The organism is Methylococcus sp. S1M, assembly GCF_051295855.1.
Taxonomy (GTDB): domain Bacteria; phylum Pseudomonadota; class Gammaproteobacteria; order Methylococcales; family Methylococcaceae; genus Methylococcus; species Methylococcus capsulatus.
The window spans coordinates 1-57,671 of record NZ_JBPDXO010000001.1 but is presented as its reverse complement, the minus strand read 5'-3'; the positions used below and the strand labels follow the sequence as shown (position 1 = coordinate 57,671).

43 protein-coding genes and 1 pseudogene (1 of these 44 running past the window's edge) are annotated in these 57,671 nt (G+C 62.7%); 20 read left to right on the top strand and 24 right to left on the bottom strand.

Annotated elements, in window-relative coordinates; all coding sequences use genetic code 11:
- Nucleotides 1-3,300, top strand: partial view of an alpha-2-macroglobulin family protein gene (locus ACSHWJ_RS00220; RefSeq protein ID WP_432539121.1) — the 3' portion only. It extends 2,466 nt beyond the left edge of the window; the window shows 3,300 of its 5,766 coding nt (coding positions 2,467-5,766); its start codon lies off the left edge, out of view; its stop codon occupies nucleotides 3,298-3,300.
- Nucleotides 3,301-3,516: 216 nt separating this feature from the next.
- Nucleotides 3,517-3,702, top strand: a complete 186-nt coding sequence (locus ACSHWJ_RS00215) for a hypothetical protein (protein ID WP_432539120.1) — start codon at nucleotides 3,517-3,519, stop codon at nucleotides 3,700-3,702.
- Between the two features lie 123 nt (nucleotides 3,703-3,825).
- Here the strand turns inward: ACSHWJ_RS00215 and ACSHWJ_RS00210 are convergent, their stop codons facing one another.
- The 3 genes from ACSHWJ_RS00210 to ACSHWJ_RS00200 all read right to left on the bottom strand — a co-directional run bounded on the left by ACSHWJ_RS00210 (nucleotide 3,826) and on the right by ACSHWJ_RS00200 (nucleotide 6,280).
- Complete coding sequence (locus ACSHWJ_RS00210) at nucleotides 3,826-4,251, bottom strand: hypothetical protein (protein WP_218800195.1); 426 nt, start codon at nucleotides 4,249-4,251, stop codon at nucleotides 3,826-3,828.
- A gap of 79 nt (nucleotides 4,252-4,330) precedes the next feature.
- Nucleotides 4,331-5,548, bottom strand: coding sequence for a UbiH/UbiF/VisC/COQ6 family ubiquinone biosynthesis hydroxylase (locus ACSHWJ_RS00205; RefSeq protein ID WP_432539119.1), 1,218 nt, complete (start codon nucleotides 5,546-5,548; stop codon nucleotides 4,331-4,333).
- 33 nt (nucleotides 5,549-5,581) lie between these two features.
- Complete coding sequence (locus ACSHWJ_RS00200) at nucleotides 5,582-6,280, bottom strand: hypothetical protein (RefSeq protein WP_432539118.1); 699 nt, start codon at nucleotides 6,278-6,280, stop codon at nucleotides 5,582-5,584.
- Nucleotides 6,281-6,410: 130 nt separating this feature from the next.
- Between ACSHWJ_RS00200 and ACSHWJ_RS00195 the strand changes: the two genes are divergently transcribed.
- The 4 genes and pseudogenes from ACSHWJ_RS00195 to ACSHWJ_RS00180 form a co-directional block, all read left to right on the top strand.
- Entirely contained in the window at nucleotides 6,411-7,886 is a 1,476-nt protein-coding gene (locus tag ACSHWJ_RS00195; RefSeq protein ID WP_282213331.1) for an NAD-dependent succinate-semialdehyde dehydrogenase, read from the top strand.
- Between the two features lie 102 nt (nucleotides 7,887-7,988).
- A complete protein-coding gene (locus ACSHWJ_RS00190; RefSeq protein ID WP_432539117.1) occupies nucleotides 7,989-11,915 on the top strand; it encodes a DUF3683 domain-containing protein in 3,927 nt (1,308 codons plus the stop codon).
- Between the two features lie 343 nt (nucleotides 11,916-12,258).
- A complete protein-coding gene (locus ACSHWJ_RS00185; RefSeq protein WP_432539116.1) occupies nucleotides 12,259-13,506 on the top strand; it encodes a hypothetical protein in 1,248 nt (415 codons plus the stop codon).
- Nucleotides 13,507-13,748: 242 nt separating this feature from the next.
- Nucleotides 13,749-14,477: pseudogene (locus ACSHWJ_RS00180) on the top strand (DUF2459 domain-containing protein); the annotation flags it as partial.
- Nucleotides 14,478-14,556: 79 nt separating this feature from the next.
- On the opposite strand, the gene ACSHWJ_RS00175 reads toward ACSHWJ_RS00180, so the two are convergent.
- The 5 genes from ACSHWJ_RS00175 to ACSHWJ_RS00155 all read right to left on the bottom strand — a co-directional run bounded on the left by ACSHWJ_RS00175 (nucleotide 14,557) and on the right by ACSHWJ_RS00155 (nucleotide 23,441).
- On the bottom strand, nucleotides 14,557-15,453 hold the full coding sequence (locus ACSHWJ_RS00175) for a universal stress protein (protein WP_218797853.1): 897 nt from the start codon (nucleotides 15,451-15,453) through the stop codon (nucleotides 14,557-14,559).
- 72 nt (nucleotides 15,454-15,525) lie between these two features.
- Nucleotides 15,526-17,490 carry a monovalent cation:proton antiporter family protein gene (locus tag ACSHWJ_RS00170; RefSeq protein ID WP_010961014.1) on the bottom strand — a complete coding sequence of 655 codons (1,965 nt, stop codon included), beginning with the start codon at nucleotides 17,488-17,490 and terminating at the stop codon, nucleotides 15,526-15,528.
- Nucleotides 17,491-17,581: 91 nt separating this feature from the next.
- Nucleotides 17,582-20,341, bottom strand: a complete 2,760-nt coding sequence (locus ACSHWJ_RS00165) for a cation-transporting P-type ATPase (protein WP_282213329.1) — start codon at nucleotides 20,339-20,341, stop codon at nucleotides 17,582-17,584.
- A gap of 67 nt (nucleotides 20,342-20,408) precedes the next feature.
- Nucleotides 20,409-21,854, bottom strand: coding sequence for a sodium:proton antiporter NhaD (nhaD, locus tag ACSHWJ_RS00160; protein WP_218797856.1), 1,446 nt, complete (start codon nucleotides 21,852-21,854; stop codon nucleotides 20,409-20,411).
- A 249-nt stretch (nucleotides 21,855-22,103) separates the two neighbouring features.
- A complete protein-coding gene (locus ACSHWJ_RS00155; RefSeq protein ID WP_432539115.1) occupies nucleotides 22,104-23,441 on the bottom strand; it encodes an OpgC family protein in 1,338 nt (445 codons plus the stop codon).
- Between the two features lie 188 nt (nucleotides 23,442-23,629).
- Here ACSHWJ_RS00155 and ACSHWJ_RS00150 point away from each other — a divergent pair, with 188 nt between their 5' ends.
- Genes ACSHWJ_RS00150 through ACSHWJ_RS00130 form a run of 5 tightly spaced genes read left to right on the top strand, consistent with a single transcriptional unit; the run spans nucleotide 23,630 to nucleotide 31,301 of the window.
- On the top strand, nucleotides 23,630-24,304 hold the full coding sequence (locus ACSHWJ_RS00150) for a response regulator (protein WP_010961018.1): 675 nt from the start codon (nucleotides 23,630-23,632) through the stop codon (nucleotides 24,302-24,304).
- Nucleotides 24,297-25,697: a sensor histidine kinase gene (locus ACSHWJ_RS00145; RefSeq protein WP_218800202.1), complete on the top strand. Its 1,401-nt coding sequence runs from the start codon at nucleotides 24,297-24,299 to the stop codon at nucleotides 25,695-25,697. Before ACSHWJ_RS00150 ends, ACSHWJ_RS00145 begins: the two co-directional genes overlap by 8 nt.
- A 60-nt stretch (nucleotides 25,698-25,757) precedes the next feature.
- Complete coding sequence (locus ACSHWJ_RS00140; protein ID WP_432539114.1) at nucleotides 25,758-26,888, top strand: efflux RND transporter periplasmic adaptor subunit; 1,131 nt, start codon at nucleotides 25,758-25,760, stop codon at nucleotides 26,886-26,888.
- A gap of 10 nt (nucleotides 26,889-26,898) precedes the next feature.
- Complete coding sequence (locus ACSHWJ_RS00135; protein ID WP_432539113.1) at nucleotides 26,899-30,000, top strand: efflux RND transporter permease subunit; 3,102 nt, start codon at nucleotides 26,899-26,901, stop codon at nucleotides 29,998-30,000.
- Nucleotides 29,997-31,301 carry a TolC family protein gene (locus ACSHWJ_RS00130; protein ID WP_432539112.1) on the top strand — a complete coding sequence of 435 codons (1,305 nt, stop codon included), beginning with the start codon at nucleotides 29,997-29,999 and terminating at the stop codon, nucleotides 31,299-31,301. The genes ACSHWJ_RS00135 and ACSHWJ_RS00130 overlap by 4 nt, the downstream gene beginning before the upstream one ends.
- An 80-nt stretch (nucleotides 31,302-31,381) precedes the next feature.
- Here the strand turns inward: ACSHWJ_RS00130 and ACSHWJ_RS00125 are convergent, their stop codons facing one another.
- A complete protein-coding gene (locus ACSHWJ_RS00125; RefSeq protein WP_432539111.1) occupies nucleotides 31,382-32,650 on the bottom strand; it encodes a cytochrome-c peroxidase in 1,269 nt (422 codons plus the stop codon).
- An 803-nt stretch (nucleotides 32,651-33,453) separates the two neighbouring features.
- Between ACSHWJ_RS00125 and ACSHWJ_RS00120 the strand changes: the two genes are divergently transcribed.
- From ACSHWJ_RS00120 to ACSHWJ_RS00110, 3 genes are all read left to right on the top strand, one after another.
- Nucleotides 33,454-34,944: an oligosaccharide flippase family protein gene (locus tag ACSHWJ_RS00120; protein WP_432539110.1), complete on the top strand. Its 1,491-nt coding sequence runs from the start codon at nucleotides 33,454-33,456 to the stop codon at nucleotides 34,942-34,944.
- Between the two features lie 316 nt (nucleotides 34,945-35,260).
- Nucleotides 35,261-35,689 (top strand): universal stress protein, encoded by a 429-nt coding sequence (locus tag ACSHWJ_RS00115; RefSeq protein WP_010961027.1) that lies wholly within the window; start codon nucleotides 35,261-35,263, stop codon nucleotides 35,687-35,689.
- A 68-nt stretch (nucleotides 35,690-35,757) separates the two neighbouring features.
- A complete protein-coding gene (locus ACSHWJ_RS00110; protein WP_432539109.1) occupies nucleotides 35,758-36,558 on the top strand; it encodes a c-type cytochrome in 801 nt (266 codons plus the stop codon).
- Between the two features lie 627 nt (nucleotides 36,559-37,185).
- On the opposite strand, the gene aspS is transcribed toward ACSHWJ_RS00110, so the two are convergent.
- Nucleotides 37,186-38,985, bottom strand: a complete 1,800-nt coding sequence (gene aspS / locus ACSHWJ_RS00105) for an aspartate--tRNA ligase (protein WP_218797861.1) — start codon at nucleotides 38,983-38,985, stop codon at nucleotides 37,186-37,188.
- 72 nt (nucleotides 38,986-39,057) lie between these two features.
- Entirely contained in the window at nucleotides 39,058-39,336 is a 279-nt protein-coding gene (locus ACSHWJ_RS00100) for an FmdB family zinc ribbon protein (protein WP_432539108.1), read from the bottom strand.
- A gap of 204 nt (nucleotides 39,337-39,540) precedes the next feature.
- On the opposite strand from ACSHWJ_RS00100, the gene ACSHWJ_RS00095 reads away from it, so the two are divergent.
- Nucleotides 39,541-40,512: a COX15/CtaA family protein gene (locus ACSHWJ_RS00095; protein ID WP_017364549.1), complete on the top strand. Its 972-nt coding sequence runs from the start codon at nucleotides 39,541-39,543 to the stop codon at nucleotides 40,510-40,512.
- Here ACSHWJ_RS00095 and ACSHWJ_RS00090 read toward each other — a convergent pair.
- Genes ACSHWJ_RS00090 through ACSHWJ_RS00055 form a run of 8 tightly spaced genes read right to left on the bottom strand, consistent with a single transcriptional unit; the run spans nucleotide 40,497 to nucleotide 47,864 of the window.
- On the bottom strand, nucleotides 40,497-41,210 hold the full coding sequence (locus ACSHWJ_RS00090; protein ID WP_282213327.1) for a hypothetical protein: 714 nt from the start codon (nucleotides 41,208-41,210) through the stop codon (nucleotides 40,497-40,499). The genes ACSHWJ_RS00095 and ACSHWJ_RS00090 overlap by 16 nt on opposite strands.
- Entirely contained in the window at nucleotides 41,207-41,947 is a 741-nt protein-coding gene (locus ACSHWJ_RS00085) for a type III pantothenate kinase (protein ID WP_218800210.1), read from the bottom strand. The genes ACSHWJ_RS00090 and ACSHWJ_RS00085 overlap by 4 nt, the downstream gene beginning before the upstream one ends.
- A complete protein-coding gene (locus ACSHWJ_RS00080) occupies nucleotides 41,944-42,939 on the bottom strand; it encodes a biotin--[acetyl-CoA-carboxylase] ligase (protein WP_282213326.1) in 996 nt (331 codons plus the stop codon). The genes ACSHWJ_RS00085 and ACSHWJ_RS00080 overlap by 4 nt, the downstream gene beginning before the upstream one ends.
- Entirely contained in the window at nucleotides 42,936-44,243 is a 1,308-nt protein-coding gene (locus ACSHWJ_RS00075) for a replication-associated recombination protein A (protein WP_010961035.1), read from the bottom strand. The genes ACSHWJ_RS00080 and ACSHWJ_RS00075 overlap by 4 nt, the downstream gene beginning before the upstream one ends.
- Nucleotides 44,244-44,249: 6 nt before the next feature.
- Entirely contained in the window at nucleotides 44,250-44,876 is a 627-nt protein-coding gene (gene lolA / locus ACSHWJ_RS00070; RefSeq protein ID WP_432539107.1) for an outer membrane lipoprotein chaperone LolA, read from the bottom strand.
- Nucleotides 44,877-44,880: 4 nt separating this feature from the next.
- A complete protein-coding gene (gene purB / locus ACSHWJ_RS00065; protein ID WP_017364554.1) occupies nucleotides 44,881-46,242 on the bottom strand; it encodes an adenylosuccinate lyase in 1,362 nt (453 codons plus the stop codon).
- A 22-nt stretch (nucleotides 46,243-46,264) separates the two neighbouring features.
- Nucleotides 46,265-47,380 carry a tRNA 2-thiouridine(34) synthase MnmA gene (gene mnmA / locus ACSHWJ_RS00060; protein ID WP_017364555.1) on the bottom strand — a complete coding sequence of 372 codons (1,116 nt, stop codon included), beginning with the start codon at nucleotides 47,378-47,380 and terminating at the stop codon, nucleotides 46,265-46,267.
- A gap of 7 nt (nucleotides 47,381-47,387) precedes the next feature.
- On the bottom strand, nucleotides 47,388-47,864 hold the full coding sequence (locus ACSHWJ_RS00055) for an NUDIX hydrolase (RefSeq protein ID WP_010961039.1): 477 nt from the start codon (nucleotides 47,862-47,864) through the stop codon (nucleotides 47,388-47,390).
- A 109-nt stretch (nucleotides 47,865-47,973) separates the two neighbouring features.
- Between ACSHWJ_RS00055 and ACSHWJ_RS00050 the strand changes: the two genes are divergently transcribed.
- The 3 genes from ACSHWJ_RS00050 (at nucleotide 47,974) to clpA (ending at nucleotide 51,419) form a co-directional block, all read left to right on the top strand.
- Nucleotides 47,974-48,723 (top strand): hypothetical protein, encoded by a 750-nt coding sequence (locus ACSHWJ_RS00050; RefSeq protein WP_010961040.1) that lies wholly within the window; start codon nucleotides 47,974-47,976, stop codon nucleotides 48,721-48,723.
- 74 nt (nucleotides 48,724-48,797) lie between these two features.
- Nucleotides 48,798-49,118, top strand: a complete 321-nt coding sequence (gene clpS / locus ACSHWJ_RS00045; RefSeq protein ID WP_010961041.1) for an ATP-dependent Clp protease adapter ClpS — start codon at nucleotides 48,798-48,800, stop codon at nucleotides 49,116-49,118.
- Between the two features lie 30 nt (nucleotides 49,119-49,148).
- A complete protein-coding gene (clpA, locus tag ACSHWJ_RS00040; RefSeq protein WP_010961042.1) occupies nucleotides 49,149-51,419 on the top strand; it encodes an ATP-dependent Clp protease ATP-binding subunit ClpA in 2,271 nt (756 codons plus the stop codon).
- 12 nt (nucleotides 51,420-51,431) lie between these two features.
- On the opposite strand, the gene infA is transcribed toward clpA, so the two are convergent.
- The 4 genes from infA to ACSHWJ_RS00020 are packed head-to-tail and all read right to left on the bottom strand — an operon-like array spanning nucleotide 51,432 to nucleotide 54,253.
- Entirely contained in the window at nucleotides 51,432-51,650 is a 219-nt protein-coding gene (infA, locus tag ACSHWJ_RS00035; RefSeq protein WP_010961043.1) for a translation initiation factor IF-1, read from the bottom strand.
- A gap of 28 nt (nucleotides 51,651-51,678) precedes the next feature.
- The gene (locus ACSHWJ_RS00030; RefSeq protein WP_218801385.1) at nucleotides 51,679-52,392 is read right to left on the bottom strand and encodes an arginyltransferase; all 714 of its coding nucleotides are present in this window, start codon (nucleotides 52,390-52,392) and stop codon (nucleotides 51,679-51,681) included.
- Between the two features lie 11 nt (nucleotides 52,393-52,403).
- Complete coding sequence (gene aat / locus ACSHWJ_RS00025) at nucleotides 52,404-53,111, bottom strand: leucyl/phenylalanyl-tRNA--protein transferase (RefSeq protein WP_010961045.1); 708 nt, start codon at nucleotides 53,109-53,111, stop codon at nucleotides 52,404-52,406.
- On the bottom strand, nucleotides 53,105-54,253 hold the full coding sequence (locus tag ACSHWJ_RS00020; protein ID WP_282213325.1) for a GNAT family N-acetyltransferase: 1,149 nt from the start codon (nucleotides 54,251-54,253) through the stop codon (nucleotides 53,105-53,107). The genes aat and ACSHWJ_RS00020 overlap by 7 nt, the downstream gene beginning before the upstream one ends.
- A gap of 89 nt (nucleotides 54,254-54,342) precedes the next feature.
- Here ACSHWJ_RS00020 and ettA point away from each other — a divergent pair, with 89 nt between their 5' ends.
- Entirely contained in the window at nucleotides 54,343-56,010 is a 1,668-nt protein-coding gene (gene ettA / locus ACSHWJ_RS00015) for an energy-dependent translational throttle protein EttA (protein ID WP_010961047.1), read from the top strand.
- Nucleotides 56,011-56,020: 10 nt separating this feature from the next.
- Nucleotides 56,021-56,899, top strand: a complete 879-nt coding sequence (locus ACSHWJ_RS00010) for an ATP-binding protein (protein WP_282213324.1) — start codon at nucleotides 56,021-56,023, stop codon at nucleotides 56,897-56,899.
- A gap of 124 nt (nucleotides 56,900-57,023) precedes the next feature.
- On the opposite strand, the gene ACSHWJ_RS00005 is transcribed toward ACSHWJ_RS00010, so the two are convergent.
- Nucleotides 57,024-57,671, bottom strand: a 648-nt coding sequence (locus ACSHWJ_RS00005; protein ID WP_432539106.1) for a methane monooxygenase/ammonia monooxygenase subunit B, incomplete at its 5' end; no start/stop codon positions are given.

Below are 57,671 nucleotides of genomic sequence, written 5' to 3'. Positions count from 1 at the left end.
CCCGGGGCGAGCGGTCCCGCCCAGGTGCTGCCGCTGTCGCTGGACAAGGGCGGCGCGGCGCGGGTGACGGTTCCCAACCTGCCGCGCCAGCACACGCCGCAGGACCTGGTGGCCGAACTCGAATACCAGGATGCCAACGGCGAACTGTTGACCGTGGCCCGCCGTATCCCACTGTGGCCGGCCGGCCTCAGCCTGGGAATCAAGACCGATGGCTGGGTGGCAACCAGAGACCAAGTGCGGTTCCAGGTACTGGCGCTGGATCTGACCGGGAAACCCGCCGTCGGCAAAGAGGTCCGGGTCGACCTGTACTCGCGCACCACTTACTCTCACCGCAAGCGCCTGATCGGCGGCTTTTACGCCTATGACGACAAGACCGAAGTCAAACGCCTCGGCAGCCAGTGCAAAGGCAAGACCAACGATCAGGGCCTCCTCCTCTGCGTCCTCGCTCCCGGCGTATCCGGCGAAATCCTGCTCCAGGCCACGGCCGACGACGGCACCGGCAACCAGGCGCTGGGCACGGCTTCGATCTGGGTCGCCAGTGAGGACGAATGGTGGTTCGAGAACGGCCCCAGCGACCGCATGGACGTGATTGCCGAGAAGCGCGCCTACGAGCTGGGCGACAAGGCCCGCTTGCAGGTGCGCATGCCGTTCCGCGAAGCCACGGCTCTGGTGACGATCGAACGGGAAGGCATCGTCGACAGCTTCATCACCCCGCTGTCCGGCCGCTCTCCGGTGGTCGAAGTGCCCATCAAGGAAGCCTACGCGCCCAACGTGTTCGTCTCCGTGCTGGCCGTGCGGGGTCGGGTGGGGCCGGTGCAGACCTGGATCGCGGACATGGCCCGAAAGTTCAGGCTGCCGTGGCAGCCAGACGGCGGCAAGGCCACGACGATGATCGACCTGAGCAAGCCCGCCTACCGCATGGGGCTCGCCCAGATCGACGTGGGCTGGGCACCCAACCGGCTCGATGTGAAAGTGCAGGCCGACCGGGACACCTACAAGGTCCGGGAAACCGCCAAGGTGAAGGTGACGGTGCAGCGGGCCACGGGCGGCGCGCCGGCCGACGCCGAGATCGCCCTGGCGGCCGTCGACGAGGGGCTGCTCGAGATCAAGCCCAACGAAAGCTGGAACCTGCTGGACAAGATGATGGGCCGGCGCGGCATCGAGGTGCTCACCTCCACCGCGCAGATGCAGGTCGTCGGCAAGCGCCACTATGGCCGCAAGGCCGTGCCGCATGGCGGCGGCGGCGGCCGCCAGGCGGCGCGCGAGCTGTTCGACACCCTGCTGCTGTGGAAAGGCCGGGTGGCGCTGGACACCAGGGGCGAAGCCGAGATCGAGGTGCCGCTCAACGACTCGCTCACCGCCTTCCGGCTGGTGGCCATCGCCAACGCGGGCAGCGGCCTGTTCGGCACCGGCAAGACCTCGATCCGCACCACCCAGGACCTGATGCTCTATTCCGGCCTGCCGCCGATGGTCCGCGAAGGCGACCGCTTCCACGCCATCTTCAACGTGCGCAACGCCACCGACCGCAAGATCGCGGGCCGGCTCAGCGCCCGATTGACGCCGAAAGGCGCGGCGGCGGGCCAGGACCTTCCGCCCCGGCCCTTCGAACTCGAGGCCGGCACGGCGGGCGATTTCTCCTGGGAAGTCGACGTCCCGGTCGACGTCGCCGGGCTGGATTGGGAAATCGCCGCCGCGGAAGACGGCGGGGCCGCCACCGACCGGCTGAAAACCTCGCAGCAGGTGCAGCCCGCCGTGCCCGTCCGGGTGTTCCAGGCGACGCTGACCCGCATCGACAAGCCGCTCTCGCTCGCGGTGCAAAGGCCCGAGGACGCCGTGCCGGGCCGCGGCGGCGTGCGCGTCTCGCTGCGCGCCCGACTCGGCGATGGCCTCGGCGGGGTGATCGAATACATGACGCACTACCCCTACTCCTGCCTGGAGCAGAAGGTTTCCAAGGCCGTCGCGCTGCGCGACGAGCGCCTATGGAACGAGATCGTCGCCGACCTGCCCGCCTACCAGGATGCCGACGGCCTGTTCCGCTATTTCCCGGGTGACGACATCCACGGCAGCGACGTGCTGACCGCCTATGTCCTGGCGATCGCGCAGGAAGCCGGCTGGGAACTGCCCGAGAATGCCCTGGGCCGGGCCAAGGAGGCGTTGAAAGGCTTCGTCGAGGGCCGTGTGCTACGCGACTCCGCCCTGCCCACCGCCGATCTCTCCATTCGCAAGCTGGCGGCCGTCGAGGCCCTGGCCCGCTATGAAGAAGCGACGCCGGAGCTGCTGGACAGCATCCGCATCGAGCCCAGGCTCTGGCCCACCTCGGCGGTATTGGACTGGCTGTCGGTGTTGCAGCGGGTCGAAGCCATCCCCGATCGCAGCGCCAAGCTGAAGGAAGCGGAACAAACTCTCCGTGCCCGCCTCAACTTCCAGGGCACTACCCTGAACTTCTCCAGCGAGAAAAACGATGCCCTCTGGTGGTTGATGATCTCGCCCGACCTCAATGCGGTGCGGGCCGTCCTGGGCGTGATGGAACTGCCGGGCTGGCGCGAAGACATTCCCCGGCTGGTGACCGGCGCGTTGGGCCGCCAGACCAAGGGCCGCTGGAACACCACGACGGCAAACGCCTGGGGCCGGCTGGCGATGGAGAGGTTCAGCGAGGCATTCGAATCGGTGCCGGTCACCGGCTACACCGAGGCGAATCTCGGCGCAGTGAAAAAAGGCATGCAATGGACCGAGGAAACCCGGCGCAGCGCCCTGAACCTGCCCTGGCCCGACGGCCCCGGCACGCTGGAGGTGCGCCATCAGGGCACGGGCAAACCCTGGGCCATCGTCCAGAGCCGCGCCGCGATCCCCCTGAAAGAGCCACTGTTCACCGGTTTCTCGATCAAACGAACGGTCACCCCGGTCGAACGGAAGCAGCCCGGCGCCTGGAACCGGGGCGACGTGGCACGCGTCACGCTGGAACTCGACGCCCAGTCCGACATGAGCTGGGTGGTGGTGGACGACCCCATTCCCGCCGGCGCCAGCATCCTCGGCGGCGGCCTGGGACGCGACTCCGCCCTGCTGACCCGCGGCGAACGCCAGACCGGCTGGACCTGGCCCATCTACGAGGAGCGCCGCTTCGACGCCTATCGCGCGTATTACGACTATGTGCCAAAGGGAAAATGGAACATCGAATATACCGTGCGCTACAACAACCCAGGCAGCTTTGAACTGCCACCGACGCGCGTCGAGGCCATGTATGCGCCGGAAATGTTCGGGGAGCTGCCGAATAAGGCTTTGGTGATCGGGGTAACCCCATGAACCGTCCAGGGAAGGAAACATCGAACTGGCCGATGATTCGAATACCTCGGATCGGACTGCCTCGTACCCACTCGGCCGGCATATTCCTGGCGGGCATTCATCTTCCGTATCACGGCGAATATCACCCGAGGACGATATCGAGGAGTTGACACCGGGATACCGAGGCCGTAATACTGCTATTCATTTATCGGTTATTTACTTCAGGAGAGCAACCTCATGATGCGGATGATACTCATGGTGGCAACGAGCGTCTTATCGGCGTGCGCCGTCGGAGAAAGAATCAACACGGCGGTCACGGGACACACCATGCAATGTATCGATGGCGTCGAATATGTGCAGTTCGCCAGCGGCGCATCGGTGGCATATAGCCCCGACGGCAAAATCAAGACCTGCCGTAATTGATCGGCGTCCCATCCCGAATGAACGGAACCCTCGTTATCCTGCCGGCGGGTTCCTGCCTGGAGCCCATACCACGCAGGTCCGATCACGGCGAAGCGTGGTCGAGGCTGGCCGTGTAAGTCAGCCTCAACGGGGCATCGAATTATAGATACTCTGATCGAGCGTTCTACGCATCTGAGTTCTTATCAATGCATCCTCTTCTTCGTCCGCAGTAGGTCTGCCGCAGTTCGCTTTTTCTTCCAGTTCCGCCTCTCTGGCGAGCTCCTCGTTTTGCCAATACAGGTTGGAAGCCTTCATTTTCCCGCCACATCGCTCCGGCACGACCATCCCGATGGTAAAGCCGTCACATACTCCGTTCTCCGATATCTTTCCAGTGGCCGGGCAAGGATGTGAGCTGAGAAATACCCGGGTTTCGCGCTCTTTCAAGGCGTTGGCCGCCTGTATGTCGATTTCGGATTTCTGTGCCTGTTCGGCACAACCGAGCAATAGCGAAAACCCCAAGACCGCCACCCCATTCTTGACATCGCCTGAGAAACTGCACCTTTCTCCCATCAGATCCCTCCAGTAGATTGCTGCGACGTATCCACAGGACCATGGAATATGCGGGGGGTATACCAAACCCCCTGCGTTTTCAGCCTCCCAGGCTCTCGCCCCTCGCCAATTTGGGCAGACTCCCGTCCAATCCCATCGCATACCTCATCACCAGCTTCTTGGCGGGAGTGATACGTTCGGCGAGGCCGAGGCCGAGATTGCGGACGAAGCGCAGCGGGACGTTGGCGTTGCCGAAGGCGCGGTAGAAGAAATCCATGGCGGTCATCATCAGCAGGTTGCTGTTGCGGCGCATGCTTTCGTATTCGCGCAGCACCGCACTGGAGCCGATGTCGCGGCCGGCACACCTGGCCTTGGCGAGCACTTCGGCCAGGGCGGCCGCATCGAGCAGCCCGATGTTGACGCCCTGCCCCGCCAGCGGATGGATCATGTGGGCGGCGTCGCCCACCAGGACCGCGCCTTCCTTGTAATAGCGCAAGGCGTGCTGACGTCGGAGCGGGAAGGAGCCGCGGCTGACGATGCTCCTGATCTCGCCCAGTTCGACAGGGAACTCCCGGCCCAGCTCGCTCAGCAGGGCTTCGTCGGGGAGGGAGAGCAGCCATTTCACCCGTTCCGGCGCTTCGTACCACACCAGCGATGCGTTGGGTCCATCGAGCGGCAGGAAGGCCTGGGGTCCGTGCGGGGTGAAACGCTGCCAGGTGAGGTCCTGCTGCGGATAGGCGGTTTCGACGGTGAGCACCAGGGCATGATGCTCGTAGTCCCAACTGCTGACCCCCATGCCGCAGGCTTGACGTGCCTGGGATTGGCCACCATCCGCCGCCACCAGCAGCCGCGCTTCGATCGTGCGACCGTCCTCCAGCCCGATGCGCGAACCCTGCGAGCCATAATCGATCTTGCGGGTTTTGGCCGGACAGAGGAAATCGACGCATGACAATGCCGGGAACCGGTCGATCAGCGCGAGCTGGAGCACCCGGTTTTCGACGATGTAGCCGAGCACTTCCTCGTGGATGTCCTCGCTCGAAAACAGCACGTCGCCGCGGTCTTCCCACACCCGCATCCGCCGGAACGGACAGCAGCGGCGGGAAACGACACCGGCCCAGGCGCCGACCGAGTCGAGGATGCTGACCGAAGCGATGCTGACCGCGGAGACCCGCAGGTCGTGCGGCTGCTCGGGGGAGAAGGCGGGCGGCGGCGCCCCTTCGATCACGGCAACGCGCAGGCCGGTTCCTTCCAGCGCGCAGGCCAGCGTCGCGCCCACCATTCCACCGCCCACGATGGCGATATCGTATCGTTCTGACATTTGATTTTGCTCTTCCGCTGGCGGAGTCCCGATTCAGCGCTTGTGGTTGATCCGGTCGAACTCAGCGAGAAAATTCCTGACCCTTTCTTCGATCGCAGCCTTCGATTGTTCCACCAAGGTGGACTGATCACCGGCGGTAGCGAAAATGAAGTTGCTCTCCCACAGCAGCGCATCGACGTGCTGAGGCACTTCCAGCGGGCTCTTCTCCTTGCCGCCGGACTCGGGATAGAGCTCGGACGACCAGTTCACCGCATGAGCGTAGTGTGCCAGTCCCTGGACTTCGGCCGAAATCGCCGCGGGCTGCTCGCCGGCCGGCGTCGCCGCCAGGTCGACGACGAGCAGCAGCTGTCCCGACATGTGCGGCAGGAAATGCCGGTCGAACGAGCTCTTGGCGATCTGGAATGGAACCTTGTGTTCGGCCATCAGGTTGCCGACATCGGCGTTCACGGCGGTGCAGATGGCCCTGACCGCCGGATTTTCTGCTTCCTCCACCGGACAGTAGAAGATGATTCCCGGCCAGCCCTTCAGACGTTCGAGGTTGGTCTGTTTCATGTGCTCGAGGACCTTTTGCTTCACCGCCGGCGAAATCGAAGCCGTGTCCGGTGAAAAGGTCTGCGGCGCCGCCGGTTCGGGTTCCGCCTGGCCGCTGCCCCATCCGAACATCAGCAACATCGCCGCGGCGAGCTTCAACCGGAACACCGCCCTTTCCGGGCCATTCATGGGGGGATTCATGTACGATTCTCCTGTTTCGATTTTCGGTGGAAGCGATCAAGACTCCTGCGGTCTCATGGTGCATCATGGTACTACCGCGCCGAAAATGTGCGAAATGCCGCGCATGTCCTTTTCGCTTGGGGAGCCACCAATGAGCCATGAACTCCGACTCGACCAGCCCGGCCTGCTGCGTACCCGGTGCCTGATCGACGGCCAATGGGTCGACGCCGACCACTCAAAGACTTTTTCCGTGACCGATCCGGCCACCGGCCGGGTTCTGGCCGATGTCCCTGCCATGGGCGCCGCCGAGACCATGCGGGCGATCGCCGCCGCGGAACACGCCTGGACCGGCTGGCGCGGCAAGACCGCCAAGGAGCGCGCCGCGGTCTTGCGCCGCTGGTACGAGCTGATCCTGAGCCATACCGAAGACCTCGCTCGCATCCTCACCGCCGAGCAGGGCAAGCCACTGACCGAGGCCCGCAACGAGATCGGCTACGCCGCCGGCTTCGTCGAATGGTTCGCGGAGGAGGCTGGACGCGCCTACGGCGAAACCATCCCCTCCCCCGTCCCGGACAAGCGGCTGCTGGTCATCCGCCAGCCCATCGGTGTATGCGCAGCCATCACGCCCTGGAATTTCCCGGCCGCGATGATCACCCGCAAGATCGCGCCGGCCCTGGCCGCCGGTTGCACCGTAGTGGTGAAACCCGCCGAGCAGACGCCGCTGACCGCCCTCGCCCTGGCCGACCTAGCGGTGCAGGCGGGCTTTCCGCCCGGCGTGATCAACGTCGTGACCGGCGATCCGGAAGCGATCGGCGGCGAACTGACTTCCAATCCCTTGATCCGCAAACTCTCCTTCACTGGCTCGACCGAGGTCGGACGCCTCTTGATGGCGCAATGCGCCGCGACGGTGAAGAAAATCTCGCTGGAGCTGGGCGGCAACGCGCCCTTCATCGTGTTCGAGGACGCCGATCTGGATGCCGCGGTCGAGGGCGCCTTGCTGTCGAAGTACCGCAACACCGGCCAGACCTGCGTCTGCACCAACCGCTTCCTGATCCAGGATTCGATCTACGACGCCTTCGCCGAACGCCTCGCGGCCAAGGTGCGCAGGCTCGAGGTCGGCAACGGCCTGGACGAGGGCGTCGTCCAAGGACCGCTCATCGACGAGCAGGCACTGGCCAAGGTGGAGCGACATATCGCCGACGCCCTGGACAGAGGCGCCCGGGTGCTGGCGGGCGGCGGACGGCACCCCCTGGGCGGACGGTTTTTCCAGCCCACGGTGCTCGTCGATGTCACGCCAGAGATGCTGTGCACGCGCGAGGAAACTTTCGGGCCGGTGGCGCCATTGCTGCGCTTCGGTTCCGAGGAAGAGGCCCTCGCAATCGCCAACGCCACCGAGTATGGACTCGCCGCCTATTTCTACACCCGCGACCTGGCCCGAGCCTTCCGCGTCGGCGAAGCACTGGAATACGGCATGGTCGGCATCAACACCGGCATGCTCTCCTATGACGTCGCACCCTTCGGCGGCGTCAAGCAGTCCGGCATCGGCCGGGAAGGTTCGCACCATGGCATGGACGAATACCTGGAACTCAAATACCTCTGTCTAGGCGGGATGGCGCCATCCGCCTGACCAGGTTCGCAAACCGATCCTCATTGTTGCACGCCACGCCGTATTTCCGGCCCGGCCTGCGCGATAGAATCGGGGTTTCACCGCTTTGACGAGAACCCAGGCATGGCCGCTGCCCCGGACTCCTTTCCCCACAACACAGACCCAGGCCCCCGCCTGCGCGAGATTCCCTACAACTACACTTCTTTCTCCGACCGCGAGATCGTCATCCGTCTGCTCGGCGAGGACATGTGGCAGGTGCTGGAAGACCTGCGCACCGAGCGCGTTACCGGCCGCTCGGCGCGTATGCTGTACGAGGTGCTCGGTGACATCTGGGCGGTGCAGCGCAATCCCTATCTGGAAGACGACCTGCTCGACAACGAAGGCCGCCGCCGGGCGCTGCTGGAGGCGCTGCGCCATCGCCTGCGCCAGATGGAGCAGCGCCGCGCCGGGATCGAAGTCGGCCGGTCGGAACGGGCCGCCAAGGTCGCGCTGCTGCTCCAGGCGGCGCACCAAGCGGTGGATGCCTTCGAGGCCTGCTTCGAGCACACCCGGGAATTGCGCCGCCGGGCGCTGACCCTGCTGTCTCGCCACACCCGCAAGGACAACATCTGCTTCGACGGCTATGCCCGCGTCACCCACGTCACCGACGCGACCGACTGGCGCGTCGAATATCCGTTCGTCGTGCTCTACCCTTGCAGCGAACAGGAAGTCGGACATCTGGTGCGCGACTGCATCGAGCTGGGCCTGACCATCATCCCCCGCGGTGGCGGCACGGGCTACACCGGCGGCGCGGTGCCGCTGACGCCGCTGTCCGCGGTCATCAACACCGAGAAACTGCTGGAGCTGAGCGCGGTGGAGCGCGAAACCCTCCTGCCCGGCGTGGACCGGCCTTGCGCCACGATCTTCACCGGCGCCGGGGTCGTGACGCGGCGGGTGATGGATGCGGCGGAACAGGCCGGACTGGTGTTCGCCTGCGACCCGACTTCGGCGGACGCATCCTGCATCGGCGGCAACATCGCCATGAACGCCGGCGGCAAGAAGGCGGTGCTGTGGGGCACGGCGCTGGACAACCTGGCCTCTTGGCGCATGGTCACCCCGGACGGCAACTGGCTGGAGGTCGAGCGGCTGAACCATAACCTCGGCAGGATCCATGACCAGGACGAGGTGAAATTCCGGCTCAGACGCCATGACGCCGACGGCCACAGACTCCTCGAGGAGGAAATCCTCACCCTTCCCGGCCACCGCTTCCGCAAGACCGGCCTGGGCAAGGACGTGACCGACAAGTTCCTCGGCGGCCTGCCCGGCATCCAGAAAGAGGGGTGCGATGGCATCATCACCTCCGCGCGCTGGATCCTGCACGAGATGCCGCCGTACACCCGCACCTTCTGCCTCGAATTCTTCGGCCAGGTACGGGAAGCCGTACCGGCCATCGTCGAAATCCAGGACTATCTCGGAAGCCTCTCCAAGTCCGGCGGCGCCCGGGTCATGCTGGCCGGACTGGAGCATCTGGACGAGCGCTACGTCAAGGCCGTGGGCTACGCCACCAAGGCCCGCCGCCACGGCCGCCCGAAGATGGTACTGCTCGGCGACATCGTCGGCGACGATGACGACGCGGTAGCCCGGGCCGCCTCGCAAGTGGTACGGCTGTGCAATGCACGGAGCGCGGAGGGTTTCATCGCCGTCAGCCCGGAGGCCCGCCGCAAATTCTGGCTGGACCGCGCCCGCACCGCGGCGATCGCCAAGCACACCAACGCCTTCAAGATCAACGAGGACGTGGTGATCCCGCTGGCGCGCATGGGTGACTACTGCGACGGCATCGAGCGCATCAACATCGAATTGTCCTTGCGCAACAAGCTCAAGCTGTGCGATGCGCTGGCGGAATGCCTTGGCGGCGAACTGCCCTTGCGTGCTTATGAGGACGGGATCAACAAGACAGAGCTGATCGGCGACCGTCGAGCGCTGGCGCTGGATGCCGTGGCAGCGGTGCGCGAACGCTGGCAATGGCTGCTGGATCACCTGGATCTGCCGCTGGAGCAGGCCGAAGCCCGGTTTGCCGAACTCGGCATCGAGGCCGGCGCGCTGACCAACCGCACCGAGCGGCCTACCCTGTTCCACCGGCTCCAGGACCACTCGGTGCGCGTCTCGTGGAAAAAGGAACTGTTGCCGCGCCTCAAGAGCATCTTCGAGGGCGATAGCTTCCGCCCCATCGTCGAGCGGATCGAGGCGGTGCACAAGGCCGTCCTGCGCGGCCGGGTCTTCGTCGCCCTGCACATGCACGCCGGGGACGGCAACGTCCACACCAATCTGCCGGTCAATTCGGACCATTACGAGATGCTGCAAGAGGCCAACGCCGCCGTCGTCCGCATCATGGCGCTGGCGCGCTCGCTCGGCGGGGTGATCTCCGGCGAGCACGGCATCGGCATCACCAAATACGAATTCCTCACCGAAGAGGAAGTGGCGCCGTTCCACGCCTACAAGGCCCAGGTCGACCCCGAGGGCCGCTTCAACCAGGGCAAGCTGATGCCCGGGGCGGGTCTCCGCGCCGCCTACACGCCCTCGTTCAGCCTCATGGGTTTCGAGTCGCTCATCATGCAGCAGAGCGACATCGGCGCCATCGCCGATTCCGTGAAGGACTGCCTGCGCTGCGGCAAATGCAAGCCGGTCTGCTCCACCCACGTGCCGCAGGCCAACCTGCCGTATTCGCCGCGCAACAAGATCCTCGCCACCTCGCTCCTGATCGAGGCTTTTCTGTACGAGGAGCAGACCCGCCGCGGCGTCTCCATCACCCACTGGAAGGAATTCGAGGACGTGGCCGACCACTGCACCGTCTGCCACAAGTGCTACAACCCCTGCCCGGTCGACATCGATTTCGGCCAGGTGTCGATGAACATGCGCAACCTGCTGCGCAAGATGGGCAAGCAGAGCTTCAATCCGGCCAAGACCGCGGCCCTGGCCTTCCTCAACGTCACCCGCCCCAACGCCATCAAGGCCTTGCGCTCCACCCTGATCGAATGGGGCTACCGCGGCCAGCGCTTGGGCCATCTGCTGCTCAGACCCTGGGGCCAGGCCCAGACCCGCCGGCCGCCGGCCTCACTGGGCAAACCGAAGGTCACCGAACAGGTGATCCATTTCATCAACAAGAAGATGCCGGGCCAGTTGCCCAGCAAGACCGCTCGGGCCCTGCTCGACATCGAGGACAACCAGGTGGTGCCGGTGATCCGCGACCCGCGCAAGACCGCCGTGGATTCCGAAGCCGTGTTCTATTTCCCCGGCTGCGGCTCGGAACGGCTGTTCTCGCAGGTCGGCCTCGCCACCCAGGCCATGCTGTACGAGATCGGGGTGCAGACCGTGCTGCCGCCCGGCTACCTGTGCTGCGGCTTCCCGCAGCGCGCCGCCGGCCAGTTCGACAAGGCAGAGAAGATCACCACCGACAACCGGGTGCTGTTCCACCGCGTCGCCAACACCCTCAACTATCTCGATATCAAGACCGTGGTCGTGAGCTGCGGCACCTGCCTCGATCAGCTCGCCTCCTACGAATTCGACCGCATCTTCCCCGGCAGCCGGGTGCTCGACATCCATGAATACCTGCTGGAGAAAGGCGTGAAACTCGAAGGCGTGAACGGCGTCCGCTACCTGTACCACGATCCCTGCCACAGCCCGATGAAGCAGCAGGACCCCCTCAAGACCGTCAACGCCCTGATCGCCACCGCCGACGGCAGCCGGATCGCCAAATCCGAGCGCTGCTGCGGCGAGTCCGGCACCCTCGCCATCGCCCGCCCGGACATCGCCACCCAGGTCCGATTCCGCAAGGAGGCCGAATTGAAGGCCGACGCGGCCAGCGTAAGAGCCGACGGCTTCGATGGCCCGGTCAAGGTACTGACCTCCTGCCCTTCCTGCCTGCAGGGCCTGCAGCGCTACCGGGAGGATGTCGACAAACTCGACGCCGACTACATCGTGGTCGAGATCGCAAGGCACGTGTTAGGTGAGAACTGGATGAAGGATTATGTGGAGCGGGCGGTCAATGGGGGAATCGAGCGCATACTCGTCTGAATCACCCAAGATAGAAATCATCCAGCCAACCAGACAATAATTAATCGTCATAACGCGCCGGAATCGGCCATCGCTTGCGGCACCACCGCTCACTCCGATGAATTTGAATCCCATATCTGCCCTCCCTACAGAACGGAGAAAAAGGCTCGAGTGGTCGTACGGCTGCCTGTTGGTAATAGTATCGGCATGTTTTTCGATCGGCACCGTCAGTGAGCTGTCTACGATAACCGTCTACCGCCACGACGACCTTTACTATCTAGACGACTACACATACCAGCTCAGATCGGACGGGCGGTGGCTTAATTATATACTTTTTGAATGGCTAAAAATGGTTCCAGGCTGGATGGCAACCCTGGCAATATGTTGCTCATTTGGTGTTTTCTGGGTTGTTGCCGCTTACCAACAGAGTCGTGTTCCGTTGTACTCACTTCTGTTGTCTTTATTATGTCTCCAGATATATCCACTTTATTTGCAGATTTTATGGCCTGCGACATCACTGCCGGCATATTTGCTTCTGGCTTTCGCTGCGCTAATCGCCAGCCGTCTCGGCATATGGAAGTTCTATATGCTGTTCGGCGTATTGTGCTTTGGCACCCTCAGCAATATTTACTACATTCTGCCACTTCTCCATTTGAACCTTGCTGACGAAGGAGAATCAAAGGATGACGCAAATACCACATTGTTCAGAATATTGTCGGCATGGGGTTGTGGTTTTGCATTAGGCTATTTTTCCATGCTGTCGATACTTTGTCTGGCGACTGGCCAATTGGGGCTGGAACTAGCGGAATGGCGACAGCCGCATTTTGTACATAGCGTCAAAGATATCGCTGAAAACATAGACAGATCAGCCACCTATTTCTTATCACATATTCAGAACATATTCTCTGACTATATACGAACATGGATTCTACTGGCCGCCATGGCCATTCAGTTTTTGTGGAACAAGAACAAGCGCCACAATATTACAGCCATCATTTCATTGGCCATCATCGCAGCACATTACGTCATAATTTTGCCAACTGGGATAATATACTCCACGAGGACTGCGATGGCGACATGGTCAGGAATAATTTGCTTGGCCTTCATGGCATCCAGCTCGGAAGGAACCAGGTGGCTATGGCTATCTCCACTTGCCGTGTTGCTGACATTTTCGTTCGCCAAACAGAATGAGTCCGCTTTGGCTTGGTACTCGACGATAACAAATTATTGGAAGACAGCGCTGCTGGAATCAACGCCCTTACCCCCACACCAATATAACGGTTTAGTATTTTTTAGTAATGACGAGGAAGTCGGAGCTTCTGTAGATATGATTTCCATCCGTTATGGCGTGCAGCAAGGCATGGGGTTTGAGCGTCTTAATCGCTCGAAAAGCTGGAAACCTGCAGCATTCGAAGCCGGCTTTGAGAAAGTCATCATATGCAATGATGTAAAATCCGACTACTGCAATGATGTGAGACCGGCACATGAAGCAAACACTCGATGCGGCGACGGACTATATTGTTTCTATGGCGTGACGGAGGACGGACTCCTGATGGCGGGCCTTGACGTGAGCGGCTCAGTCAAGGAATGCCATCCGCCACGAAATTGGTAACTTGGCGATACATTGGCCATAGTTCGGCGCTTGACATATAAGTAGATCGACCCCTCATAAACGGGTCTCGATTTTCTGATCGCATGATAGTATGTACCCATTTCATAAACTCGCTGCAAACTTGAGCTGCTTGCCGTTGGATCGAATGGTATTACATTGAGGACAAAACGACATGGTTTGGCCTCGCAAGTTTGCGCCGTTTTGGTTCGTTGCGAGTATGCTTTCAATCGGAGCTTTGGCCCATGGCAAGGATTCGGTCTCCGATCTGGAAACCTCTATCTGCGGCATCGTGCGGCAACCCCCGGCGTTCCGGCAGTTCCCGCGGACGCCCGCAGCGTCCGGCCGATCCGGAGCCGCCGGTTTCAAACGGTCGGCGATTTTCTGGCGCGATGACTCCGCTCGCCCGGCTGCTGCCTTGCATGCTGTGGCTGTGCTCCGCCTGTGCGGGGCCGGGAACCCCAAGCCCGGCGCCTGTACCTGGCGAACCCCACGCCTCGATCTATATCGTCAACGAAGGCAAACATGCCGGCCTCATCCTGCGGAAAGCGGACATTCCCGCCGGGTTCATTCCGGAGAGCTCTGATTTTCCCGAGGCCGACTACCTGGAGCTGGGCTGGGGCGACTGGGACTATTACCAGTCCGGCGATCCCGGCCTGTGGCTGACCCTGAAAGCAGCCTTCTGGCCTACGGCCAGCGTGCTGCACGTGGCCGGCATCGAGGGGGACATCGCGGCGCGTTACGCCGGTTATGAATGGATACGGCTCGACCTTGCGCCGCGGCCGTTTGCCGGATTGGCCGGCTACGTCGACCGCAGCTTCGCCAGAAACGGCTCCCCGCGGGCGTCGCCCGTCGGTCCGGAACACCATGAAGACGGGCGGTTCTACCCGGCCAACGCCAAATTCCACATTTTCCACACCTGCAATGGCTGGCTGGCCGGCGCGCTGGCCGCGGCGGGTTATCCGATGGGCTGGTTCGAGCCGGTCACGGCGGAGCAGTTGATGACGAAGATCCGCCCCTACGCGGCACCTTCGCTGGAGACGCATCCGCCAATCAGGCCCTCGACTGGCTTGCGACCAGCACGTCGCAACTCGAAAGCGCCAGCAGATGCTTCGTCAGACTACCCAGCAGCATTTCTTCAATCCACCCATAACCATGCTTCCCAACGACGATGAGGTCGCAATCCTGCTCCTGCTCCTGCTCCAGTACGCAGTCGAGCGCCGGGCCGGGAAGCACCAGACGCGTGAGCCGTTCGGCGGGGAAGCCGGCATGGGCCATCACCTCATCCATCCGCGCATCGGCATCCCTGCGGGCCGCATCGCGCAGCTCCATGATCTCGAACTCATCCGCCCCGCCTTGGCGCAGCTTGTTTTCGAGCGGGGGCTGAAACGCGTTCAGCACGACAAAGTGAGCCTCGGGCGCAACCAGGCGCGCAAGCCGCAAAGCGGCTACCGAGCGTTCGGAAAAGTCCACGGCCACCAGAACCCTTTGATAGGGACCATGCGGGATCTGCTTGACCATCAGAACCGGCCGCGTGATCAACCGCAGGACCCGCTCGGTTGTGGAACCCAGCAGCAGCTCCCGAACGAAGCCGGCGCCGCGCGCACCCATCACGAGAAGATCGGCGTCAAGGGTATCCGCGTGGGCGACGATCTCCTTCAACACGGCACCCACCACCAGACGCACTTCGACGGCGCTCCCCCACCGATGCGTCATATCGGTCGCGAGCCGCTCGAGTTCCTTCATGGCTTCGCCGATCAACCGCCGCTCCGCGGCTTCTCCCGAGCGTCCGGCAAAGCTCCGCAGATGCTCCATCAACTGCAGGTCCACGACGTGAAGCAAACCCAGCTTGGCATCGGTCTGACCCGCCAGCAGAGCCGCGCGCATGGCGGCATGTCGGGCGGGAGCGGAAAGATCCGTGGCAGCCAGCACTGTTTTGATGCGTTTCATCCCCGTATCCTCCCCGCGGACGACTCCGCGCTCGTCGAACCCCGCCTTCGGTCGGCGGCGCCAAAAAACGGATCAGCCCAGCAAGCGGCGCTCCGCCTTGTCCAAATCCGAGACGGCCCCGAACAGGACTACCGCATCGCCCTCCGCGAGACGCGTTTCAGGTGCCGGCGCGAGTTCCCGGACCCCGTGGCGGACCAACGCGGTGACGACCACATTTTCGAGCGCCAGTTCCGCAAGCGTGCATCCGGCCACTCTGCAGCCGGGAGGCAGCGGCACCGCACGCAGCCGGTCGCCGTCCTGAGACTGGACATCATCGGAAAACGTCTCGTCGCCCCGGAAAAACTCCCTCAGCAAGAGATAGCGGTTGAGACGCTGCTCCCGGATACGGCGAGCCACGCGCGAAAGCGGGACGTTCAGCAGCAGCAGCGCCTGGGAGGCGATCATCAGACCGGCTTCCAGCGTTTCCGGCACGACTTCCGCCGCCCCCGCGCGGCGCAGCTCCTCCACATGGCTTTCGTCCCGGGTGCGCACCATGACGGGCAGCCCGGGCCGTAGGGCAGCGGCGTGATGCAGGACCTTGTGGGCCGCGGCAAGGTCTTCGTGACTCACGACGACCAACCTGGCCTTGCCGATCCCGACCGCCTCCAGCATGTCGCGTTCCGAAGAATCGCCGTAATAAACGGGTTCACAGGCGATCCGTGCTTCCTTGACCCGCTGCGGGTCAAGGTCGAGTGCGACGTAAGGAATCCGCTCTTCCTCCAGGAATCGACCGATATTTTGTCCGATGCGCCCGTATCCGCAGATGATGACGTGGTCATGCGGAGATCCGGCGACTCCCGGCCCGGCCGAAAGTGCGCCTTCTTCACCCGGCGGCGGACGGAACCAGCCTTCCACCAGAACGCGGTTGTACCGGATGAGGAAGGGCGCGGTGATCATCGAGAGCAGCACTGCCATGAGCACGATTTGGCCTGTCAGCTGCGAAATCACTCCGGCATCGAGCGCAATGGCGAGCAGAGCGAACCCGAACTCACCGCCGACGGCCACCAGCAGGCCGACGCGCCAGGCTGTGGCCAGATCGATTCCCGTCGCCCGGACGAGGACCGCCACCAGCACGGTTTTCGCCGCGAGCAGGACGAATGCGCCGCCCAAAGCCCATTGCCATGTTCCCTCCATCAGGGAGGGATCGAACAACATACCAATACTCACGAAGAACAATCCGAGCAAGACGTCCCGAAAAGGCCGGATGGTGGATTCCACCTGATGGCGAAATTCGGTCTCCCCCAGCATCATGCCAACCAGGAACGCGCCGAAAGCCACCGACAGACCCAGCTGGTAAGTGAGCCCCCCGGCTCCCAGCGACACCAGAAGCACGGTCAAGGTGAACAGTTCGGCCGAGCGGCGGGATGCGACCGCGTGAAAAAGAGGGCGCAACAGCCAGCGGCCGGCAAAGAAGACCAGGACGAAGGCCAGAACGGCCTTGGCCAGCGCCCATGCCAGCGACTCGCCCAGGACCCTCAAGCTGGGAACGGCGAGTACCGGCACGACGACGATCAAGGGCACTGCCGTGACGTCCTGAAACACCGACATGGCCACCGCCAGCCGTCCGTGCCGGCTGTACTCTTCACCCTGCTCCGCGAGCTGCTTGCCAATGATGGCCGTGGACGATTGAGCGAACACGGCTCCGACCACGAACGCGGCTTCAGGAGAGAGACCGAAGGCAAAGGCGGCGGCGCCGACCACCAGGGTCGTCAGCACCACCTGCCCCGTACCGAGGCCCAGCACCAGATGCCGCAAGGCATGGACCTGCGGCAACGAAAGATTCAGGCCGATGGTGAACATCAGAAAGACGATGCCGAATTCGGCGGCTCCGTGAATCTCTGGGTTCTCGATCACGGGTCCGCCGGTATGCGGGCCGAGCAGGACGCCCACCACCAGGTAGGCCAGACTCGACGGAACACGCAGCCATTGGAAGACGGCCACCACGAGCGCCGTGGTGCCCAGGAGAAGCAGGATCTGCGCGAATGAGGCGGCCGTCATTTCCGGAAACGGCCTTCAAATGTACTGGTAGGTCGCAAAGCGCAGCAGCCTCGCTTGTGACTACCTTCTTCCGTCTCGGGCAGTACGGATTTCATGGGTTTGCCCACCGGCGGCCCATCCATTTTTCGATCCCGACCACGGCATGGATCGCAAGACTCACGGCCAGGACCAAGACCCACGCGACCGCTCCGATGGGCGCGCTGGCAAACGCCCGGTTCATCGGAGGCCAGTAGGTGAAGAGAAGCTGCAGCGCGGCCATCGCGAGCACGCCGACAAGCAGCCGCGGATTGGAAAACACCCCCACATGGAACATCGAGTATTCCAGCGACCGGCAGTTGAACAGGTAGAACATCTCGCCGAACACGAAGACGGCGACGGCGGTGGTGCGGGCAGTCTCGAGGCTGTCACCTCGCCCCAGCGCCCATTCGAACAAGCCAAACGCCCCCACCAGCAGCAATAGACCCACCACGAAGATTCGAAACAGCAAGGTGCGGGTCAAAATGGGTTGTCTTGGGTCGCGCGGACGGCGGTGCATGATGCCGGGCTCGTTGGCCTCGAAGGCCAGCATCAGGCCGAGCAGCACCGCCGTGCTCATGTTTATCCAGAGTATCTGCACCGGCAGGATGGGCAATGCGACCCCGCCGAACACGGCGACCGTGATCACCAGACCTTCGCCGACGTTGGTGGGCAGTGTCCAGGTGATGAACTTCATCAGATTGTCGAAAACACCACGCCCCTCCTCCACCGCCGCCTCGATGGTGGCGAAATTGTCGTCGGTCAATACCATCGCGGCGGCCTCCTTGGCCACCTCGGTGCCGGCCCTGCCCATCGCCACGCCGATGTCCGCCTGCCGCAAGGCCGGAGCATCGTTGACGCCGTCGCCGGTCATGGCGACCACATTCCCCCGTGCCTGCAGGGCCCGCACCAGGTCGAGCTTCTGCTCCGGCGCGACGCGGGCGTAGATGTCACAGTGCTCCACCACTCGGCGGTAAGCTTCCTCGTCGAGCCCCTGCAGTTCCGCTCCCGTGAGCACCCGCCCCCGGAGGGTGACGCCGAACAGCCGGTGCAACCTTCCCTCGCGCACCAAGCCGAGCTGGCGCGCGATGGCGCTCGCCGTACCGGGGTGATCGCCGGTAATCATCTTGACCCGAATCCCCGCCCGCTGACAGGCAGCGATCGCCTCCACCGCTTCCGGCCGAGGCGGGTCGATCATGCCTTGCAGGCCGAGGAAAACCAGACCGCCCTGCAGCGTAGGGTGCACCACCCTGTCTTCGCCCACGCACCGGTCTCCCCGGGCGAAGGCCAAGACGCGCAACCCTTGTGCGGCCATCGCTTCCACCTCGGCATGAATGGCGGTCGCGTCGAGGGGCATGACCCCCATGTGACGGTCGAATGCGGCGTCGCAGCGTTTCAGGATGCTTTCCGCCGAACCCTTCAGATAGACGTAGCGGGCGTTCTCAGCCCGATCGTGATGGAGGGTCGCCATGAACTGATGCTGGGACTCGAACGGTAGCGTATCGAGCCGCGGGTGGGATTCGCCGGCGTGAAGCTCGTGCAGTCCGGCCTTGCGCGCCGAAACCAGCAGAGCCCCTTCGGTGGGATCGCCCTCGACGCTCCATCCCTCGACGCCTTCGATCAGGCGGGCATCGTTGCACAGCAGGCCGGCCCGAAGACACTCCATCAAGGCCCCATGGCCACGGGGATCGATCACCGTCCCCGCCTGCCGGAACTCGCCCGCCGGCGCATAACCGCTGCCGGTGACCTCGAAATGCTCGCCGTCCGCATACACCGCAACGACGGTCATCTGGTTCTGAGTCAGGGTGCCGGTCTTGTCCGAGCAGATCACCGTGGTGCTGCCCAGGGTTTCCACGGCAGGCAGTTTGCGAATGATGGCGTTGCGCTTCGCCATCCGGGAAACGCCGATGGCCAGGGTGATGGTCAGAGCCGCCGGCAAACCCTCGGGAATCGCGCCCACGACCAGGGCCACCGAGGCCATGAACATATCGAGCGCGGATTCGCCCCGCTGCCAGCCGACCAGGAAAGTGACCGCGGCGAATCCCAGGATGACCCACATCAAGCGCTTGCTGAAATGGGAAATCTTTTGCGTCAGCGGCGTTTCGAGGATACGGGCCGTTGCGATCATCTGGTTGATTCGGCCGATTTCCGTGCGGTCGCCGGTTTCGACGACCAGCGCGAGACCGCTGCCGTAGGTCACCAGGGTGGTGGAATAGGCCATGTTGGCGCGGTCCGCCAGGACGGTATCGGCCGGCAGGGCTGCGGTCTGCTTCTCGACCGGGACGGATTCCCCGGTCAGGGCGGACTCGTCGATCTGCAGCTCCCGCGCACGCATCAGGCGGACATCGGCGGGCACCTTGTCCCCTGAATGCAAGGCGACGATGTCCCCCGGTACCAGTTCCGTCGCCGACACGGTGCGCTTCGTCCCGCTGCGGATCACGGTGGCATCGACGCTCAGATTGCGGGCGAGGGCATCGATGGCTTTCAAGGCGTTGGTTTCCTGGAGGAAGCCCATCACCGCATTGACTGCTACGACACCGAAGATGACGGCGGAATCCACCCATTCCTGCAACGCTGCCGTCACCGCCCCGGCCGCCAGGAGGATATAAACCAGTGGCTGGTTGAACTGCGACAGGAAAAGCAACCAGACCGGCTTGCCTTTTTTCGGAGCCAGACGGTTGGGACCGTGGCGTTCGAGCCGCCTTGCAGCTTCCTGCTCGGTCAGACCGTGCGCCAGATCGGCCTCGAGCCGCTCCAGAGCTTGCACCGTCTCCATAGCGTGCCAGTTAGCAGAGCGACTCGGGTCCGAAACGGTGGGAACCTTGACTGACTTCATGCTGCGGTGCTCCCGGACGGTTGCGAATCAGGGCCCGAATGCCGAAACGGGCAGGCGCTGATCCCTGTCAGAACATGGCGGCGTTGAGCAGGAAATGCGCTCCGATGCTCGCCAGATAGCCCAGAAGGATGGCCGGCGCCCATTTCAGGTGGGTGACGAAAGTATAGACGCCCTTGGCCTGCCCCATCAGAGCCACGCCCGCCGCGGAGCCCACGGAAAGCAGGCTGCCGCCGACACCCGCGGTGAGCGTCACCAGCAGCCACTGGCCCGTGGACATCTCCGGATGCATCGAGAGGATCGCGAACATCACCGGGATGTTGTCGACCAGCGCGGATATGACGCCGACGAGGGTGTTCGCCGAGGTCGCGCCGAGCTCGCCATAAAGGAAATCGGACAGGTGATGGAGATAGCCGATGAAATTCAGCCCGCCCACACACAGAACCACGCCGTAGAAAAACAGCAGGGTATCCCATTCCATGCGGGCGAGGTGATGGAAGACGTCGAAGCGGAACGTGCTTTCCGGCTCCTCCTCCGTCACCGCCTCGCCCGCTAGCGGATCGATACCGACCGCCGGTTCGTCGCGATGGGTCAGATGGAGAAAATAGCCGAACAACTGCAGGTAGGTCAGTCCCGCCATCATACCGACCGCCGCCGGCAGCTGCAGTCCATTCTGAAAGCCGACGGCGGTCAGCACGGTCAGCAGGAACAGCAGTACGATCCGCTTGGCGCCGCGGCGCAGGGTGATCTTGGACCGGATCGGGGCGGGATGCCCTTTCGGCACGGCGAAATGCATCAAGCCGGCGGGAATGACGAAATTCACCACCGACGGGATGAACAGCTTGAAGAAGGTCCAGAACTCGACGATGCCTTTCTGCCACACCATCAGGGTGGTGATGTCGCCGAACGGGCAAAAGGCGCCGCCGGCATTCGCCGCCACGACCGTGTTGACGCAGGAAAGACCCACGAATCTCGGATTCTCTCTGCCCACCGCCATGACCACTGCGCACATCAGCATGGCCGTGGTCATGTTGTTGGAGACGGAGGAAATCAGGAAAGCCAGTATGCCGGTCACCCAGAACAGCTGACGGTAGCTAAAGCCCCGATTGACCAGCCAGGATCTGAGGCTGTCGAACACCCGACGCTCCTCCATCGCGTTGATATAGGCGATGGAAACGATCAGGAACAACAGCAGTTCGCCGTAATCCAGCACATCGTGACGTATGGCCGCTTCGGCCACGTCGGACATGCCCTCCTTCTTGTAGACGACGGCGATGGCCACCCAGATCAGCGCCGCAGCCAGCATCATGGGCTTGGACTTGCGTAACTCCAGCACCTCCTCGAGCACCACGAAGCCATAGGCGACACCGAACAATGCCAACGCCAGATAGCCGACGAAATGGCCGCTCAGGTCCAGCGAGCGGGACAGATCGGTCACAGCCGATGCCGCCGGCGCCATCACGGTCAGCCCAGCCGCGGCCACGGCTCGAAACGGGATCATCCTCGAAGCATTCATGCAGTCTCCACTTGCGGCGAGACACCGCGCAAAAACCACGTATGGTAGTCAATTTCTCATCGGAAGATACCGGCGTCAGACATCTTTCAGCAAGAGCCGTGCGTGCCCTCGCAGGCGTGACGGCGAAGATCAGGGCGGCGCGGGCTTGGTAATCCCGGCAGCAAGGGGCGAGGCGATGCCGCCGTTCCGTTCCGACCCCGCCGGCATGCCGCTCACCTTCCGGTAGTGGTAGTCCCGGTAAACGCTCCGTCAGATCCCATCCTGCCACTCGATCCGTTCTTCTCCGGCCGACGGGTAAACCGTCTCGCCCGGCTGGCCGGCGCTGGCTACCAGGGGCACCCGAGCCGAATCCCCTGCTCCGGGCGCCAGGATCAGCAAGGGCGTCGCGGCCAGGAAGATCACGGCCGCCTCGCCGGCCCAGACGTCGGCGCCGGCGAGCCGCGGACGCGGTGGACACGTGGCCGGGACCGGCTTTCCGTTGCTCCAGGGTCTGGAATCCAGCCATTCCAGGAACCCGGCCACGGCCAGCATCGTTCCCAATCCGGTGAGGTTCACCCAGGCGACGGCAAACGCCTCGCGCCCGCTCCAGTCCAGCGCCATCCCGGCGAGGTAGGAAAGCGCCATGGAGAACAGGAACACCGGCAGCGACTGCCGGCCCATCCGCGCTATCCAGCGCGGTAGGGACCATTCCAGCCGATGGGGTCTCCAGGACACAACGCGGTTCATCAGATGGGCCAGCGCCAGGAAATGCACGACACGCAGCACTCCCAGATGGCTTTTGTCCACCCAGGGCTCGAGGTGGGCACGCAGGGCGCCCAGGAAGGCGACGCTTTGATAGGTCGGCTCATGGCCGAGCGGAATGGCAATCAGCACAAAAACCAGGCACAGCCGGGTCAGTCCGCGGTCGGCACGCGGCGCGGGAAGCCATCCGGCGCCGAGCCCGAAACCGGTGAAAAACAGCAATTGCCAGGCGAAAGGATTGAAGAACCAGGGGCGATCACCGGCGGGCTCTGCCGGCAACTCCCACCCGAAATACCAGGCTCCCAGGTAAACGAGCAGGGAAACACCCAGAGCCAGGGCGGCATGTATCCGCGACAAGCTCCAGACCAGAGGCACCCAGAGCAGGATCACGAAATACATCGGCAGGATGTCGAAAAAATTGGGAACGTAGCGGAGAGTGAACAGCGCGGCGATCGCCTCGGACGTGTTCTCGAAAAAATACCCTAGGTACAGGCGATGGATGTAATCCTCCCCGCCCAGCCACTGATTGCCGAACGCACAGATCGCTGCCAGGGCGAAAAACAGCGCGAGATGCGAGAGGTAAATCTGACCGCAGCGGTACAGGATGCGCAGCGTCCCGAGCCACATTCCCGCCCGCTCGAAACATCGCCCGTAAGCCAGGGCGGCGGCAAACCCGGAGAGAAAGACGAAGATTTCCGCGGCGTCGCTGAACCCGAACCGGGAGGGGGTATAAAAATACAGGGGGTTGAAGGGAATGTGGTTGACGAAGATGATCATCAGCGCCACGCCCCGGAAAAAATCGAGCCGGACGTTGCGCGACGGCGCGGTGGAATTCGGCGTTCCCATGATTGACCCCATTCGGCGTGGCCCCGTTGGATTCCGGCCTCTGACGGCACGGATTGCCGGTTCGAGGAAATATCGTGCAGACTGCGGCGATCCCGACGAATCGCCCTACGCGGTGCCAAGCTTGTCGTTAACCTTCGAAGTCTAGAGAAGGAAGCTTTCGTGAACCTTTCATACCCACGTGAAAACCGATGAGGATTCTGCTCGTCGAAGACGACGAAACCCTGGCCGACGGCCTGTCGCGCAGCCTGGCCGAGGATGGCTTCGACCTCACCGTTGCCGCGACGGGAACCTACGCCGACAGTGCCCTGCGCACCCAGGACTACGATCTGGTCATCCTCGACCTCGGCCTGCCCGACATCGACGGGAAAGAAGTCCTCAGGCAGTTGCGGGTCAGAAAATCGCCGGTGCCGGTCCTCATCCTGACGGCCCGGGACGGGCTGGACGACCGGATCGGCGGTCTGGAGCTGGGCGCCGACGATTACATGACCAAGCCTTTCGAGCTGAGGGAACTGGAGGCGCGGGTGCGGGCGCTGATCCGGCGCAGCCACGGCGGCTTCGGTCACGACATCGTCTGCGGCCCGCTCGTTCTCAATACGTTCGACCGCCAGGTTCACGTGAACGGAGAACCGATGCTGCTGCCTTCCCGCGAATATGGCGTGCTGGAGGCGCTGCTGCTGCAGGCGGGCCGGGTGGTCAGCAAGGACCGGATCGCCCTGCGTCTGGCGAGCGGCGGGGATGAACTGGCGGACAACGCGATCGAGGTCTACGTGCACCGTCTGCGCCGCCGCCTCGACGATCTCGGCATTCGCATCAGGACGGTGCGCGGCCTCGGCTACCTGCTGGAACGGCCCGCCGGTGAATAAGCCGCACAGCCTGCGGACCCAGCTTTTGCTGCGGTTGACCTTGCCCCTGGCTTTCGTCGTGATGCTCGACGCGGCGGTGTCCTATTTCGTCGCCCTGCACTACGCGGACATGGCCTACGACCGCTGGCTCCTGGACTCCGCCCGCTCGCTCGCCCAGCAGGTCAAGGGACAGAAGGACAAAATCACTTTCGACCTCCCGCCGATCGCCGTCGAGATGTTCCGCTGGGACGACATGGACAAGACTTTCTTCAAGGTCGAGTCGCTCGGCGGTGGGTTCATGGCAGGCGACAAAGCCCTGCCCAGCCCCTCGATACCGCCGGAGGAACGGGACCTTCCGTACTTTTCGGACGGCGAAATCGGGGGCAAGCCGATCAGGATCGTGTCGGTGCTGACTGTTCCGACGGCGGCATCCGGAGAGGTGCTGGTTTCGGTGGCGGAGACCCTGAACAAGCGCCGCGGCATGATGAGCGAGATTCTGCTCGCGGTGGTGCTGCCCCAGATCCTGCTGGTGCTGGTCACCGGCATTCACATCTGGACGGGCGTCAACCGGGGGCTCCACCCGCTGCGCAACCTGGCACGCATCATCGCCGGCCGGTCCGCCCGGGACCTCGATCCCATCCCGGACACCGATGTTCCGCTCGAGGTGCGCTCCCTCACCCACACCATCAACGAACTCCTGCAACGCCTTGCCGCGTCGATGGCGACCCAGAGGCGCTTCATCGAAAACGCCGCCCACCAGCTTCGCACCCCGTTGGCCGGCCTCAAGATCCAGGCAGAGCGGGCACTGCGCGCGCAAGACCCGGAGACGATGAGGCCGGCTCTGATCCACATCAAGAACTCCGCCGACCGGGTCGCCCATCTCAGCACCCAACTGCTGGTGCTGGCCCGTTCGGAGGCAGTGATGCAGGACCGCCGGGAGTTCACGCCGGTGGACCTGTGCGCGCTGGTGCGCGAATGCTGCATGGACTGGGTGCCCAAGGCGCTGGAGCGGAACATGGAACTGGAGCTCCGGGCGCCGGATGAGGCCATCTTCATCGCCGGCAACGCGCTTCTCCTGCGGGAACTCCTCAACAACCTGCTGGACAACGCCCTCCGCTACGGGAAATCCGGCGGCCAGGTCGCCGTGAAACTCGACGGCCCGCCACGGACGGCTCTGATCGTCGACGACGACGGCCCCGGCATTCAGCCGACCGAAGCGGGCAAGGTCATCGAGCGGTTTTACCGTATCCCCGGAAGCCCCGGCGACGGATGCGGCCTGGGCCTTGCCATCGTCAAGGAAATCGCCGACCTGCACGGCGCCCGGCTGCATATCTCCCACTCGTGTTTCGACAGCGGCACGCGCATCGAAATCGCTTTCGGGCGGCAACCGGAGGAAGACCAGGGCCGTCGCTGAAAGGTATCTGAAAGCTTCCGCGCATAGCATGGGCGACCCCAAGGCTTCCCGAGAGTTCCCATGCCTTTGCCATCCCGGCTCGCATTGTTCGGTCTGCTGTGCCTTTCCGCCTGTGAACGAAACGGTATCGAGCCGATAGACCGTCCCCGGCCGGTTCCGCCATCGTCGTCTGAGATCCGGAAAGGCCACGGGCCGGCCACGGTTTCGCTGAGACCGGAGTCCCTGCCCTATCTCGTCATCCAGGAAATCCATCCGGAAGCATTCGACGCCTCGATTTCGGCGCCCGCCAAAGTCGACTTCCGCACCAAAGCCGTTTCGGCCGCAGGCACGATCGTCCCCGGCCGTGTCACCCAGGTGCATGCGCAGATCGGCGAACGTATCAGAGCGGGCGCGCCGCTGGCTACGCTGGTCAGCGCCGATGCGGCCCAGATGCGCTCGGATTTCTCCCGCGCCGAAGCCGAGTTGAGACGCGCCGAAGACCGGCGCCGGCGCCAGGCGGAAATGGCTCGCCGCGGCGTCGGCCTGGAGGTCGAACGGATGGAAGCCGAGACCGAGTACCGCCAGGCCCTCACCGAATACGAGCGCAGCCGCGACCTCCTCCAGCTCATCGGGGATGGCCGCGGGGGCGAGGTCGTCGTCCGGGCGCCCATGGACAGCGTGGTTCTGAAGGCCCATGTCTCCGTGGGCGCAGCGGTGGGACCGGGGTCACCGCTGTTCGACCTCGGTGAACCCTCCGCCGCCTGGATCGTGGCCGACGTGTTCGAAAACGACCTGCTGCTGGTGGAGGTCGGCGCCAAGGCATCGATCGAACTCGCTTCGCTGCCGAACGCCATTTCCGGCCATGTGGTGGGCGAGAGCGCCGCCATCCAAAACGAACTCCGGCGCGCCTCGGTGTTCATCGAGCCGGACGACCCCGCGGTTCCGCTAAGGCCCGGCATGTACGCGAGAGTATCGATCGCCGTATCGAAGTCCGGCCGGATCGTCCTGCCTACCTCGGCCGTGCTGATCAAAGACGGACGGGAAACCTTCGTCTACGTGGAGCAGGAACCGGGGATCTTCGAAGCCCGCCCGGTACGGGTGGGGCAGTCGCGGGCCGGCATGACGCCCATCCTCGAAGGGCTCTCCGGCGGTGAACGCGTGGTGGTGAAGGGCGCCCTGCTCCTGGACGGCGAAGCCGCCATGCTCTTGTGAGGACGCGATCATGCTGAAGCCGCTGATCGAGCATTGCGTGCACCGGCGTTTCGCGGCCATCACGGTCACTGCGGCGATCGCCGTGTACGGGGTTCGCGCCTACCTCGAGACCCCGATCGAGGCCTACCCGGACGTCACCAACACCCAGGTCACCGTCATCAGCCTGATGCCCGGATATGGGCCGGAAGAAGTGGAGCGGCAGGTCACCATCCCACTGGAGCGGGTGCTGAACGGCACCCCCGACATGCTGCAAATGCGCAGCCAAAGCCTGTTCGGTCTCTCCCTGATCACCCTCACCTTCCAGGACGGAATCGACAGTTTCCGGTCGAGAACGCTGATTGCCGAGCGGATGGCCGGCGCCGAAGTGCCGGAAGGCGTCACGCCCGTGCTTGCCCCGGACTACACCCCTCTGGGGGAAATCTACAAGTTCGTGATGGTGAGCGACCGCCATACGCTTTACGAGCTGCGGTCCGAAATGGAATGGAATGCGGCCCGCGCGCTGCGCCAGGTCCAGGGCGTCGCCGATGTGCTGACCTTCGGAGGCTATTACAAAGAGTTCCACGTCGAAACCGATCCGGTGCGGCTCGAGTCCTTCGGTCTGACCCTGGAGGACGTCAACCAGGCAATCGCCCGGTCAAACCGGAACGTGGGCGCGGGATTCCTGCGTCATGGCGACCAGCAGATGCTGGTGAGAGGCGTGGGCAACCTCACCTCGGCCGAGGACGTCAAACGGATCGTGCTCAAGAGCGCTGGCGGCACGCCAGTCACCGTCGGCGACGTCGCGCGTCTGGTCCAATCCCACACGCCCCGCCAGGGGACCGTGGGCATGGACCACCGGAAGGAGGTCGTGGAGGGCATCGTGCTGCTGCGGCGGGGACAGAACCCGTCGAAAGTGCTGGAAGCCATCCACGCCAAGGTGGAGGAGCTGAACCACCGGATCCTTCCCGCCGGAATGAGGATAGAACCCTTCCTCGACCGGACCGAACTGGTCGACAACACCCTGCACACGGTCTACGACAACCTGCTGCACGGGTTTGTGCTGGTGGTGGCGGTGGTCTGGCTGTTTCTGCGCAGCATCCGCGGCTCACTGATCGTCGCCCTGGTCATCCCGTTGTCCCTCCTCGCGGCCTTCGCCGGGCTCTATCAGCTCGGCCTCCCGGCCAATCTCATATCCATGGGGGCGATCGATTTCGGAATCATCCTCGACGGCGCGGTGGTGCTGGTGGAAAACGTGATCCACTTTGCCACCTGCCGCCGTCCGGAAAACCGGCCCGACATGCTGCGGTTGATCATCGCCGCAGCGCTCGAAGTGGCCAAACCGGCGTGCTTCGCGATGCTGATCATCATCGCCGCACTCATCCCGGTATATACGCTGGAGCGTGTCGAGGGCCGTATCTTCCGTCCCCTGGCCCTGACCTACAGCTTCGCTCTTGCCGGCGGCCTGGTGTTCGCGCTGACCCTGGTGCCGGCGTTGTGCGCCGCCTTCATCCGGCCCCGGCACGCCATGATCGCGGAGCCGGCGTTCCTGGCATCTCTCCGCCGGTCTCTCGGACAGGTCCTGGAGCTGGCGCTGGAGCGCCGTGGCGGAACCCTGGCCGTGGCTTTCTTGCTGCTGTTCGCCGGCGGCGCCGGCGGGACCCGGCTTGGCAGCGAATTCCTGCCGGAGCTGGACGAGGGGGACATCCACATCTATGCGGAAATGCCGTCCAGCATTGCGCTGTCGAAGGGGCAGGAGATTCTCCTGGACGCGCGCGAACGGCTGCTCCGCTTCCCTGAGGTGAAAGGCGTTCTCAGCCAGCAGGGCCGTTCGGAAGACGGAACGGACAACGAAGGCGTCAACATGGGCCGGAACTTCGTGCATCTCAAACCTCAGGGGGAATGGCGCAAGGGCATGGACAAAGAGCGCCTGATCGAGGAAATGCGGAACGCCTTGGGGGCCATTCCCGGCGTCCGGTTCAATTTTTCCCAGCCCATCCGGGACAACGTCGAGGAGGCCGTCAGCGGCGTCCGCGGCAAGGTCGTCCTCAAGATATATGGCTCCGACCTGGAAAAAATGCGCGCTGCCCTGGTAAACGCAAAGACGGTGCTCAAGGACGTCCCAGGAATCACCGACCTGGATTTGTACCGGGACTCCCAAGCGCCCCAGTTCCAGATCAACCTCGACCGTTCAGCCCTGGCTCGCCATGGCATCACGGTAGACGCGGCACAGGACACGATTGAAACGGCGATGGCCGGAAGAGTGGCAACCGAACTCTGGCAAGGCGAGCGTCCGGTACCCGTTCGAGTGATCCTGCCCCAGGCCGAGCACAGCGACACCGAACAGATCGCCAATCTCATGATACCTGCTCCCTCCGGCGCCCGCGTGCCGTTGAGGGAGTTGGCCCAGCTTCGGATCGAACGAGGCCGGGCCTCGATCGACCGGGAGGCCAACCGGCGGTTCCTGGCGCTCAAGTTCAACGTGGAAGGGCGCGATCTCGGTTCGGTCGTCCATGAAGCGATGCGACTGGTGGAACAGAAGGTCCCGCTTCCGGAAGGACATTTCATCGCCTGGGGCGGCGAATTCGAGAACCAGCAGCGGGCCATGTCGCGCCTGGGCGTCGTGGTACCGCTGGCGGTGCTGATCGTACTCGCGCTCCTTTACGGGGCGCTCCAGTCGGCCCGAAGCGCATTCGCCATCCTGCTGTCCACTCCTTTCGCGCTGACCGGTGGTGTGTTCGTTCTGCTGCTTGCCGACATCCCGTTGTCGGTCAGCGCGGCCATAGGTTTCATCGCTCTGCTGGGACAGGTTTCGCTCATGGGGCTGCTGGTCCTGAGCGCCATCGAGGAACGCCGACGCCGAGGGATGGCGGTAGGCGATGCGATCCTGGACGGCGTCACCGATCGGCTGCGTCCCGTGCTCATGGCCTCACTGCTGGCGATGCTCGGCCTGCTTCCCATGGCGCTGTCCACCGGCATCGGCAGTGAAACCCAGCGCCCCTTCGCCATGGTCATCGTCGGCGGGATGATCACGACGTTCTTCGTGGCGATGTTCGTCCTGCCGGTGATCTACTCCTTCCTCACCCCGAAACACCTGGTCTCGGCCGAAACGGCCGATGAAATGCTCGAAGAATGATTCAGGAAAACCGTCACGCCCGCGTTTCCCGCCCATTGAAATGCCTGCTGCCGTTGTTTCTCACACTGAATCTCGACGGCTCCGCCCTTGCCGGTCCGAACGCCGAATCCCTGCCGCAGACCGTGACCATCCAGCAACTGCTGGCAATCGCAAGGCAACGCAGTCCACGTTATGCCGCCTTGAGGCAAGCCATCGAGATAGCCAAAGCCGAGATCGCCGCAGCAGACGTGCTGCCGAACCCAAGACTCAATTTCGGGAACTACAGCCTGCTGAGCGCCAACAACACGATGTACGACGGCAAGGTGCAACGCGAGGTGGTGCTGGAAGTCCCCGTGCTCATCACCGGGCAGCACGGCGCCAGGGTCGAGGCCGCGGAAAAACAGGTGCAAACCACGGAAGCCGCCGTCCAGGCCGAATTCGCCAGCCTGGTGCACGAGCTGTGGCGCACGTTCATCAAACTGCTGGCCGGCCAGCAGCGCGTCGCCGTACTGGAAGAGGCCAGCGCGAAGATGGAACGTCTGGCCGCGCTCGTCGCGGGGCGGGAGGAGTCCGGCGGCGCCAGTCGCTACGATACCCTGCGCATGGAAATCGAAGCCAAGGACGTCCGGGCGAAGCTGGAAACGGCCCGCAACGACCTGCAGGGAACCGTGGAGGAGCTGGGCTTGATGCTCGGGTTGCCGGACTGGAAGCCCGAGGCAAGGGGAAACCTCGCACCGCTGGGAGTCCCGGCCGATCCGGAAAAATCCTGGGCGGATGCCGAACGGATCAATCCCGAGATCGAGGCCGTCCGCCGGGGCGAGATCGCGGCCGCTGCCCGCCTGGAAAAAGCCAAGGCCGAGCGCTGGCCGGTTCCCTCGATCCAGTTCGGCTCGGCGTTCACGGAACAGCCGTACGGGCACGCCTTCTTCGGCGGCGTCTCCGTCGAGATTCCTCTGTTCGACCGCAATCAGGGCGGCATGGCCAGGGCGGCGGCGGAAAAACAGGCGGCCATCCTCGACCGCGAGCTGGTGACCTCCCAAATCCACGTCGCGCTCGATCGCGCAACCGGCCTCCTCGCGCGCCGGCGCGAAACACGGGTGAAATTCGAACGGGACGTCGTCGCCAAGCTGTCCGCCCTCGAGGAAATGGGCGAAGCGGCTTACCGGCTCGGCAAAGGCAGTCTGCTGGAACTGCTGGATTCCACGCGCTCCCGGACGGAGATACGCCTCACCCACCTGGAACTCATCCAGCTCGAGCTGGAGGCGGAGCTCGAAGCGCTGAAAGCCTCGGGACTGCTGGTCAGCCGGGCTGAGGCCGGTTGATGCGTCCACCGGGATGTGGCCGGAAACTCGGTTCGGGCGACGGCGTGCTCTCGAGTGGAACACGCCGTGCACAGTCCGCCTCAGTCGGCCGTTGGGCCTGAAAGCTGGAAGCCGTCGGACAGCGTCCTCAGAAACGCGACGATGGCATCCTCCTCCTCATCCGACAGCTTCAAATCGCCCGTTTCCGTCCGGTTGACATTGGCTGCCTCTTCCGCCGCCGGCCAGCAGTTGATGCCGGGCTCCGGATGGGAAAGGTGCTCACAGGCGGCCAGCACATCGCGCGTGTTATAGAAGTGAACCACTTCCTTCAGACTCTTGAATGCGCCGTTGTGCATGTATGCCTTCAGGTATGCCAAGGATGGGCGCTTGTCGACATTCCGCAAGGTGGGAACTTTCTGCTTACCTTTGTTATCGGCCGCGTACGGTGCGTACTCCACCCGGCCAGCCAGGAATCCGCCCAGTCCCGGGTCCACCCAGTCCGCGCCTAGCGGATTGAACTCGGCGGGCATCTGATAGAAAGGGTTTTCCGGGTTTCTGGGAACACCGGTGTTGACATAGGTGAAATCGGTGAAAAGGGGAAATTTGCCGGCGTAGCTCATGCCCCTCGTGGAATGGCAATTCGCGCACTTCGCTTTTCCCTCAAACAATGCCATCCCCTTCTTCTCCTGTTTCGTCAACACCGCCCTCCCTCTCAGATATGCATCGTACTTCGAGCTGAATGAACTGACCTCCCTGGAAGCCTCATAGGCGGCAATGGCCAGAGCGATGCGGTCATAAGTATCGGATGAATTATCACAGTCCAACGTGCCCGGCCCGAAGGCGCGCGCGAACAGATCGGGATAGCTTGAACCCGTGAGTTGGGCGGCGAAACTGGAAGCCGCCACCTTCCGGCAAACGTCCGCCGCACTGGGATCATTCTGCTCCAAAGGGTTGAGGAATGGTCCCTGGGCCTGATCCGCCGCGGGATTTCCGAGCCTTTCCCCCGTCGCTCTGCCGTCCCAGAAGTTTCCGCCCACGAACTCCCCGTTACCGTCGCGGTGCAATTTCGGGCTGAACGAAGCATAGGCGGCGGTCGGTGGTTTGCGGTTACCGAAGCGTGTTGCAACCGCACCTTCGTAAACACCGCCGTGCAGATTGATGTCCTGGTCCGAACCGGTCCATCCGACCTTGGGATCATGACAGTCCGCGCAGGACTGTCCTGGCGGGGTCGAAAGGCTGGGGTCGAAAAAGAGCGCCTTGCCGAGCAGTTCTCCAGGCGTCAGTGCGGTAGCCGCATGTCCTTCCAGAGCGCCGGCAACCGCAGCCAGTACGAAAACCACGAAGTGACTCGATATTTTCATGAATCTCATGTCGCTGACTCCAATATGACAACACACTATCAGAGATATCCGTCGATTATTTGAATGGCAGGATCAAGACTAGCCCATGTCCAACCGATTTCAACCGAAATAAACAAAAATTCATCCGCCCGTAAATTCCTGTATCTCGTACAGTATGTCGCCATTCGGCAACAAGTTGCCGTCATGACGCCGCGTATAACGAAAAACCGTATTTCACTGCCGTCTTTCCAGACCACGGCTCATGGGTGAGCCGACAGCATTATCCGTCTCAAAACTCGTTGATAGGGAATATAATTAAGAGTATGCCCAACAGTGAAACGGCAATGTGAGCATAATTAATCATATTATCGATAACGTTTACCTGAATCCGTGTGCCTTTTGATCCAGGTCGATGCCATACACGGGATGACGGGTACTTTCCCGTTCACCCCTCCTGATCGAGCCCGGTTTTCGGCGGAAGGAACTGGATCGCCCCTCGACCTCGACCGGCGGGTCGATGCCGAGCGGCCACGGTCTGGCATCGGCCGGAGCGGAACGGTGGGAGACACGCCTGCCGAAGCGGGGCGAGATCCGAACGTCCGATCGGGTGAAAGGCTGCGTCGGGATTTGACGCCGGCAGGAGCGGTTTCGGAACCATCGAGGCGTTCGTCCGGGAGGCGTGGGGGCGGGGGCGGCCGGGGCATTTCAGGCGCCCCTTCCCGGCAAGCGGGCGGTCCGGTTGGACCCGACACCGGCGAGCGCGAAGCGGGCTGCGGGCGACCGGCGCCATGCCGCAGTGGTAGCATGGGCATTTTGTACCGCCCTTTCCGCTCATGAATCCGCTCAGAAAGCTGGCAGGCCAGACGGCGATCTACGGCCTCAGCACCATCATCGGCCGACTGCTCAACTACTTCCTGGTCCCGCTGTACACCTACCAGTTCGCCGAACCGGGGGAATTCGGCGTCGTCACCGAGCTCTATGCCTATACGTCGTTTCTGAATGTCATCCTGACTTACGGCATGGAGACCGCCCTGTTCAACTTTTCCGCGAAAGCCGACGACAAAGCCACCGTCTATAGCACTGCGCTGCTCTCCCTGCTGCTATCGACGACGCTTTACCTGGCGCTGGCGTTGGGGCAGGCCGACACCCTCGCCGGCCTGCTTCGGCATCCTGACCGTGCCGATTACGTGCGCTGGGTGGCATGGATCATCGCCCTGGACGCACTCGCCGCCCTGCCCTTCGCCAAGCTGCGGGAACAGCAAAAAGCCAAGCGTTTCGCATTGCTCAAGACCACGAACATCCTCGTCACCGTCGCCGCCAATGTCTTCTTCATTGGCCTATGCAAATGGGCGTACGACAGCGGAGCGGCCGGCTGGCTGGCGTGGGCGGCAGAACTCTATGATCCGGCCGTCGGCATCGGGTACGTATTCATCGCCAATCTAATCGCCAGCGGCCTGACCCTGCTGCTGCTGACGCCTGAGCTGGCTGCGGCGAAGCCGCGCTTCGATGTCGCGCTATGGCGACGGATGCTGGCCTATGCCCTGCCGCTGCTGGTCGCCGGACTCGCCGGCATGGTCAACGAGACCATGGATCGGGTCCTGTTGAAATATCTGTTGCCGCCGGACATCGCCATGGAACAGCTCGGTATCTACGGCGCCTGTTACAAGCTCGCCGTCCTCATGAGCCTCTTCATCCAAGCGTTCCGCTATGCGGCCGAGCCTTTTTTCTTTTCGTACTACCGGCAGCGGGAAGCCCGGGAACTCTATGCTCTGGTCATGAACTGGTTCGTCGTCGCCTGTTCCTTCATTTTCCTGGGAGTGATGCTCAACCTCGACTGGATCCAGTACTTCGTCGGGGCGAAGTACCGCGCCGGCCTCGGCGTCGTCCCCATCCTGCTGATGGCCAACCTGTGGCTGGGCGTCTTCTTCAATTTTTCCATCTGGTACAAGCTGACCGAGCAGACGCGCTTCGGCACCTACCTGACCGTCTGGGGAGCGGTGGTCACACTGGCGCTCAATATCCATTGGATACCGCGGCTCGGCTACATGGGCGCGGCCTGGGCGACGCTTGCCTGCTACGGCAGCATGGCTTTGCTGTCCTACGTTCTGGGTCGACGCTTTTATCCGGTCCGCTACGATCTGAAACGCATCGTCGGCTACCCCCTGCTCGCTGTGGGCATCTGGCAGCTGACCGAGCGGATGCCCGCCTTGCCGTTCTGGGCCGAATTCAGCTTCGACAATGCCCTCTTGCTCGTGATCTTCGCCCTGGTGGTCGTGCTGGAGCGACACCGGCTCCCCGGGCCGCCCCCCCTCCGCCCATCATGAATTGCATGATTTCCCGTCTCCGCACGTATGGCACCGATATTGCTGGTTTACTGACGACGCCGAGGCCGGCTTTCACCCTCTGCCGTACTGTGTGCGTCCATCATCTCCCATCTTCAAGGACAAGGTTTCCTGACATTCCGTATCGGGAATGTTTAGCCAGGGATGGCACGTTTTTTCACTCCTTTCGGTACCGCCGGCAGCGGGGTCCGGATCGGAATCACGACGCCGGTTTACAGTGCGACGAATCCCGCCCAATAATGTCCTCGGCCCGACACCGGCCCTACGACCACCCATTCCCCGAACAGGCTGACCACTCATGAAGCTGCTGGTTGCGATCGATTTCTCCGAAATCACCGATAAGGTACTGAGTCAGGCCAGGCTCCTGGCCAAGGCGTTATCCGCCGAAATCTGGCTGCTGCACGTTGCTGAACCGGAGCCGGATTTCGTCGGCTACGACGCCGATCCTCTGGTCATGCGCGATCTGGCCGCCGAAACCTACAAAATTTGGCACCGTCGGGTCCAGGAAGCGGCTGAAGCCCTGCGGGAGGAAGGATTCAACTGCACCGGCCTGATGGTCCAGGGTCCGACCGTGGAGACGATTCTCAAGGAAGCCGAACGGCTGCAGGCGGACCTGATCGTGCTCGGCTCCCATGGGAAGGGACTCCTGGCCCGCCTTATCGTCGGGAGCAGTTGTGAAGGGGTCCTGCGCAGGACCTCGGTCCCCGTGCTGGTGGTGCCGGCATGAGGGCAGGCAGCCGTCACGGCGGGGACGCCGTCTTCCGGCCGTCTGCAGCAATGGGTGTGTTCCGTGTCATGCTCCGGGCCGCTGTCGCTGTCGCGACGCTACCGGTCTCAGCCATCGAACTCCCCCCGCCGGACCGGCTGGCAGCCGAGACCGGGATGTCGGCGCAGACCGTGGAAGTGGTGGAGCCTCACATGTCCCGCCCAGGTCACGAACTCCGGGTCGCCTACCGCGGATTCGAAATGTCGGGATTACTGGACCGGCTCTTCGGCGATCGCTGGAAAGCGACGGGCACCGAGGTGGTGTTTTTCGCCCGCGATGGCTACCGCTCCAGCACCGATTCGCGACGTTTCGTCCCCGGCTCCGCCTGGCTCGCTTTCGGTCGGGCCGACAGCAAACCGTTTACGGTCGACAATCCAGGCCAGCACGAGACCGGGGTGTCGCTAGGGCCGTACTACCTGGTCTGGGACAACCTGCGGGATTCGGCCGCTCGCGCCCAAGGCGCCTATGGCTGGCCCTATCAGGTAGTCCGGATCGACCTGGCCACGCCGGCCGATTACGCCGCGGCGCGCCCGCAGGACAGCGATCCCGTGGCTGTCGAGGGTTTTGAACAGGCCCGGAAGTACTGCCTCACCTGCCACCAGGTGGCCGGCATCGGCGGCGGGAAATTTCCCGGTGACCTGCGTCAAATCGCCGGCCCGCTCAGCGATCGGGCCCTCAAAACCTGGATCACCGAACCTCAGAAAATGCACGCGGGCACGACGATGCCGCCACTGAACGCGCTGTTGCCCGAAGCCGAGCGTGATCGTGCCGCGGACGCCATCATCCGCTATCTGCGGATGATGCCGGTGAGGGACGGCACGACGCCATGAATCCGATGTCGGCGACAGGAAACCAAACCGGATTCGGAAATACCGCCACCGATTGGGCGTCCGAGGCACCGAACCTGCGGCCCTGGCCGCTCCGAACTGCGAGGTGGCTCTCTTCGAAATCCAGCCCCGCGGTCGTTCGCGTCGTCCGGACCGGCCAGGGCGGAGGAGGACATTTCTCTCCGTAGACTCCCCCTGCACGGAGCCGCCCAGCACCCAGTAGCGGTTGCCCCAGGCATGGTCGCTTCCGCCGCCATTGGGCTGCAGAGTCCGGCTGGGTGAACACCGTGACCTGCCGTGACGCTCCCTCCCCCGTCTGGGCACGCAGACGGATGAGACGCGTCACCTCCTCGAGCTGGTTGCCGCTGGACGCTCCCCGAAACACCGTCGTCGGTGCCGACAACTTGCCGCCGGATTTCAAGGCGTCCGCCCCACCCGCTGCCATCGGGAAACAGCGCTTTTGCGGGGCAGCCTGGTGGTCTCCCGCGGGATGGGCGCGACCTGCCCGTTCCAGAACCGTCTCGCCAATCGGCGAACGGGGATTATCGGCTCCCCATGGAAGCTTGCGTGCCCCCCCGGCAGTCACCTGAATCGGGTCGATCGAAGGGCTACACTACTCGGAGTACATCCTCACGTGGATGGCACAGTGCCGCCTTCCACTGCCGGATTTTTCCGCAGTCGGATGCCGAGCTCGTGCAACTGGGCGTCGTTGACCTGGGCCGGCGCGTCGATCAACGGGCACCAAGCCGACTGGGTCTTGGGGAAGGCCATCACTTCGCGGATGGAAGAAGCCCCGGACATGAGCATGACCAGACGGTCCAGGCCGAAGGCCAAACCACCGTGGGGCGGACAGCCGTAGCGCAAGGCGTTGAGCAGGAAGCCGAACTTCTGCTGCGCCTCCTCCTCACCGATGCCGAGCAGATCGAATACGGTCTGCTGCATCTCGGTACGGTGGATACGCACCGAGCCGCCGCCGATCTCGGTGCCGTTGAGCACCATGTCATAGGCACGGGACAGGGCCCGACCGGGGTTCTGCCTGAGTTGTTCCTCGCTGCACTTGGGCGCGGTGAAGGGATGATGCAGAGCGACCCAGCGGCCGGATTTTTCATCCCATTCGAACATGGGGAAGTCCGTGACCCACAACGGTCGCCAGCCCTTCTCGACCAGCCCGCGGTCCTGGCCCAGCTTGACCCGCAGTGCGCCCATGGATTCGTTGACGATACGGGCCTTGTCGGCGCCGAAGAAGATCAGGTCCCCGGTCTGCGCCTCAGTGCGCTCCAGGATGCCACGAATGGTGGATTCCGGCATGAACTTTAGGATCGGCGACTGCAGTCCCTCCAATCCGGCCCCCAGGTCGTTCACCTTCACATACGCCAGGCCTTTTGCGCCGTAGATACCGACGAAGCGGGTCAGGTCGTCGATGTCCTTGCGCGAGAGGTCGCCGCCGCCCGGCAGCTTGAGCGCCACCACCCGGCCTTCCGGATCGGCGGCGGGCCCGGCGAACACCTTGAATTCTACCCCGGCCATGAGATCGGCGATGTCCACCAGCTCCAGCGGAATGCGCAAATCCGGCTTGTCTGAGGCATACCGGCGCATGGCCTCGGCATAGGTCATGCGCGGGAACGGATCCGGCAGCTCCTCGTTCAGGGTTTCCCGGAATAAATCGCGGATCATGGCTTCCATCAGCGTCATGATCTGGTCCTCGTTCATGAACGAGGTCTCGATGTCGAGCTGGGTGAATTCCGGCTGGCGGTCGGCGCGCAGGTCCTCGTCGCGGAAGCAGCGCACGACCTGGTAATAGCGGTCCATCCCGGAGATCATCAGCAGCTGTTTGTACAGCTGCGGCGACTGCGGCAGGGCGAAGAACGAATGCGGATGGGTGCGGCTGGGCACGAGGTAGTCGCGCGCGCCTTCCGGCGTCGCCTTGGTGAGAAACGGCGTCTCGATCTCGTAGAAGCCATGATGGTCCAGGAAATTGCGCAGGAAGCGGGTGATGTCACGACGCAGCCGCATGCGCTGCTGCATGACCGGCCGGCGCAGGTCGATGTAGCGGTAGCGCAGCCGCATCTCCTCGTTCACCTCGATGTCGCTTTCGATGGGGAACGGGGGAGTTTCCGAACGATTGAGGATTTCCAGCGAGGTAGCCAACACCTCGACTCTACCGCTCTTGAGGTTGGGATTCTCTGTCCCCTCCGGACGGGCGCGGACCTTACCCACCACACGGATGACGTACTCGCTGCGGACGGTTTCGGCGAGACTGAAGGGCTCGGGGTGGTCTGGATCGAACACGACCTGCACCAGCCCTTCCCGGTCCCGGAGATCGACGAAAATCACTCCCCCGTGGTCACGCCGCCGATGCACCCAGCCGCACAAGCCGACTTCCTGGCCCAGAAGGCTCTCGTTCACTTCCCCGCAACGGTGACTGCGCATGTTCGGACTCTATTGATCGACTGAAAAAAGGTTGAATGTTACGCGCTGGCTTCCAGCCAGCGCAAGCCGATCCTAGGCCACGGGTTTTCCGGACGAAGCGGTACCGTCCGCCTGCTTGCTCTCCGCTTTCGGCGTAGCATCACCGGCCAGATTCTTTTTCTTGTCCTTGCTGCCCTTGAAATCGGTTTCGTACCAGCCGCCGCCCTTGAGCCGGAACCCGGCGGCAGAAACCTGCTTGGCCAGCTCCGGCCGGCCGCAGGCGGGACAGTCCGTCAACGGCGCGTCGCTGATTTTCTGCATGGCCTCCAGGCTGTGGCCGCAGGACCTGCACTGGTATTCGTAGATCGGCATCGGAAAACTCCTCAGTTTGTTGAAGAACCAGAGGCGCATATATGAACGCCGGAATTCTTTATCAAGGCCGGGGCGGCGCAATTTCCGCATTCGGAACCTCTCCGATTATCGCCGCACCGCTCCGGTGCTATGATTCGCCCGGCCTCTTCCCCTCACCCGGCCCGCTCCCAACATAGAGCGGACGAATGACTTCGAGATCGCATCATGCAATGCAGCACCGCTCCCGATGCCGGCAGCCGGTTCGCCCGGATCGGCATCATCACCATCGCCGCCGTCTATTTTTTGATCATGGTGGGCGGCATCGTCAGAGCCTCCGGTGCCGGAATGGGCTGCCCAGACTGGCCGACCTGCTTCGGCCGGCTGGTGCCGCCGACGGACGAGTCACAGCTCCCGGCCAACTATCACGAAATCTACGCCGAGCGTGGCTATGCCGACACCCGCTTCAATCCTGTCAAGACCTGGACCGAGTACGTCAACCGCCTGGTCGGCGTCAGCATCGGGCTGCTGATCATTGCCACGCTGTACCGCTCCCTGGCCTTCTGGAAAACCGACCGGACGGTGACCTGGCTCGCGCTGACGGTGTTCCTGGCGGTAGGCTTCCAGGGCTGGCTGGGCTCCGCCGTGGTGGCCAGCAATCTGCGCCCCGTCATGATCACGGCCCACATGCTGATGGCATTCGCCATCGTCTGCCTGCTGATCTATGCGGTGACGCGCTCCCAGCGCAGCCGTTTCGCAACACTGGACCTCTCCGGCCTGCCTCCGCGCTTCTGCACCGTGCTGATGGTGGCCATGGGCATGACCCTCCTGCAGATCGCCATGGGCACCCAGATCCGCGAATCGGTGGACGTCATGGCCGCGACCGCCGCGACGGACCGCAGCCTGTGGCGCGAAAACTTCCCGCTCATCTTCTACGTCCATCGCTCCTTCTCCGCCGTGATCCTCGGTGTCAACCTTTGGCTGGCCTGGAAGATGGTCAGGTCCTTGCCGGCGGATTCGCTCTATGTCCGCTTCGGAATGGTGCTGGCGGGCCTCGTCGTCGCTGCCATCGCCGCCGGGGTCACCCTGGACCGGTTCGGTCTCCCGGCCATCGCCCAGCCGCTGCACCTCCTGCTGGCGAACCTCATATTCGGGACCCAGTTCTTCCTTTTCGTCGCCGGCCGTTATGCTGGCCGTTGAGGACTGGCGGACGGACAAGGACTGAGCGGCGGCACAGACACCTCCGGATTCTCGCCGCGCAACTGGATCATGATCTCATCCAGCTCCAGCGGCGACTTGTCCCAGACGAACTGTATCCAGACCGTTTCGGCCTGGGTGATCCGGGGCCGGATCTGCGCCCGCACGTTGAGTTTGGACAGGCGGACCACCTCGGTTTCGGCCTCCTCCCGGGTCTTGAAGATACCGAGCGAAATCGTGCCTGCCATCTCGCCCTTGTCGATCAGCCAGACGTCTTTGATGCCTTTGTCCATCAGCATCTTACGATTACCCTTGGCCTCATCCATGTTTTCGGCCTTGGGATAGAGCAGCCAGTAGCCATCGAGCGATTCCGAGGATTCGCTGGTCAGGTTCGCCCGGTCGATCCACTCCTTGACCAGAGCCAGCACCCGCCTTGCTTCGGCCGTCTCGGCGAACGGTCCCATCCGGTAGCAGCCGGCCTCGCCGGCTGGCAGTTCGTTCTCGATCCGGGCGGGCGGGGGAGACTCGGTCGGCGGACTCTGGATTTCGCCGCGGGTGTCTGCAACCTCCGAACGCAACAACAATCTTCCCGAGGCTTCGACAGATTTGACATCGACATGCCGCTTGGTATCGCGATGACCCAGGCTCCAGAAGAAGAAAGACACATTGGCGATGAGGAGAAAATAGAAAAGAAATCTCATGGCATTCGCTCCGCTACGGCATGCAAACCCTCGAGGACGAGGTGAGGCACCAGACGGACCGGGGTCTCGAGGTAAGGTCGGAGCGTTTCGGCATCTCCGCCGGTGAGCAGCAGTTCAGGCTCCGTCGCCAGGAGCCGCGCCGCCCGAGCCTGCGATTCCCGTATCAAGCCCACGGCCGAGTGAAGAATACCGCTGGACAATGCGGGTCCAGTGCGGTTGCAGAAAAAGCCGTCGCAGCTTTCAGCCGCCCCGCCCAATGCCTCCAGAGAGGCCAGGGCCGCGCGCATCATTGCCAATCCGGGGCCGATCACGCCGCCCCGATGCCGGCCCTCCGCGTCCAGGAGGTCGATGGTCAAGGCGGTGCCTGCGCTGACGATGCAGCAGGCATCGCGACGCGTCCGCCACGCCCCGATCAGCCCGAGCCAGCGATCGACACCCAATTGGGCCGGGTTTGGATAGGCATTGACGACTCCCAGGGCCGAAGCCTCGCTGCGTACGAAACGGACCGGCACAACCCATCGGGCCGATGCCCAGTCCGCGAGCAGCCGGCCCGCCCTCGTGCCAGCAACGTTGGACACCAGCACGGCCTCCGGCCGCGGCAGCGCCGCCATCTGGCTTTCGCACGCTTCTGCCAGGCTGGACGCATCCGTAGCGAACGCACCGCCGAAAGTGTACCGCCCCGGCTCCGAGCGTGCCCATTTCACCCGCGAATTGCCGATGTCGATCAGCAGTTTCACAGTGGCCTCACCCGTACGTCGCCGGATGCGAACTCCCGCACCGGGCCGTCCTCGCATGCCAGCAACAGCAGTCCTTCCCCTGAAACACCGACGATCCGCCCCGTCCACACCCAGTCCCCCTGCTGCACGCTGGCCTGCGCGCCTTCGAAACCGTGGTAGCCGCGCCATTCCTCGAGATACGGCGCCAGCCCGGTGGTTTCGTAATCCGTCAGCAAGGGAGCCAGTTCATTGAGCATCCCGGCGATCAGCCGGTTACGCGATACGGCGGCGCCTCCCGGAATCCGCGCCAGGTCGATCCAGTCCTGGTCGATGGCGACGGCGTGGCTGTCGGGCAGATTCACGTTGAGGCCGATCCCGATCACGACGGCGTACTGGTCATTGGCCTCCCCCCTCACCTCGATCAGAATGCCGCCCAGCTTGCGGCGCGACCACAGGATGTCGTTCGGCCATTTGAGTGCCGCATCGCCGATGCCCTGCGCCCGTAAGGCCCGTACCACGGCCACGCCCACGGCGAGGCTGAGCCCGGAAAATCCCGCCCGCCCGAACCGCCACAGCAGCGAGAGATAGACGTTGCCGGACAGCGGCGACACCCAGGTCCGCCCGATTCTTCCCCTCCCGGCGCTCTGCCGCTCGGCCAGGCAGACGGTGCCGGCCGGCGCGCCTTCGGCCGCCCGCCGCATGAGGTGATCATTGGTGGAATCGAGCTGCTCATGAACTTCGATAAGACCGATGGCTTCCGCTGCCGTACCGGTCAGCGCGCCCGCGATCACCTCCCCGTCCAGGAGTTCCAGCGGATGCGCCAGACGGTAACCCATCCCGGGTACAGCATGCACTTCCACCCCCAGGGCGCGCAGCTCCTCGATGCGCCTCCAGACCCCGGTGCGGCTGCAACCCGCACTCGCCGCGATGGTTTCGCCGGAATGGAAGCCGCCATCGGCCAGCAGCGAGAGCAGGCGGCGGGCAGCCGCGGAAAAACCGGAAGCGGCGCTCACCGCTCGTCCGCCTCCTTATCCAGCGCCTTGAGACGCTCCAGCTTCTCGGCGATCTTGATCTCCATGCCGCGGTTGACCGGGCGGTAGTATTCCCGTCGCTCCAGCCCCTCGGGGAAATAGTTTTCGCCCGGAACGTACGCGTCCGGATAGTCGTGCGCATAGCGGTATCCCTTGCCGTAATCCAGGCCCTTCATCAAGCCCGTCGGGGCATTGCGCAGGTGCAGGGGCACCGGCAGACTGCCCGATCGGGCGGCATCTGCCCGGGCGGCCTTGTAGGCTTCGTAGACCGCATTGCTCTTGGGAGCGACGGCCAAATACACGACGGCCTGCGCCAGGGCCAGCTCCCCCTCCGGGCTGCCCAGACGTTCCTGGGCGTTCCAGGCATTCAGACACAGCTCCAACGCCTTGGGGTCGGCGTTACCGATATCCTCGGATGCGATCCGCACCAGGCGCCGGGCTAGATAAAGCGGATCGCAGCCCCCGTCCAGCATCCGGCACAACCAGTACAGTGCGGCGTCGGGCGAACTGCCGCGCACCGATTTGTGCAGGGCGGAAATCTGGTTGTAGAACTCCTCGCCCTGCTTGTCGAAACGGCGTGTGGTTCCAGACGCGAGGACCTGCCGTGCGACCTCCTCGCTCACCACCGTCTGGCCGGCGTCCAGCAGATCCGCGGTGATTTCCAGGAGATTCAGCAAGCGCCGGGCATCGCCATCGGCGGCACGGACGTAAGCCATGCGCACGGGGTCGGACATGTTCAGGCCGCGCCCGCCCAGGCCGCGTTCAGCATCCGACAGCGCGCGATCAATGACGCCCAACAGGTCGGCCTCGGTCAGGGCTTTCAGCACATAGACCCTGGCCCGCGACAGCAAGGCGCTGTTGACCTCGAACGAGGGATTTTCGGTGGTGGCGCCGATGAAGCTGACCGTGCCGTCCTCGACATGGGCCAGGAATGCATCCTGCTGCGACTTGTTGAAGCGATGCACCTCGTCGACGAACAGGATGGCACGGCGGCCGGCCGCCTTGAATTGCACAGCCCGAGCCAAGGCTTCGCGGATTTCCTTCACCCCCGACAACACGGCCGAAACCGGCAGAAACTCGGCATCGGCATGGCGGGCGACCAGCCGCGCCAGAGTCGTCTTGCCTGTGCCGGGCGGGCCCCAGAAGATCATCGAATGGAGACGGCCGCGCCGGATCGACTCGTACAGCGGCCGGCCCGGCTCGATGAGGTGGAGCTGGCCGATGTATTCGTCCAGCGTCCGGGGACGCAGACGGTCGGCCAGCGGTTGGGAGAAGTCAGCGGACACCGGCGGCTACTTGTCCTCGAACACATCCACTCCGGCTGGCGGGCTGAACTGGAACAGCTTGGGGTCCAAGGTGATGCCGGTCCGGAGATTGGCGAAATAGATGCGCGTCAACTGGCCGAAATTGTCACTCAGCTCCATACCGGCCAGCTTGTCGCCTTCGAGCCCGATCAGCACGTAGCGGAATCCGCCTTCTTCCGACTTGGGCACCAGCTTGATCCAGTACATGCCCTCCTCGGTCCCCTGGTCCTCGATGGTGAAATTGTCCTCCAGCGCCATTTCGCCGCTCAGCAGCAGGGCCGGCGTCGAACCCACGGCCTGGCCGAGTCTCTTGGCTGTCACCTGTTCCAGGTCGACGTCGTAGAACCAGACCTTGCCACCGCTGGAGACGATTTGCTGCCGGTAGGGCTTGGTGTAATCCCAACGGAACTTGCCGGGCCGCTGCAAATAGAAGGAACCCCCGCTCTCCTGCCGGGGCCGACCGCTTTCGTCGAGCCGGACCTGGGTGAAGTCGGCCTGCAAAGTGCGGGCAGAATCGAGGAAGCTCTTCAGCCGGCTCTGCGGTGTGGTCTCCGCCAGCGAGGCGAGCCCCCAGCACAGCAGCGGCAGGACAATCAGGTATCGGAATGCGGGCATGGACTCAGATGGTTTTGGCGAAGGTTTCAGCGTAGCCGATGTAATCGCGGGGGGCCAGCGCTGCCAGGCGGCTGCGCGCCTCCTCGGGTATCTCCAGGGTCTCTACGAAGGCACGCAGGCCCTCCGCGTCCACCCGCTGGCCGCGGGTCAAGGCCTTGAGCTTCTCGTAGGGCCGTTCCACGCCATAGCGGCGCATCACGGTCTGGATCGCCTCGGCCAGCACTTCCCAGTTGCCGTCGAGATCGGCCTCCAGGACCGGAGGACTCAGCTCCAGCTTGCCCAGGCCTTTCAGAGTGGAACCGAGCGCGATGAGCAGATGGGCGAGGCCGACGCCGAGATTGCGCAGCACCGTGGAGTCGGTTAGATCGCGCTGCCAGCGGGAAATCGGCAGCTTTTCGGCGAAGTGCGAGAACAGCGCGTTGGCGATACCGAGGTTGCCTTCCGAGTTCTCGAAATCGATCGGGTTGACCTTGTGCGGCATGGTGGAAGAGCCGACTTCGCCGGCCACGGTCTTCTGCCGGAAAAAACCCAGCGAGATGTAGCCCCAGACGTCGCGGTCGAAATCGATCAGCACGGTGCCGAAACGGCTGTAGGCATGGCACAGCTCGGCCAGATAATCGTGTGGCTCGATCTGTATGGTATAAGGGTTCCAGGCCAGCCCCAGCGACTCGACGAAACCTTGTGCCAGTTTGGGCCAATCGACTTCGGGGTAGGCGACCGCATGGGCGTTGAAATTGCCGACCGCACCGTTGATCTTGCCCATCAGGGCCACCGCCGCTACTTGCTCGCGTTGGCGAGCCAGCCGGGCGGCGAAGTTGGCGAACTCCTTCCCGACCGTGGTGGGCGTCGCCGGCTGGCCGTGAGTGCGCGAAAGCATCGGCTGGCCGGCATAGACATGCGCCCGCTCCCGCACCGCCTCGATCAACTCGTCCATCGCCGGCAGCAGGACCGTGTCACGCGCCTCCTTCACCATCAGCCCATAGGCGAGATTGTTGATGTCTTCAGAGGTGCAGGCGAAATGGATGAACTCGGCGATCCGCTCCAGTTCGGGGCAGCCCTGGATCCTCTCCTTCAGGAAATATTCGACCGCCTTGACGTCGTGGTTGGTGGTCCGCTCGATGGTCTTGACCCGTTCGGCATGCTCTTCGCCGAATTCGTCCACGATCCGGTTCAGACGATCGCGCGCTTCGCCACTCAAAGGGGGAACCTCGGTGATCGTGGGTTCGGCCGCCAGCGCCTCCAGCCAGCGCAATTCGACCAGGATCCGGAACCGGATGAGGCCGTATTCGCTGAAGGTGTTGCGGAGGGCGTCGGCCTTGCCGGCGTAACGGCCGTCTACTGGCGACAATGCCTTGATGGAGTTCATGGTTTTCCTGATGTCTTGAGTGTTACGCGGCATCGGCCCGAGAGTCCGCATTAAAGGTTAAGTCGATGACACCGCCGCCGAGGCAGCAATCGTCCTGGTAAAACACGACCGACTGGCCGGGAGTGACGGCACGCTGGGGCTGGGCGAACACGACCTCCAACCGGTCTTCGCCGATCAGACGGATGCGGCAGTCCTGGTCCCTCTGGCGGTAGCGGGTCTTGGCCGCACAGCGCAGTATCTCGCCGGGCGCGGGACCAGCGCCGTCGACCCAATGAAGCCGGCTGGCCAGCAGCCCGTCCCGGTAGAGAAGGGGGTGATCGTGGCCCTGGCCCACCACCAGCACGTTTCTGGCCAGATCCTTGTCCAACACATACCAAGGCTCCTGGCCGCCTGCCCTCGTACCGCCGATGCCGAGTCCGGAACGCTGGCCCAGCGTGTAGTACATCAGGCCATCGTGCCGGCCGAGGAGCACGCCCTCCGGCGTGCGGATGTCCCCCGGCCGGGCCGGCAGATAACGCGCGAGGAAGTCCTTGAAGCGTCGTTCGCCGATGAAACAGATGCCGGTGCTGTCCTTCTTGGCGTCATTGGCAAAACCGGCGCCGGCGGCCAATGCGCGCACCTCGGTCTTGCGCAGCCCGCCCAGGGGAAACAGAGTGCGGGCGAGTTGCTCCTGCTGCAGGGTATAAAGGAAATAGCTCTGATCCTTACCGGCATCACATCCCTTGAGGAGCTGCAACCGACCCTCTTCCTCCGCCACCCGGGCATAATGCCCCATGGCGATGAGGTCGGCGCCCAGGTCTTCTGCGTAGTCGAGGAAGGCTCTGAACTTGATCTGCTTGTTGCAGAGGATGTCGGGATTCGGCGTCCGCCCGGCCCGGTACTCGCTCAGGAACACCTCGAACACCTCATCCCAGTATTCCGCCGCAAAGTTTACCGTGTGCAGTTCGACTCCTAGACGCTCGCACACCTGCTTGGCATCGGCGAAATCCTGCGCCGCGGTACAGTACTCGGTGCCATCGTCCTCCTCCCAGTTCTTCATGAACAGTCCGCTGACCCGGTAACCCTGGCGGAGCAGCAGCAAGGCGGTGACCGACGAATCCACCCCTCCCGACATCCCGACAACCACATGCGGCTTCATATCCACCTCAGCCGAGCACGGGCTTCAAGAGGCTGAGCGGATGGCGTTCGCCCCGCAGGTAGTCCTCCACCGTCCGCAGCACCAGGGGGCTGCGATGGCGGCTTCGTTCGCGCAGCAACTCATCCCGGCTCAACCAGAGCGCCCGCTCGATGCCCTCGTCCAGCTTGACCTCACCTTCGGGGGCTTCGGCCCGCCCGCTGATGGCGATGCGCAGGAAACTCCTGCCGGATTCCAAGTGACGCCACAAATAAATGCCGGTCACCGCCTCCGGCACCAGACGCCAGCCGGTCTCCTCCAAAGTCTCGCGGACTGCGGCATCGACCACCGACTCGGCCGCTTCGACGTGACCCGCCGGCTGGTTGATGACGAGTTCGGAGGATACGCCGGCGCGCTCCTCGACGCAGAGGAAACGGCCATCCCTTTCAATGACAGCGGCTACCGTGACCCGGGGTCGGCCGTCCGACGGGGTTTCCAATTTTTGCATACTGTTTTCAACAGGGAGCGAATTGAGTTGTCAATTCGCGTGTGTTATTAAGCCTTAAAGACGCGGGGCTCGCCTGCAAAGTTCGTGATGAGTCGTGGGAGCTGCGGGAATGCCGCTGAACCTGAGCAATCTGGGCATACCGGTCAAGTTGTTATTTTCCGGTTATTTGATCGTCGTCGCAATCGGCTACGGCTTGGCGATGGTGCAGATCCTGTTCACGCATGGCATGGCCGATGGCAAGTTCGGACTTTCGATAGAGGATATCGTCTACAGCTATTACGGCAACCGTTCGGGCTCGGTGCTGGAGGCCAAGCTCAACGGTTCGATGAAGGCCAATGCACCGGACGAGGCACGGTTTCAGATCATCCAATGGGTTCGTGACGGTGCCGATGAAAGCACCTATACCCGGCAGATCAGGCCGCTGTTCGAAGCGCATTGCACTGGCTGCCACAATGGCGACAGCGGATTGCCGGACTTCACCCGCTATGAGAGCATCAAGACACGGGCGCAATCGGACGAGGGCGCAACGTTTTCGTCGCTGACACGCGTCTCGCATATCCACATGTTCGGCATCGCCTTCATTTTCATGTTTGTAGGCATGATTTTTGCGTTATCCTCTGGAGTGCCTTGCAAGCTCAAGTGCTCGGCCATCCTGATGCCGTATATTTTCCTGCTGCTGGACATCGCCTCCTGGTGGCTGACGAAACTCGACCGCCATTTCGCCCTTCTGGTCGTCATGGGCGGCGGCGGCCTCGCCATGGCTTTCGTGTTCATGTGGGTGGTGTCGATGTACGAAATGTGGATACTGCCGCGGCAGCTGCCCTGTGTGGACCGGCGTGACGCCCTCCGGCGCTGCTGATGCCGTCCACTGGCTTGATCTCGGCAAATCGAGGCCCATATTCCTAGTACAACCATTTTGGGAACGACGCACAGATGTCTCAGGAATCGGATCACGGCTCCGGCGACGGTTTGGCCCTCCAGGAGGCCCAGCCCAAGGTCAAGCGTCCACCGCTGTACAAAGTCATGCTGTTGAATGATGATTTCACTCCGATGGAATTCGTCGTTCATGTGCTGATGCTGTTTTTCGGCATGAACGAAGAGAAAGCGACGCAGGTGATGCTGCATGTGCATACGCGGGGCGTCGGAGTGTGTGGGGTCTTCTCCAAAGACGTGGCGGAAACCAAGGTGCAACAGGTGAATGCCCATGCCCGTCAGAACCAGCATCCACTCCTCTGCACCATGGAAGAAGCCTAACTTTATTACCAGTCTCGAGCAGGTTCCACTATGTTGAGTAAAGAACTCGAACAATCATTGAATGCGGCCTTCCGTACCGCCTACGAGAAACGCCATGAGTTCATCACCGTGGAGCACCTGCTGCTGGCCATGCTCGACAACGGCGCCGCCATCGAAGTCCTGCGTGCCTGCGGTGGCAATCTCGACCTGCTCCGCAACGAACTGAACGAATTCCTGGATGAAACCACGCCGCTGATCCCTGCCGGCGTCAAGCGTGATACCCAGCCGACGCTGGGTTTCCAGCGGGTGCTCCAGCGCGCGGCCTTTCACGTGCAGTCGTCGGGGAAAAAAGAGGTTACCGGAGCGAACGTCCTGGTCGCCATCTTCAGCGAGCAGGACTCGCATGCGGTCTATCTGTTGCACAAGCAGGACATCACCCGCCTCGACGTGGTGAACTTCATTTCCCACGGCATCTCCAAAGTGCGGGACGAGGCTGATGGCACTGCCAGGGGCTCGGCTCCCGAATCCGACGACGCCGAAAGCGGGAGCAGCGCCAACCCGCTCGAAAAGTTCGCCACCAATCTCAACGAATCCGCCCGGCGCGGAAAAATCGACCCGCTGATCGGCCGCAAGGACGAACTGGAGCGCACCGTCCAGGTGCTGTGTCGCCGAAGGAAGAATAATCCGTTGTTCGTCGGCGAAGCCGGGGTGGGTAAAACTGCCATCGCCGAAGGTCTGGCGAAGAAAATCGTTGAAAACGACGTACCGGAAGTGCTCAAGGACAGCACGATCTATTCGCTGGATCTCGGCAGTCTGGTGGCGGGAACCAAGTACCGCGGTGATTTCGAGAAGCGTCTGAAGTCGCTCCTGGCGCAGCTCAAGAAGGAGCCGAATGCCATCCTCTTCATCGACGAGATTCACACCATCATCGGCGCTGGCTCCGCCTCGGGCGGGGTGATGGATGCATCCAATCTGATCAAACCGGTCCTGGCCTCAGGCGAGTTGCGCTGCATCGGTTCGACGACCTACCAGGAATACCGCGGCATCTTCGAAAAGGACCGCGCGCTGGCCCGCCGCTTCCAGAAAATCGATATTCCCGAACCCTCGGTCGAAGAAACCTACCAGATTCTCAAAGGACTGAAGACCCGTTTCGAACAGCACCATGACGTCAAATATTCCCTCGCTGCGCTGCGCACTGCGGTGGAGCTGTCGGACCGGTACATCAACGACCGTCATCTCCCCGACAAAGCCATCGACGTCATCGACGAGGCTGGAGCGAATCAGCGCCTGCTGCCGCCGTCGCGCCGCAAGAAGACCATCGGCACCGTGGACATCGAGGACATCGTTTCGAAGATCGCGCGGATTCCCGCCAAAACCGTTTCCGCCAACGACAAGGAGAAATTGCGCGACCTGGAATCCAATCTGAAGATGCTGGTCTTCGGTCAGGATGAAGCCATAGCCGCACTGTCGTCGGCGATCAAATTGTCCCGCGCAGGTCTGCGCGACGGTCAGAAACCCATAGGCTCATTTCTTTTTGCCGGCCCCACTGGCGTAGGCAAAACGGAAGTGACACGCCAGCTCGCCCGCATGCTCGGTGTCGAGCTGATCCGTTTCGACATGTCCGAATACATGGAGCGGCACACGGTGTCCCGGCTTATCGGAGCGCCGCCGGGCTATGTCGGATTCGACCAGGGAGGTCTTCTGACCGAAGCCATCAACAAACATCCGCATGCCGTGCTGCTGCTCGACGAAATCGAAAAAGCGCACCCGGACGTCTTCAATCTGCTGTTACAAGTGATGGATCACGGCACTCTGACGGACAACAACGGGCGCAAGGCCGACTTCCGTAACATCATCCTGGTCATGACCACCAATGCCGGGGCTTTCGAGGGTGCCCGCCCGTCGATAGGTTTCACTCCGCAAGACCACTCCACCGATAGCTTGAAAGCGATCGAACGCACCTTCTCGCCCGAGTTCCGGAACCGCCTCGACGCGATCATCCAGTTCAACCCGCTCAGCCCAGAAACGATCGGGCATGTGGTGGACAAATTCATCTTCGAACTCGAGGCGCAGTTGGCCGAGAAGCAGGTATCCCTAGTCATCGAGCCGGACGCACGTGCATGGCTGGCCGAGCACGGTTTCGACTCGAAGATGGGAGCGCGTCCGATGGCGCGCGTGATTCAGGAAAACATCAAGAAGCCGCTGGCCGAGGAAATCTTGTTTGGCCGCCTCGCGCATGGTGGCACGGTGCGTGTCGGCGCTTCCTCCGGCGGACTGACATTTACCTACGAAACCCGCCAAAAAGCCGCCGAGCCCGTATGACACGGGGTGCCATCAGCGATGGCGGAAGGTGATGCGAGCCTTGCTCAGGTCGTAAGGCGTGAGTTCAACCTTGACGCGATCGCCGGTCAGAATTCGGATATAGTTTTTCCGCATCTTGCCGGAAATATGGGCGATCACCACATGCCCATTATCGAGCTGAACACGGAACGTCGTGTTGGGCAAGGTTTCGATGACCTTACCTTCCATTTCGATATGATCTTCTTTTGACATCTGTTCACAGGGTAAAAAATTTACCGAATTATAGCACGCTCGACGTCAGCGGCTCATCCACTTGGAACCTGCGCCAGCGGTTCGCGATGAGCGCTTCCAGGGGCCTGTATCTCGCTTTGTATTCCATCTTACGGCAACCGCCTATCCAATACCCAAGATAAAGCCACTCCCGTCCCAGTCGCCTAGCCTCCAATATCTGCCACAAAATGGCCAATGAGCCTGGACTTCGCTCTGCGGCGTCGGGATCGAAAAAGGTGTATACCGCAGACAGAGCTCCCGGCACATGGTCTACAACCGCCACGCCAATCAGTTCCGAATATGAACGGAACTCCACGAAACGGGTCTGCGCCCAGGAGCTGGACACGAACGACCAGTAAGCATCGCGAGAGACCGGTGTCTCGGTGGGGTGCCGTGCCGCCAGATAGCGGACATAGAGTTGAAACTGGCGCTCGTCGAAGCGAGCGACGGACACCCGTATGTCGATGTCTGCATTCCGCTTGAGCACACGCCGATGACTACGAGTCAAACGAAAATCGTGCACGGGAAGACGCACCGGTAAGCAGGCGCTGCAGCCGATGCAGCACGGCCGGTACACCCAGTTTCCGCTGCGCCGGAACCCCTCTTCCAACAGCCCACGATAGCTTTGGGGGGAAAGTGGGTAAGCCGGTGAAACATAGGTAAAGCGTGCGTCCCGCCCGGGCAGATAGCCGCATGGATGGTTCGGCCCCATCCAATGTGCCATTCGCTCCAGAATCAAAGAAAGTCTCCCGGCGCATGTTTCCATGCCTCAGGATCAACGGACGTTTCCGAATATTCGGACACCAAGGCCTGAAATTCGCTGCGTGGAATGGTGGATGCTCCCAGACTGACGAGATGGGAACTATAGACCTGACAATCGATCATCCGGTAACCCCAATGTGACAAGCACCCCACTGCAAACGCCAACGCCGCCTTCGAGGCATCCGTCACCCGGTGGAACATCGACTCTCCGTAAAATATCCGCCCCATCGCCACACCGTACAGCCCCCCCACCAGGGCGCCGTCCTGCCAGGCCTCGAAAGAATGCGCAAAACCGGCATGATGGAAAGCAAGGTACGCCGACTGCATGTCTGCAGTCAGCCAAGTCCCTTCCGATTTTTCACGCCGCTCGGCACAAGCCGTGATCACCGCCCTGAAAGCCCGATCGAAGCTGAATCGAAATAGCCGCCGGCGTAACGTTTTCCGCAGACTCCGCGAAATCCGCAGCTTTTCCGGAAACAGCACCAGCCGGGGATCGGGCGACCACCACAAGATCGGATCGCCCTCGCCATACCAGGGAAATATTCCGCGCCGGTAAGCCCGTTCCAGACGAGCAACGCTCAACGAACCACCGACTGCAAGAAGACCGTTCGGCTCCTTCAGGGCGGCATCGGGAGGAGGGAACGCCTGCCGTTCGTCGTTGGGGTCGATGAGAGTCAGCATTCGGATTCCTGCTTGAATGGCAGTCGGCTTTCGAGCTCCCGCATATAGGCTTCCACATGCAGACGCTCTGCTTCGACATGACGTGATATCGCCCCGCGCAGACGTGGATCGGCAATCCAATGAGCCGACCAGGTCGCAGTAGGCACGAAACCGCGGCTGACCTTATGCTCACCCTGGGCACCGGGCTGAAAGCAACGAAGCCCCCGCTCCAGACAAAACTCCAGACCCTGATAGTAGCAAATCTCAAAATGGAGCGAACGCACCTCTTCCACGGCCCCCCAATAGCGGCCGTACAAAGTGTCTTCGCCCACGAGAAAGAAACCGGCGGCGATCAACTCGGACTTCCGCCTGGCGACAACGAGCAGGATCTGTTCGCCCATGGTTTCGCCGACGCGACGAAAAAAGGCCGCACTCAATGCAGGATAGTTGCCATGCTTATCGAATGTGCGCCGGTACAGGGCATGGAACCGGTTCCACGTCTCCGCATCGACTTCGTTGCCGGCGAGCCTTTGGACTTCTATTCCGGCTTCGGAAACCTGACGCCGCTCGCGTTTGAGCTCCTTTCGTCGTTTCGCACTGAAACGGTCCAGAAAATCCGCGAAGTCTCTGTAACCGGCGTTATACCAATGGAACTGGCATCCCAGGCGGCGAACGAGCATCGGCGCTTCGAGCAGAACCGGATCGGTACAGAACAACCAATGCATGGACGACACCCCCGCCGATTTCCCGGCCTCAATGGCGCAGTCCAGCATGAGCTCCCGTGCAGCATACGGGATCTCCGGAGGAACCAACAGACGCCGGCCCGTGACGGGCGTGAAGGGCGAGGCGATCACCCACTTCGGATAATAAGCCAGACCGACCCGCGAATGCGCTTCGGCCCACGCCCAGTCGAACACGAATTCCCCGAAAGAATTGGTCTTGAGGTAGGCAGGCATGGCTCCGAACGGCTCAGCCTTCCGGTCCGCAGCGAACAAGAGGTGCATAGGGATCCAGCCGACGGCTTCACCCAGGCACGCCGTCTCCTCCAACGCCACCAGAAATGCATGGCTCAGGGGAGCGTCGGGACTGCCGAATGAGCCCCACCACGCCGCCGGCACATCCGCCAGTCTCGAATGTACGCGTAGGCTGAGTTCAGCGCTCATCGGGCGTCCTGGATCCTCAAGCAAACCTGTCCCTCACATCTCGGATCGTGAAATAATACTATGATCCAAAGTCCCTTAACGCATTCAAAATGGCACAATATATTTACACCATGAACCGGGTTTCCAAGATCGTGGCCCCCAAACGGACGATCCTGGAAAACATCTCGCTCTCCTTCTTCCCAGGCGCCAAGATCGGTGTGCTCGGCCTGAACGGCGCGGGCAAGTCCACTCTCCTTCGAATCATGGCAGGCGTTGACAAGGAATACGACGGAGAAGCGCGGCCCCAACCCGGAATCAAGATCGGCTACCTGGCACAAGAGCCGCAACTGGATCCGACCAAAACGGTGCGGGGAAACGTCGAGGACGGTGTCGCTGAGACCAAAGCCCTCCTCGACCGTTTCAACGAAGTCAGCAACGCCTTCGCCGACCCAGACGCGGATTTCGACAAACTCCTTGCCGAACAGGCCGAACTCCAGGAAAAGATCGACGCGGCCGGTGCGTGGGAACTGGACCGGAAACTGGAAATCGCCGCCGATGCCTTGAGACTCCCGGACTGGGATGCCGACGTCACCCGACTGTCAGGCGGCGAACGCCGCCGCGTAGCCCTGTGCCGCCTCCTCCTGTCCAACCCAGACATGTTGCTGCTCGACGAGCCGACCAACCATCTCGATGCGGAGTCCGTGGCCTGGCTGGAAAGGTTCCTCCAGGACTATCCGGGAACGGTCGTCGCCGTCACCCACGATCGCTATTTCCTGGACAATGTCGCCGGGTGGATTCTCGAGCTCGACAGAGGCCGCGGAATTCCCTGGGAAGGCAATTACTCCTCGTGGCTGGAGCAAAAGGAAGCCCGGCTGGAGATGGAAGAAAAGCAGGAAACCGCCCGCATGAAAGCCATGAAGGCGGAACTTGAATGGGTGAGATCCAACCCGAAAGGGCGGCACGCCAAGAGCAAGGCGCGCCTGGCCAGGTTCGAGGAACTGAGCCAGAACGATGTCCAAAAACGGAACGAAACCAAGGAAATCTACATTCCGCCAGGCCCGCGGCTGGGCGATCTGGTTGTCGAATTCGACGGGGTCAGCAAGGGATTCGGGGACCGTATTCTGGTCGAAAACCTCAGTTTCCGGCTGCCACCGGGGGGCATCGTCGGAGTGATCGGCCCCAACGGCGCCGGTAAAACCACGCTGTTCCGCATGATTGCCGGCCTGGAAGTGCCGGATCAGGGCTCGATCCGTATCGGACCTACCGTCAAACTGGCCTATGTCGAACAGTTCCGCGAACATATGGATGACGGCAAGACCGTTTGGGAAGAAATCTCCGATGGTCTGGACATGATCACCGTCGGAAACTATCAGACCCCCTCGCGAGCCTACGTTGGACGCTTCAACTTCAGGGGTTCGGATCAGCAGAAACGCATCGGTGAACTTTCCGGCGGTGAACGCAACCGGGTCCATCTCGCCAAACTGCTTCGCAGCGGAGGCAACGTCCTTCTGCTCGATGAACCCACCAACGACCTCGATGTCGAAACGCTCCGCGCTCTGGAAGACGCCCTGCTGGATTTTCCTGGCTGCGCGGTGGTGATCTCTCACGACCGCTGGTTCCTGGACCGCATAGCCACCCACATCCTGGCATTCGAAGGCGAAAGCGAAGTGGTATGGTTCGAAGGCAATTACGCCGATTACGAGGCCGACCGTCGCCGCCGGCTGGGTGATGAAGTAGATACCCCGCACCGGATCAAATACAAACGGATCGAGGCATGAATCATCGCCCATGACACCGGAGCAGACCGACCTCTTGCTGGCTACCGTTCAAAGGCTGGCGGACGCCCTGGAACGCTTGACGCCACCGACTCCTTCCTCCGTCGACTGGACGTACAAGGCCTATCGTTGGCGGGGACGAGATTCCAAGTCGCCTTTGATGCCCGTGCGGCGACCACACGATATCGGCCTTTGTGACCTTTTGTGCATCGATCGCCAGAAGACAGCACTGGAGCGCAACACCCGTCAGTTCCTCAAGGGTTTACCCGCCAACAATGCGCTGCTTTGGGGCCCGAAAGGGACAGGAAAATCCTCCCTCGTCAAGGCACTGCTCCACGATTGTGCCGAATCCGGACTCCGCCTCGTCGAAGTGGAAAAAAACCATCTTACGGAATTGCCGGACATCATCGAATACATCCACGACCGTCCGGAGCGGTTCATCCTGTTTTTCGACGATCTGTCCTTCGAAAGCGAAGAACCCGGCTACAAGGATCTGAAATCAGCGCTCGACGGTTCCACGAGTGTCTTGAGTGCCAATCTGGTGATCTACGCCACATCCAATCGCCGGCACTTGTTACCGGAGTACATGGCGGACAATCGCGAAACGCGTTACACGGAGACTGAAATCCATTTTTCCGACTCGGTCGAGGAGAAGACATCGCTGTCCGAGCGATTTGGCCTCTGGCTCGCATTCCATCCATTCTCCCAGGATGATTATCTGGCAATGGTCGAATACTGGCTGGCGAAGCTGGGAACCCTCGACCTGAAATGCCATTGGAATGATATCCGGACAGAAGCGCTACGCTGGGCGCTCGCCCGTGGCTCGCGTAGCGGACGGGTCGCATGGCAATTCGCACGCGAGTGGAATGGTCGAGCAGCTCTGCCACCCTGACCGGCTGTTGCGGCTGCCCACTCGGAACAAAACCAGACCAGAATAAAAAACCCCCGACCGTTGCCGGCCGGGGGTTTTGGCGTTGACCGCCGGCAGGGGAGCCCCGAAGGACTCCCCCAGGCGATTACATGAACGACGGGATCAGCGGTGCGTCGATCTGGACGACCTGGCGGTTGCCAGTGGCGTCGAAGAAGAACAGCAGACCGGCGAAACGGCTGTCCGGATCGTAGATGATGTCGGACAGACGGTACACTTCCCACGCCGCGTCGGACGCCGTCACGTCGACCGTGCGGGTCTCACCCGGAGCCAGCGGGCTGTTGTCGCTGACGCTCAGGCCGTCTTCGGCCAGCAGGTCTTCCGGATAGCCGGTGGTGTCCTTGTACACGTCGGAATCCAGGAAACGCACCGAGGCGGTGTAGAACTCACCCAGCCGGATCGGGCTGTTGCCGTGGTTGGTGATGGTCAGCTTCATCCGCATGGCGCGGCCCGGTACCCGGTAGGTGGCGTCTTCCACTTTCACCGATACCGTCGGCGCCGGCAGTTCCAGCGGCTTCATGCCACGCATGGTGCCGGCCTGCAGCGGGATGGTGATCGGGTACTTGCTGTTGGCGCTGGACATGGCCATGACCACGATCAGGATGGTGGCGGCCAGGAAGCCCATCGCCACCTTGCGGTCGGTGGCGGACACCAGTTCGTCCGCACGACCGGCATCCACCATCAGCAGACGGGGGATGAAGATCGGTCGACGCGACCAGTAGCCGATCCAGGCAAC

Excerpts from the sequence above, each read along its gene's own strand:
- ACSHWJ_RS00215 (WP_432539120.1), top strand. The coding sequence starts at position 3,517 with ATGATGCGGATGATACTCATGGTGGCAACGAGCGTCTTATCGGCGTGC.
- ACSHWJ_RS00210 (WP_218800195.1), bottom strand. The coding sequence starts at position 4,251 with ATGGGAGAAAGGTGCAGTTTCTCAGGCGATGTCAAGAATGGGGTGGCG.
- ACSHWJ_RS00205 (WP_432539119.1), bottom strand. The coding sequence starts at position 5,548 with ATGTCAGAACGATACGATATCGCCATCGTGGGCGGTGGAATGGTGGGC.
- ACSHWJ_RS00200 (WP_432539118.1), bottom strand. The coding sequence starts at position 6,280 with ATGAATCCCCCCATGAATGGCCCGGAAAGGGCGGTGTTCCGGTTGAAG.
- ACSHWJ_RS00195 (WP_282213331.1), top strand. The coding sequence starts at position 6,411 with ATGAGCCATGAACTCCGACTCGACCAGCCCGGCCTGCTGCGTACCCGG.
- ACSHWJ_RS00190 (WP_432539117.1), top strand. The coding sequence starts at position 7,989 with ATGGCCGCTGCCCCGGACTCCTTTCCCCACAACACAGACCCAGGCCCC.
- ACSHWJ_RS00185 (WP_432539116.1), top strand. The coding sequence starts at position 12,259 with ATGGCAACCCTGGCAATATGTTGCTCATTTGGTGTTTTCTGGGTTGTT.
- ACSHWJ_RS00175 (WP_218797853.1), bottom strand. The coding sequence starts at position 15,453 with ATGAAACGCATCAAAACAGTGCTGGCTGCCACGGATCTTTCCGCTCCC.
- ACSHWJ_RS00170 (WP_010961014.1), bottom strand. The coding sequence starts at position 17,490 with ATGACGGCCGCCTCATTCGCGCAGATCCTGCTTCTCCTGGGCACCACG.
- ACSHWJ_RS00165 (WP_282213329.1), bottom strand. The coding sequence starts at position 20,341 with ATGAAGTCAGTCAAGGTTCCCACCGTTTCGGACCCGAGTCGCTCTGCT.
- nhaD (WP_218797856.1), bottom strand. The coding sequence starts at position 21,854 with ATGAATGCTTCGAGGATGATCCCGTTTCGAGCCGTGGCCGCGGCTGGG.
- ACSHWJ_RS00155 (WP_432539115.1), bottom strand. The coding sequence starts at position 23,441 with ATGGGAACGCCGAATTCCACCGCGCCGTCGCGCAACGTCCGGCTCGAT.
- ACSHWJ_RS00150 (WP_010961018.1), top strand. The coding sequence starts at position 23,630 with ATGAGGATTCTGCTCGTCGAAGACGACGAAACCCTGGCCGACGGCCTG.
- ACSHWJ_RS00140 (WP_432539114.1), top strand. The coding sequence starts at position 25,758 with ATGCCTTTGCCATCCCGGCTCGCATTGTTCGGTCTGCTGTGCCTTTCC.
- ACSHWJ_RS00135 (WP_432539113.1), top strand. The coding sequence starts at position 26,899 with ATGCTGAAGCCGCTGATCGAGCATTGCGTGCACCGGCGTTTCGCGGCC.
- ACSHWJ_RS00130 (WP_432539112.1), top strand. The coding sequence starts at position 29,997 with ATGATTCAGGAAAACCGTCACGCCCGCGTTTCCCGCCCATTGAAATGC.
- ACSHWJ_RS00125 (WP_432539111.1), bottom strand. The coding sequence starts at position 32,650 with ATGAGATTCATGAAAATATCGAGTCACTTCGTGGTTTTCGTACTGGCT.
- ACSHWJ_RS00120 (WP_432539110.1), top strand. The coding sequence starts at position 33,454 with ATGAATCCGCTCAGAAAGCTGGCAGGCCAGACGGCGATCTACGGCCTC.
- ACSHWJ_RS00115 (WP_010961027.1), top strand. The coding sequence starts at position 35,261 with ATGAAGCTGCTGGTTGCGATCGATTTCTCCGAAATCACCGATAAGGTA.
- ACSHWJ_RS00110 (WP_432539109.1), top strand. The coding sequence starts at position 35,758 with ATGCTCCGGGCCGCTGTCGCTGTCGCGACGCTACCGGTCTCAGCCATC.
- aspS (WP_218797861.1), bottom strand. The coding sequence starts at position 38,985 with ATGCGCAGTCACCGTTGCGGGGAAGTGAACGAGAGCCTTCTGGGCCAG.
- ACSHWJ_RS00100 (WP_432539108.1), bottom strand. The coding sequence starts at position 39,336 with ATGCCGATCTACGAATACCAGTGCAGGTCCTGCGGCCACAGCCTGGAG.
- ACSHWJ_RS00095 (WP_017364549.1), top strand. The coding sequence starts at position 39,541 with ATGCAATGCAGCACCGCTCCCGATGCCGGCAGCCGGTTCGCCCGGATC.
- ACSHWJ_RS00090 (WP_282213327.1), bottom strand. The coding sequence starts at position 41,210 with ATGAGATTTCTTTTCTATTTTCTCCTCATCGCCAATGTGTCTTTCTTC.
- lolA (WP_432539107.1), bottom strand. The coding sequence starts at position 44,876 with ATGCCCGCATTCCGATACCTGATTGTCCTGCCGCTGCTGTGCTGGGGG.
- purB (WP_017364554.1), bottom strand. The coding sequence starts at position 46,242 with ATGAACTCCATCAAGGCATTGTCGCCAGTAGACGGCCGTTACGCCGGC.
- mnmA (WP_017364555.1), bottom strand. The coding sequence starts at position 47,380 with ATGAAGCCGCATGTGGTTGTCGGGATGTCGGGAGGGGTGGATTCGTCG.
- ACSHWJ_RS00055 (WP_010961039.1), bottom strand. The coding sequence starts at position 47,864 with ATGCAAAAATTGGAAACCCCGTCGGACGGCCGACCCCGGGTCACGGTA.
- ACSHWJ_RS00050 (WP_010961040.1), top strand. The coding sequence starts at position 47,974 with ATGCCGCTGAACCTGAGCAATCTGGGCATACCGGTCAAGTTGTTATTT.
- clpS (WP_010961041.1), top strand. The coding sequence starts at position 48,798 with ATGTCTCAGGAATCGGATCACGGCTCCGGCGACGGTTTGGCCCTCCAG.
- clpA (WP_010961042.1), top strand. The coding sequence starts at position 49,149 with ATGTTGAGTAAAGAACTCGAACAATCATTGAATGCGGCCTTCCGTACC.
- infA (WP_010961043.1), bottom strand. The coding sequence starts at position 51,650 with ATGTCAAAAGAAGATCATATCGAAATGGAAGGTAAGGTCATCGAAACC.
- ACSHWJ_RS00030 (WP_218801385.1), bottom strand. The coding sequence starts at position 52,392 with ATGGCACATTGGATGGGGCCGAACCATCCATGCGGCTATCTGCCCGGG.
- aat (WP_010961045.1), bottom strand. The coding sequence starts at position 53,111 with ATGCTGACTCTCATCGACCCCAACGACGAACGGCAGGCGTTCCCTCCT.
- ACSHWJ_RS00020 (WP_282213325.1), bottom strand. The coding sequence starts at position 54,253 with ATGAGCGCTGAACTCAGCCTACGCGTACATTCGAGACTGGCGGATGTG.
- ettA (WP_010961047.1), top strand. The coding sequence starts at position 54,343 with ATGGCACAATATATTTACACCATGAACCGGGTTTCCAAGATCGTGGCC.
- ACSHWJ_RS00010 (WP_282213324.1), top strand. The coding sequence starts at position 56,021 with ATGACACCGGAGCAGACCGACCTCTTGCTGGCTACCGTTCAAAGGCTG.